This is a genomic window from Cellulomonas sp. T2.31MG-18, assembly GCF_964266755.1.
Lineage (GTDB): Bacteria > Actinomycetota > Actinomycetes > Actinomycetales > Cellulomonadaceae > Cellulomonas.
The window spans coordinates 845,764-903,434 of record NZ_CAXWGW010000002.1 but is presented as its reverse complement, the minus strand read 5'-3'; the positions used below and the strand labels follow the sequence as shown (position 1 = coordinate 903,434).

49 protein-coding genes and 1 tRNA gene (2 of these 50 only partly in view) are annotated in these 57,671 nt (G+C 73.6%); 28 read left to right on the top strand and 22 right to left on the bottom strand.

Going from position 1 to position 57,671, the window contains the following annotated elements:
• On the top strand, nucleotides 1–408 hold the end of the coding sequence (locus ACFQTY_RS11995) for a glycosyltransferase family 4 protein (protein WP_378100653.1). The gene continues 762 nt to the left of window position 1, outside the view; 408 of the gene's 1,170 nt are visible here — the last part of the coding sequence; its start codon lies beyond the left edge, outside the window; the stop codon is at nucleotides 406–408.
• A 45-nt stretch (nucleotides 409–453) separates the two neighbouring features.
• Here the strand turns inward: ACFQTY_RS11995 and rho are convergent, their stop codons facing one another.
• From rho to argS, 6 genes are all read right to left on the bottom strand, one after another.
• On the bottom strand, nucleotides 454–2,556 hold the full coding sequence (gene rho, locus ACFQTY_RS11990) for a transcription termination factor Rho (protein WP_378100651.1): 2,103 nt from the start codon (nucleotides 2,554–2,556) through the stop codon (nucleotides 454–456).
• 334 nt (nucleotides 2,557–2,890) lie between these two features.
• On the bottom strand, nucleotides 2,891–3,829 hold the full coding sequence (thrB, locus tag ACFQTY_RS11985) for a homoserine kinase (protein ID WP_378100649.1): 939 nt from the start codon (nucleotides 3,827–3,829) through the stop codon (nucleotides 2,891–2,893).
• Between the two features lie 3 nt (nucleotides 3,830–3,832).
• Nucleotides 3,833–4,924 carry a threonine synthase gene (gene thrC / locus ACFQTY_RS11980; protein ID WP_378100647.1) on the bottom strand — a complete coding sequence of 364 codons (1,092 nt, stop codon included), beginning with the start codon at nucleotides 4,922–4,924 and terminating at the stop codon, nucleotides 3,833–3,835.
• Nucleotides 4,924–6,237 (bottom strand): homoserine dehydrogenase, encoded by a 1,314-nt coding sequence (locus ACFQTY_RS11975; protein ID WP_378100644.1) that lies wholly within the window; start codon nucleotides 6,235–6,237, stop codon nucleotides 4,924–4,926. Before ACFQTY_RS11975 ends, thrC begins: the two co-directional genes overlap by 1 nt.
• Nucleotides 6,238–6,363: 126 nt before the next feature.
• A complete protein-coding gene (gene lysA, locus ACFQTY_RS11970) occupies nucleotides 6,364–7,725 on the bottom strand; it encodes a diaminopimelate decarboxylase (protein WP_378100642.1) in 1,362 nt (453 codons plus the stop codon).
• The gene (gene argS / locus ACFQTY_RS11965; protein ID WP_378100640.1) at nucleotides 7,722–9,401 is read right to left on the bottom strand and encodes an arginine--tRNA ligase; all 1,680 of its coding nucleotides are present in this window, start codon (nucleotides 9,399–9,401) and stop codon (nucleotides 7,722–7,724) included. The genes lysA and argS overlap by 4 nt, the downstream gene beginning before the upstream one ends.
• A 165-nt stretch (nucleotides 9,402–9,566) precedes the next feature.
• On the opposite strand from argS, the gene ACFQTY_RS11960 reads away from it, so the two are divergent.
• The 3 genes from ACFQTY_RS11960 to ACFQTY_RS11950 all read left to right on the top strand — a co-directional run bounded on the left by ACFQTY_RS11960 (nucleotide 9,567) and on the right by ACFQTY_RS11950 (nucleotide 10,882).
• Nucleotides 9,567–10,223 (top strand): FadR/GntR family transcriptional regulator, encoded by a 657-nt coding sequence (locus tag ACFQTY_RS11960; RefSeq protein ID WP_378100638.1) that lies wholly within the window; start codon nucleotides 9,567–9,569, stop codon nucleotides 10,221–10,223.
• 76 nt (nucleotides 10,224–10,299) lie between these two features.
• Nucleotides 10,300–10,372: transfer RNA gene (locus ACFQTY_RS11955), tRNA-Arg, on the top strand.
• A gap of 288 nt (nucleotides 10,373–10,660) precedes the next feature.
• Nucleotides 10,661–10,882 (top strand): hypothetical protein, encoded by a 222-nt coding sequence (locus ACFQTY_RS11950; protein ID WP_378100636.1) that lies wholly within the window; start codon nucleotides 10,661–10,663, stop codon nucleotides 10,880–10,882.
• A gap of 50 nt (nucleotides 10,883–10,932) precedes the next feature.
• On the opposite strand, the gene ACFQTY_RS11945 is transcribed toward ACFQTY_RS11950, so the two are convergent.
• Nucleotides 10,933–11,877, bottom strand: coding sequence for a LysR family transcriptional regulator (locus tag ACFQTY_RS11945; protein WP_291763107.1), 945 nt, complete (start codon nucleotides 11,875–11,877; stop codon nucleotides 10,933–10,935).
• A 137-nt stretch (nucleotides 11,878–12,014) separates the two neighbouring features.
• On the opposite strand from ACFQTY_RS11945, the gene ACFQTY_RS11940 reads away from it, so the two are divergent.
• The 7 genes from ACFQTY_RS11940 to ACFQTY_RS11910 all read left to right on the top strand — a co-directional run bounded on the left by ACFQTY_RS11940 (nucleotide 12,015) and on the right by ACFQTY_RS11910 (nucleotide 21,340).
• A complete protein-coding gene (locus ACFQTY_RS11940; protein WP_378100633.1) occupies nucleotides 12,015–12,881 on the top strand; it encodes an aldo/keto reductase in 867 nt (288 codons plus the stop codon).
• Between the two features lie 31 nt (nucleotides 12,882–12,912).
• Nucleotides 12,913–13,842 (top strand): aldo/keto reductase family oxidoreductase, encoded by a 930-nt coding sequence (locus tag ACFQTY_RS11935; RefSeq protein ID WP_291763110.1) that lies wholly within the window; start codon nucleotides 12,913–12,915, stop codon nucleotides 13,840–13,842.
• 217 nt (nucleotides 13,843–14,059) lie between these two features.
• On the top strand, nucleotides 14,060–16,219 hold the full coding sequence (locus tag ACFQTY_RS11930) for an alpha-galactosidase (protein ID WP_378100631.1): 2,160 nt from the start codon (nucleotides 14,060–14,062) through the stop codon (nucleotides 16,217–16,219).
• Between the two features lie 310 nt (nucleotides 16,220–16,529).
• Complete coding sequence (adhE, locus tag ACFQTY_RS11925; RefSeq protein ID WP_378100740.1) at nucleotides 16,530–19,196, top strand: bifunctional acetaldehyde-CoA/alcohol dehydrogenase; 2,667 nt, start codon at nucleotides 16,530–16,532, stop codon at nucleotides 19,194–19,196.
• 174 nt (nucleotides 19,197–19,370) lie between these two features.
• The gene (locus ACFQTY_RS11920; protein WP_378100628.1) at nucleotides 19,371–19,880 is read left to right on the top strand and encodes a hypothetical protein; all 510 of its coding nucleotides are present in this window, start codon (nucleotides 19,371–19,373) and stop codon (nucleotides 19,878–19,880) included.
• A gap of 81 nt (nucleotides 19,881–19,961) precedes the next feature.
• A complete protein-coding gene (locus tag ACFQTY_RS11915) occupies nucleotides 19,962–20,087 on the top strand; it encodes a molybdopterin oxidoreductase (protein ID WP_263731649.1) in 126 nt (41 codons plus the stop codon).
• A 29-nt stretch (nucleotides 20,088–20,116) separates the two neighbouring features.
• Entirely contained in the window at nucleotides 20,117–21,340 is a 1,224-nt protein-coding gene (locus tag ACFQTY_RS11910; protein WP_378100626.1) for a pyridoxal phosphate-dependent aminotransferase, read from the top strand.
• Between the two features lie 3 nt (nucleotides 21,341–21,343).
• Here the strand turns inward: ACFQTY_RS11910 and ACFQTY_RS11905 are convergent, their stop codons facing one another.
• Complete coding sequence (locus ACFQTY_RS11905) at nucleotides 21,344–22,690, bottom strand: multidrug effflux MFS transporter (protein ID WP_378100623.1); 1,347 nt, start codon at nucleotides 22,688–22,690, stop codon at nucleotides 21,344–21,346.
• A 105-nt stretch (nucleotides 22,691–22,795) separates the two neighbouring features.
• Between ACFQTY_RS11905 and ACFQTY_RS11900 the strand changes: the two genes are divergently transcribed.
• Nucleotides 22,796–23,584, top strand: a complete 789-nt coding sequence (locus tag ACFQTY_RS11900) for an SOS response-associated peptidase (RefSeq protein ID WP_378100621.1) — start codon at nucleotides 22,796–22,798, stop codon at nucleotides 23,582–23,584.
• A gap of 34 nt (nucleotides 23,585–23,618) precedes the next feature.
• Here the strand turns inward: ACFQTY_RS11900 and ACFQTY_RS11895 are convergent, their stop codons facing one another.
• The gene (locus tag ACFQTY_RS11895) at nucleotides 23,619–25,652 is read right to left on the bottom strand and encodes a biotin--[acetyl-CoA-carboxylase] ligase (protein WP_378100619.1); all 2,034 of its coding nucleotides are present in this window, start codon (nucleotides 25,650–25,652) and stop codon (nucleotides 23,619–23,621) included.
• A gap of 103 nt (nucleotides 25,653–25,755) precedes the next feature.
• Between ACFQTY_RS11895 and ACFQTY_RS11890 the strand changes: the two genes are divergently transcribed.
• The 4 genes from ACFQTY_RS11890 to ACFQTY_RS11875 all read left to right on the top strand — a co-directional run bounded on the left by ACFQTY_RS11890 (nucleotide 25,756) and on the right by ACFQTY_RS11875 (nucleotide 29,917).
• Nucleotides 25,756–27,405, top strand: coding sequence for an acyl-CoA carboxylase subunit beta (locus tag ACFQTY_RS11890; RefSeq protein WP_378100617.1), 1,650 nt, complete (start codon nucleotides 25,756–25,758; stop codon nucleotides 27,403–27,405).
• Nucleotides 27,402–27,941 (top strand): hypothetical protein, encoded by a 540-nt coding sequence (locus tag ACFQTY_RS11885; protein ID WP_378100615.1) that lies wholly within the window; start codon nucleotides 27,402–27,404, stop codon nucleotides 27,939–27,941. The genes ACFQTY_RS11890 and ACFQTY_RS11885 overlap by 4 nt, the downstream gene beginning before the upstream one ends.
• On the top strand, nucleotides 27,938–28,150 hold the full coding sequence (locus tag ACFQTY_RS11880) for an acyl-CoA carboxylase subunit epsilon (protein ID WP_378100613.1): 213 nt from the start codon (nucleotides 27,938–27,940) through the stop codon (nucleotides 28,148–28,150). Before ACFQTY_RS11885 ends, ACFQTY_RS11880 begins: the two co-directional genes overlap by 4 nt.
• Before the next feature lie 72 nt (nucleotides 28,151–28,222).
• Nucleotides 28,223–29,917, top strand: a complete 1,695-nt coding sequence (locus ACFQTY_RS11875) for a DUF885 domain-containing protein (RefSeq protein WP_378100611.1) — start codon at nucleotides 28,223–28,225, stop codon at nucleotides 29,915–29,917.
• A gap of 63 nt (nucleotides 29,918–29,980) precedes the next feature.
• Here ACFQTY_RS11875 and ACFQTY_RS11870 read toward each other — a convergent pair whose 3' ends face one another.
• Complete coding sequence (locus ACFQTY_RS11870; RefSeq protein ID WP_378100609.1) at nucleotides 29,981–30,685, bottom strand: vitamin K epoxide reductase family protein; 705 nt, start codon at nucleotides 30,683–30,685, stop codon at nucleotides 29,981–29,983.
• A 150-nt stretch (nucleotides 30,686–30,835) separates the two neighbouring features.
• Between ACFQTY_RS11870 and ACFQTY_RS11865 the strand changes: the two genes are divergently transcribed.
• The 6 genes from ACFQTY_RS11865 (at nucleotide 30,836) to efeU (ending at nucleotide 37,516) form a co-directional block, all read left to right on the top strand.
• On the top strand, nucleotides 30,836–31,474 hold the full coding sequence (locus ACFQTY_RS11865; protein ID WP_378100607.1) for a Maf family protein: 639 nt from the start codon (nucleotides 30,836–30,838) through the stop codon (nucleotides 31,472–31,474).
• Between the two features lie 136 nt (nucleotides 31,475–31,610).
• Nucleotides 31,611–33,401 carry an acetyl/propionyl/methylcrotonyl-CoA carboxylase subunit alpha gene (locus tag ACFQTY_RS11860; protein ID WP_378100605.1) on the top strand — a complete coding sequence of 597 codons (1,791 nt, stop codon included), beginning with the start codon at nucleotides 31,611–31,613 and terminating at the stop codon, nucleotides 33,399–33,401.
• Between the two features lie 4 nt (nucleotides 33,402–33,405).
• Nucleotides 33,406–33,909 carry an NUDIX domain-containing protein gene (locus ACFQTY_RS11855; RefSeq protein WP_378100603.1) on the top strand — a complete coding sequence of 168 codons (504 nt, stop codon included), beginning with the start codon at nucleotides 33,406–33,408 and terminating at the stop codon, nucleotides 33,907–33,909.
• Between the two features lie 116 nt (nucleotides 33,910–34,025).
• The gene (gene efeO, locus ACFQTY_RS11850; protein WP_378100601.1) at nucleotides 34,026–35,231 is read left to right on the top strand and encodes an iron uptake system protein EfeO; all 1,206 of its coding nucleotides are present in this window, start codon (nucleotides 34,026–34,028) and stop codon (nucleotides 35,229–35,231) included.
• Nucleotides 35,228–36,595: an iron uptake transporter deferrochelatase/peroxidase subunit gene (efeB, locus tag ACFQTY_RS11845; RefSeq protein WP_378100599.1), complete on the top strand. Its 1,368-nt coding sequence runs from the start codon at nucleotides 35,228–35,230 to the stop codon at nucleotides 36,593–36,595. Before efeO ends, efeB begins: the two co-directional genes overlap by 4 nt.
• Nucleotides 36,596–36,670: 75 nt before the next feature.
• Nucleotides 36,671–37,516, top strand: a complete 846-nt coding sequence (gene efeU / locus ACFQTY_RS11840; protein WP_378100597.1) for an iron uptake transporter permease EfeU — start codon at nucleotides 36,671–36,673, stop codon at nucleotides 37,514–37,516.
• Between the two features lie 34 nt (nucleotides 37,517–37,550).
• Here efeU and ACFQTY_RS11835 read toward each other — a convergent pair whose 3' ends face one another.
• On the bottom strand, nucleotides 37,551–38,960 hold the full coding sequence (locus ACFQTY_RS11835) for an NAD(P)H-quinone dehydrogenase (RefSeq protein WP_378100595.1): 1,410 nt from the start codon (nucleotides 38,958–38,960) through the stop codon (nucleotides 37,551–37,553).
• Between the two features lie 72 nt (nucleotides 38,961–39,032).
• Between ACFQTY_RS11835 and ACFQTY_RS11830 the strand changes: the two genes are divergently transcribed.
• A complete protein-coding gene (locus ACFQTY_RS11830) occupies nucleotides 39,033–39,911 on the top strand; it encodes a purine-nucleoside phosphorylase (RefSeq protein ID WP_378100592.1) in 879 nt (292 codons plus the stop codon).
• Nucleotides 39,912–39,943: 32 nt separating this feature from the next.
• Nucleotides 39,944–41,785, top strand: a complete 1,842-nt coding sequence (locus ACFQTY_RS11825) for a phospho-sugar mutase (protein ID WP_378100590.1) — start codon at nucleotides 39,944–39,946, stop codon at nucleotides 41,783–41,785.
• Nucleotides 41,786–41,893: 108 nt separating this feature from the next.
• Here ACFQTY_RS11825 and deoC read toward each other — a convergent pair whose 3' ends face one another.
• From deoC to ACFQTY_RS11770, 11 genes are all read right to left on the bottom strand, one after another.
• Nucleotides 41,894–42,619: a deoxyribose-phosphate aldolase gene (deoC, locus tag ACFQTY_RS11820; protein WP_378100588.1), complete on the bottom strand. Its 726-nt coding sequence runs from the start codon at nucleotides 42,617–42,619 to the stop codon at nucleotides 41,894–41,896.
• Nucleotides 42,616–43,809 (bottom strand): adenosine deaminase, encoded by a 1,194-nt coding sequence (locus ACFQTY_RS11815; protein ID WP_378100586.1) that lies wholly within the window; start codon nucleotides 43,807–43,809, stop codon nucleotides 42,616–42,618. Before ACFQTY_RS11815 ends, deoC begins: the two co-directional genes overlap by 4 nt.
• Nucleotides 43,810–43,862: 53 nt before the next feature.
• Nucleotides 43,863–44,084, bottom strand: a complete 222-nt coding sequence (locus ACFQTY_RS11810; protein ID WP_291763148.1) for a hypothetical protein — start codon at nucleotides 44,082–44,084, stop codon at nucleotides 43,863–43,865.
• A gap of 133 nt (nucleotides 44,085–44,217) precedes the next feature.
• Nucleotides 44,218–45,510, bottom strand: coding sequence for a thymidine phosphorylase (locus tag ACFQTY_RS11805; protein WP_378100584.1), 1,293 nt, complete (start codon nucleotides 45,508–45,510; stop codon nucleotides 44,218–44,220).
• On the bottom strand, nucleotides 45,507–45,914 hold the full coding sequence (locus tag ACFQTY_RS11800) for a cytidine deaminase (protein WP_378100581.1): 408 nt from the start codon (nucleotides 45,912–45,914) through the stop codon (nucleotides 45,507–45,509). The genes ACFQTY_RS11805 and ACFQTY_RS11800 overlap by 4 nt, the downstream gene beginning before the upstream one ends.
• Nucleotide 45,915: 1 nt before the next feature.
• Nucleotides 45,916–47,214 carry an ABC transporter permease gene (locus ACFQTY_RS11795; RefSeq protein WP_378100579.1) on the bottom strand — a complete coding sequence of 433 codons (1,299 nt, stop codon included), beginning with the start codon at nucleotides 47,212–47,214 and terminating at the stop codon, nucleotides 45,916–45,918.
• The gene (locus tag ACFQTY_RS11790; protein ID WP_378100577.1) at nucleotides 47,211–48,452 is read right to left on the bottom strand and encodes an ABC transporter permease; all 1,242 of its coding nucleotides are present in this window, start codon (nucleotides 48,450–48,452) and stop codon (nucleotides 47,211–47,213) included. The genes ACFQTY_RS11795 and ACFQTY_RS11790 overlap by 4 nt, the downstream gene beginning before the upstream one ends.
• Nucleotides 48,449–50,050, bottom strand: a complete 1,602-nt coding sequence (locus ACFQTY_RS11785; protein ID WP_378100575.1) for an ABC transporter ATP-binding protein — start codon at nucleotides 50,048–50,050, stop codon at nucleotides 48,449–48,451. The genes ACFQTY_RS11790 and ACFQTY_RS11785 overlap by 4 nt, the downstream gene beginning before the upstream one ends.
• A 135-nt stretch (nucleotides 50,051–50,185) precedes the next feature.
• The gene (locus tag ACFQTY_RS11780; RefSeq protein WP_378100573.1) at nucleotides 50,186–51,301 is read right to left on the bottom strand and encodes a BMP family protein; all 1,116 of its coding nucleotides are present in this window, start codon (nucleotides 51,299–51,301) and stop codon (nucleotides 50,186–50,188) included.
• A gap of 236 nt (nucleotides 51,302–51,537) precedes the next feature.
• Nucleotides 51,538–52,761, bottom strand: coding sequence for an amidohydrolase (locus tag ACFQTY_RS11775; RefSeq protein WP_378100738.1), 1,224 nt, complete (start codon nucleotides 52,759–52,761; stop codon nucleotides 51,538–51,540).
• A gap of 155 nt (nucleotides 52,762–52,916) precedes the next feature.
• Nucleotides 52,917–54,047, bottom strand: a complete 1,131-nt coding sequence (locus ACFQTY_RS11770; protein ID WP_378100571.1) for a mannose-1-phosphate guanylyltransferase — start codon at nucleotides 54,045–54,047, stop codon at nucleotides 52,917–52,919.
• Between the two features lie 159 nt (nucleotides 54,048–54,206).
• Between ACFQTY_RS11770 and sdhC the strand changes: the two genes are divergently transcribed.
• The 4 genes in view from sdhC to ACFQTY_RS11750 are tightly spaced (at most 25 nt apart) and all read left to right on the top strand, a layout consistent with a single transcriptional unit that may run on beyond the window.
• Nucleotides 54,207–54,599, top strand: coding sequence for a succinate dehydrogenase, cytochrome b556 subunit (gene sdhC, locus ACFQTY_RS11765; RefSeq protein ID WP_291763160.1), 393 nt, complete (start codon nucleotides 54,207–54,209; stop codon nucleotides 54,597–54,599).
• Entirely contained in the window at nucleotides 54,599–55,048 is a 450-nt protein-coding gene (locus ACFQTY_RS11760; protein ID WP_263731677.1) for a succinate dehydrogenase hydrophobic membrane anchor subunit, read from the top strand. Before sdhC ends, ACFQTY_RS11760 begins: the two co-directional genes overlap by 1 nt.
• 25 nt (nucleotides 55,049–55,073) lie before the next feature.
• The gene (gene sdhA / locus ACFQTY_RS11755; RefSeq protein WP_378100568.1) at nucleotides 55,074–56,909 is read left to right on the top strand and encodes a succinate dehydrogenase flavoprotein subunit; all 1,836 of its coding nucleotides are present in this window, start codon (nucleotides 55,074–55,076) and stop codon (nucleotides 56,907–56,909) included.
• Nucleotides 56,909–57,671: the 5' portion of a succinate dehydrogenase iron-sulfur subunit gene (locus ACFQTY_RS11750; protein ID WP_291763167.1), read on the top strand. Its footprint extends 35 nt past the window's final position; only the first 763 of its 798 coding nucleotides appear in the window; it begins with the start codon at nucleotides 56,909–56,911; its stop codon lies beyond the right edge, outside the window. Before sdhA ends, ACFQTY_RS11750 begins: the two co-directional genes overlap by 1 nt.

The window sequence follows — 57,671 nt, the reverse complement described above, 5'->3', positions numbered from 1 at the left end:
GTGCGCACCGGCGGTCTGACGGAGCGGGTGCGCATGCCGGGGTTCGTGGCGGAGGAGGAGAAGGCGCAGCTGCTCGCCGGCGCCGGGCTCGTCGTCCTGCCCTCGACGGGCGGCGAGAGCTTCGGCATCTCGGTGGTCGAGGCGCTGGCCTGCGCCGGCGGCCCGGTGCTGGCGGGTGACAACGCCGGATACCGCACCACGATGGCGGGCGTCGAGGAGCAGCTGGTGGACGCGCGGGACATCCGTGCGCTCGCGCGCACCCTGGCACGCTGGGTCGACGCGGACGACGAGGATCGCGCCGCCGCCGTCCGGCGTCAGCGCGCGGCCGTGCACCGGTTCGACGCCGACCTGGTCATGGACCAGGTCGAGGCGGTGTACCGCCGGGCGGTGCGGGCGGCCGGGCGCTGACGCGGTGGCCGCCCGCACCGGTGGTCCGGTGCGGGCGGGACGGCGTCAGACGGTGCGGCCGATGGTGTCCTCGAGGATCGAGGGGCCACCGGGGGTCGTCTTCTGCACCTGCAGCAGGAACTCGACGTTCGACTTCGTCTCGCGCAGCTTGCCGAGCAGCAGCTCGATCGCCTGCTGCTGGTCGAGCGCTCCGAGCACGCGGCGCAGCTTGTAGACGATCTTCAGCTCGTCGGTGGACATGAGGATCTCCTCGCGGCGGGTGCCGGACGCGTTGACGTCCACCGCCGGGAAGATCCGCTTGTCCGCCAGCGACCGGGACAGCCGCAGCTCCATGTTCCCGGTGCCCTTGAACTCCTCGAAGATGATGTCGTCCATCTTCGAGCCCGTCTCCACGAGCGCGGACGCGACGATCGTCAGCGAGCCGCCGTTCTCGATGTTGCGCGCGGCGCCGAAGAACTTCTTCGGCGGGTAGAGCGCCGCCGCGTCGACACCGCCGGACAGGATGCGCCCGGAGGCCGGCGCCGCGAGGTTGTAGGCGCGGGACAGCCGGGTGATCGAGTCGAGCAGCACCACGACGTCCTGGCCCAGCTCGACCAGGCGCTTGGCCCGCTCGATCGCCAGCTCGGCGACGATCGTGTGGTCCGACGCGGGCCGGTCGAAGGTCGAGGCGATCACCTCGCCCTTCACCGTCCGCTCCATGTCGGTGACCTCCTCGGGGCGCTCGTCGACGAGCACGACCATGAGGTGGACCTCGGGGTTGTTCGCGGTGATCGAGTTGGCGATCTGCTGCATGATGATCGTCTTGCCCGCCTTGGGCGGCGCGACGATGAGGCCGCGCTGGCCCTTGCCGATGGGCGCGACGATGTCGATCACGCGGGGCGTCAGCCGGGTCGGCTCCGTCTCCAGGCGCAGGCGCTCCTGCGGGTACAGCGGCGTCAGCTTGCCGAACTCGGGCCGCTGGCGGGCCTGCTCCGGCGTCAGGCCGTTGACGGTGTCGAGCCGCACCAGCGCGTTGAACTTGTTCGGCCGGTTGCCCGCCGGCGGCAGCTCGCCCTCACGGGGCTGGCGGACGGCACCGGTGATCGCGTCACCGCGGCGCAGCCCGGCCTTCTTCACCTGGCCGAGGCTGACGTACACGTCGTGGGGACCCGGCAGGTAGCCGCTGGTCCGCACGAAGGCGTACGACTCGAGCACGTCGAGGATGCCCGCGACGGGCAGCAGCACGTCGTCCTCGGACAGCTCGACCTCGTTGTCCAGGCCGAGCACGTCCGGACCGTTGGGACCCCGGCCGCGGCCGCGCTTACGGTCCCGGTCGCGGTAGCGGTCCCGGGACCGACGACGACGGCCGTTGCCCTCGCCGTCGTCGCCGACGTCGGTGCGCTCGCCCTGCCCGACCGGGCCCTGCGTGCGCTCGACGCGCTGCTGACGGTCGCCGCGGACGAAGCCCTCGCGCTCGTAACGGAGGCGGTCCTGAGCCGGCCGCTCACCGCTCTGACGCTCCTCGTCGGGGCGGCCCGGACCCTCGGCCCCGGTCTCGGCGGTGGGCTCGGCGGCGCGCGGCTCCACGCGGTCCGCCTCGTCGGCACGGACGGGTGCACCGGCACCGCGACCGGCGCGGCGGCTGCGGCGCTCGGCGTTGACGCCGACCACGGCCTCGGCCGCACGGGCCGCCCGGTCCTCGCGGTCGTCCTGGTGCGCCGTCGTCCGGGCGTCGAGCGCTGCCTCGAGGCCCGCGAGCGCGTCCTGCGCGCCACGGACCGGGCGCGCCTCGTCGTCTCCGGAACCGAGGGGTGCGCGCACGGGCCGCGCCGCGCGCCGGGGCTGCCGCTCCGCCCGCTCGGTCGTCCGGACCGCGGTCTCGTCCGCGCGCTCGGGCAACGCGAGCGCTGCCGTGGTCTGGGGTGCGACGGACGGCTCGGCGGCCACCCGCTGCACCTCCCGCGGGCGGCTCTCCTGCGATGCCGGGCCCGCCGTGCCGCGTGCGGCGCCGATCGCCTGCACCAGCTCGCCCTTCCGCATCTTGGAGGTGCCCTTCACGCCGAGCTGGGCCGCCATGGCCTGCAGCTCCGGAAGCCGGAGGGCGGACAGCCCCCCGGAACGGGCGGTACCGCCGGAACTCGTCACGGCGGTGTCGATGGTGTCTGTCACGAAGGACCCTTCCCCCTCGTCGGGCCTCCCGACGCTCGTCGGGCCGGCCGTCGCCCGGTCCAGGACCGGGCGGTGGTGGAGCCGCACGGAAGACGTTCGACGACGTCAGCTCACGTGGGCGGGGCGTTCCCGTTCGTCGACTCGTGCCGAACGTGTGCGGGGTGCTGGTGCACCGGTCCAGGCGGTCCCGACCGTGCCGGGGCCGCGAAACCGTCGCTCCTGCGATGAGGACGAGGTCCGGGGAACGGCACGATGCTAGCACCGGCGGACGTCCCGACGGCCGCGCGTCGCTCGGCGTGGACGGCCGCGTCGGTGCTGGCAGCGGCCACGCCGGTCAGTGGAGCGGGGACCGCTCGACCACGGCCCCGCGCGGGTCCACCGGCAGGGGCAAGACCCGCCAGCCGGCCATCACGCCGCCGAACGCCGCCGCGATCGCCGCGTCCGCATCGGTACCGCCGTCCGCCGTGCGGCGCGCCAGCACCAGCACCGTGGGGCCCGCGCCGGACACCACGGCGGCGATCCCCTGCCGCCGCAGCGCCCCGACCAGCGCCAGCGAGTCCGGCATCACGGCGCGTCGGTACTCCTGGTGCAGCCGGTCCTCGGTGGCGGGCAGCAGCAGGTCCGGCCGACGGCCGAGCGCCTCGACCAGGAGCGCGGCACGGCCGGCCTCGAACGCGGCGTCGCCGTGCGGCACCTGGGCGGGCAGCACGCTGCGTGCGGTCCGCGTCGACAGGTGCTGCGGCGGCACCACGGCCACCGGTAGCACGTCGGGATGCACGGGCAGCCGGGCGGCCCGGACCCCTGAGTCGTCGGACCAGGCGACGGTCGCACCCCCGAGCAGTGCGGGAGCCGCGTTGTCCGGGTGTCCCTCCATCTGCGTCGCCAGGGCGAGGCAGGTGTCGTCGTCCAGCGCCTCGGGGTCGCTGATCAGGCCGCGCGCGGCCAGGACGCCGGCGACGACGGCGGCCGCGGACGACCCCAGGCCCCGCCCGTGCGGGATGCGGTTGCGGCACACCAGGTGCAGGCCCACCTGCGAGGCGCCGACGTGGTCCAGCGCCAGACGGACCGCCCGGACCACCAGGTGCTTCTCGTCGTCGGGCACCTGCCCGGCGCCCTCCCCGGACACCTCGACCGTGGCGCCCGGCGAGCCGACGGCGCGCACCTCCAGCTCGTCGTGCAGGGACAGCGCGACGCCGAGCGCGTCGAAGCCGGGACCGAGGTTCGCGCTCGTGGCGGGCACGCGGACGTGCACCCGGTCGGCGGCCAGACGCATCGCTCAGCCCAGGCCGAGGGCGTCGGCGATGGACACGACGTCCGCCGACACGCGAACGGGCTGCACGTCACCGCCGTCGGCCGTGCGCAGCGCCCACTGCGGGTCCTTCAGGCCGTGCCCGGTCACCGTGACGGTGATCCGCAGGCCGGCCGGGATACGACCCGCCTCCGACAGCGCCAGCAGGCCGGCGACGCCGGTGGCCGACGCGGGCTCGACGAACACGCCCTCCTGCGCGGACAGGAACCGGTGCGCGGCCAGGATCTGCTCGTCGGTCACCGACTCGATGAGACCGCCCGAGGTGTCCCGCGCGTCCTCGGCCTGCGCCCACGACGCGGGGTTGCCGATGCGGATGGCCGTGGCGATCGTCTCCGGGGCGTCCACCGGGTGGCCCAGCACGATCGGTGCGGCGCCGGCCGCCTGGAAGCCCCACATCGCCGGGGTGCGGCTCGCCACGGCCGGGAGGCCCGACCCGCCGTCGAGGCCCGCGTACTCGCGGTAGCCCTTCCAGTACGCGGTGATGTTGCCGGCGTTGCCGACGGGCAGCACGTGCACGTCCGGGGCGTCGCCGAGCGAGTCGACGATCTCGAAGGCCGCCGTCTTCTGGCCCTCGATGCGGTCGGGGTTGACCGAGTTCACCAGCTCGACCGGGTACGCCTCGGCGAGCTTGCGGGCCGCGACCAGGCAGTCGTCGAAGTTGCCGTCCACCTGCAGCAGCCGGGCGCCGTGGGCGACGGCCTGGCTCAGCTTGCCCATCGCGATCTTGCCGTCGGGCACCAGCACGGCGCAGACCATGCCCGCGCGCGCGGCGTAGGCCGCGGCCGAGGCGGACGTGTTGCCGGTGGACGCGCACACGACCGCCTTGGCGCCGCGGCCGGCCGCCGCCGAGATCGCGGTGGTCATGCCGCGGTCCTTGAAGGAGCCGGTCGGGTTCATGCCCTCGACCTTGAGGTGCACCTCCGCACCGATCCGGGCGGACAGCACGGGGGCCGGCACCAGCGGCGTACCGCCCTCGGCGAGGGTGACCACCTTCTGCTGGACGTGGGCGGGGAGGCGGTCGGCGTACTCGGCGATCACGCCGCGCCACTGGTGGGCCATCAGGCTCCCTCGACTCGCAGGACGGACAGCACGGCTCGCACCACGGCGAGCTCCGCGATGGCGGCGACGGTGGCGCGGAGGTTCGCCTCGGACGCGATGTGCGTGGTGATCACCAGGTGCGCGGCATCGCCGGCGGCGGGCGACTGGCGCACCGCCTCGATGGACACCTCGTGCTCGGCGAGGAGGGCGGCCACCTGGGCCAGCACACCCGGACGGTCCTCCACGTCCAGGCGCACCTGGTACCGGGCGCGGCCCGCACCGGCCGGCAGCACCGGGAGGTCCGCGTAGGACGACTCCACCGGACCCTTGCCACCGAGCACGCGGTGCCGCGCCACCGAGACGACGTCGCCGAGCACCGCGGAGGCGGTCGGGGCGCCGCCGGCACCACGGCCGAGGAACATCAGCTCCCCGGCGGCGTCGGACTCGACGAACACGGCGTTGAACGAGCCGCCGACCTTGGCCAGCGGATGCCCCTCCGGCACCAGCGACGGGTGCACCTGCACCAGGACGCCGTCCCGGCCGGTCTCCTCGTCGTGCACCCGCTCCGCGATGGCGAGCAGCTTGAGCACGTGGCCGGTGCGCGTCGCCCACGCCACGTCGTCCGCGGTCAGGGCCGTGATGCCCTCCCGGCCGACGTCGTCCAGCGAGACCCGCGTGTGGAACGCGAGCGAGGCGAGGATGGCGGCCTTCGCCGCGGCGTCGTACCCCTCGACGTCCGCCGTCGGGTCCGCCTCGGCGTAGCCGAGCGCCTGCGCCTCCTTGACCGCCATGTCGAGGTCGAGACCTTCGGCGGCCATCCGGTCGAGCACGTAGTTGGTGGTGCCGTTGACGATGCCGAGCACGCGCCGCACACCGTCGCCCGCGAGGGACTCGCGCACCGCGCGCACCACCGGGACGGCGCCGGCGACGGCCGCCTCGAAGTACAGGTCGACACCGGCCGCCTCCGCCGCCGCGTAGAGCGTCGGACCGTCCTGCGCGAGGAGCGCCTTGTTCGCGGTCACCACCGCGGCACCGTGGGAGATCGCCTCGAGGATCAGGCTGCGGGCGGGTTCGATGCCACCCATCAGCTCGACCACCACGTCCGCCCGGCGGACCAGGGACTGCGCGTCGGTGGTGAGGAGGGCGGGGTCCACGACGGGGTCACGCTCGGCGTCGAGGCTGCGGACGGCCACCCCGACGATCGTCAGCGGCGCCCCGATGCGCGCGGCCAGGTCGTCGGCCTGCTCGGTGAGCAGCCGGACCACCTGGGTGCCGACCACGCCGCAGCCGAGGACGGCCACGCGCAACGGTCCGGAGGTGGGCGCAGCGCTCACGGGTACCTCTCCTCGTGGGGGTGTCGGCGCATACGATACGGGCCGCCGTCGCGGCGGTGTCCGGGCCGATCAGGGGTCGGGCGCACCGGCTCCGGCGCCGCACAGCGACGGCCGGGACCGGGTGGATCAGCCCTCGTCGAGCGCCAGCAGGTCCGCGACGGTCTCCCGGCGCAGCAGCACGCGGGCCGCACCGTCGCGCACGCCGACCACGGGGGGCCGCGGCACCAGGTTGTAGGTCGAGGCCATCGACCTCCCGTATGCCCCCGTCGCCGGCACCGCGAGCAGGTCGCCCGCGTGCACGTCCCCCGGCAGCTGCACCTCGTGCACGACGATGTCGCCGCTCTCGCAGTGCTTGCCCACCACGCGCGCCAGCACGGTGTCAGCACCGGACGAGCGCCCGACGACCTCTGCGTGGTACCGCGCGCCGTACAGGGCGGGGCGGATGTTGTCGCTCATCCCGCCGTCCACCGACACGTAGGTCCGCACGCGTCCGTCGTCGAGACGCACCGGCTTGACCGTGCCGACCGTGTAGAGCGTCAGACCCGCCGGCCCGACGATCGCCCGCCCGGGCTCCACCGAGAACCGCGGCAGCGCCGTCCGGGTGTCCCGGGCTGCGGCCGCCACAGCGGCTGCGACGCCGTCGGCGACCTCGTCCGCATCCATCGGCGCCTCGCCGGGCAGGTACGCGATGCCGTACCCGCCGCCGAGGTCGACCTCCTCGACCAGCACGCCGCTCCGTGCCGCCAGCGCGGCACGCAGCTCGAGCACCAGCCGCGCGGCGACCTCGAACCCGGCCGGGTCGAGGATCTGCGAGCCGATGTGCGAGTGGATGCCGAGCAGCCGCAGCGACGGGCGGTCCAGCACCGCGAGCAGTGCGGTCATCGCCGGGCTGTCGCCGCCGTCCGGGCCGGCCGTCATCGACAGGCCGAACTTCTGGTCCTCGTGCGCCGTGGAGATGTACTCGTGGCCGCCCGCGTGCACGCCGGTGGTCACCCGCACCATCACCGGTGCGACCAGTCCCCGGGCCGCGGCCGCGGCGGCGAGCCGGTCGATCTCGACCAGCGAGTCGGCGACCAGCCGTCCGACACCGGCGTCGAGGGCCGCCGCGATCTCGTCGTCCGACTTGTTGTTGCCGTGCATGCCGAGGTGCTCGCCCGGGACGCCGGCCGCGAGCGCGACGGCGAGCTCACCTCCCGTCGCGACGTCGACGCGAAGCCCTTCCTCGTGCACCCAGCGCGCGACGGCGCGGGACAGGAACGCCTTGCCGGCGTAGTAGACGTCCACCTCGCACCCGAGGGCCGCGAAGGCCCGCTCGAACGCCGAGCGGAAGCCCCGCGCCCGCGCCCGCAGGTCCGCCTCGTCCAGGACGTAGGCGGGCGTGCCGTACCGCGCGGCGAGCTCGTGCACGCCCACGCCCGCGACCGACAGCGACCCGTCCGCCGCCCTCGTGGTGCCGGACGACCACGGCTCCCCGAGCGGGCCGGTCACATCCGCTCCGGCGCGCTCACACCCAGCAGCGCCAGCCCGTTGGCCAGGACCTGACGGGTCGCGTCGTTCAGCCACAGGCGCGTGCGGTGCACGTCGGAGACGTCCTCGTCGCCGAAGGGCGTGACGCGGCGCTGGTCGTACCACTTGTGGTAGGCGCCGGCGAGGTCCTCGAGGTAGCGGGCGACGCGGTGCGGCTCCCGCAGCTCCGCGGCGGCCGCGACGACGCGCGGGAGCTCCGCGAGCCGGCCGAGCAGCACCGCCTCGGACTCGTGGTCCAGCAGCGAGGCGTCGAAGCCGTCCTCGATGCGCACCCCGGAGTCGGCGGCGTTGCGGCCGACGTTCACCGTGCGCGCGTGGGCGTACTGCACGTAGAAGACGGGGTTCTCGTTGGTCGCCTTCGCCAGCAGGTCGAGGTCGAGGTCGATCGCCGAGTCCGTCGACGAGCGGGCGAGGGCGTACCGGGCGGCGTCGACGCCGACCGCGTCGACCAGGTCGTCGATGGTGACGACCGTGCCGGCGCGCTTGCTCATCCGGACCGGCTCGCCGTCCTTGACCAGGTTGACCAGCTGGCCGATCAGCAGCTCGAGGTTGACGTGCGGGGTGTCCCCGAAGGCGGCGCAGACCGCCATCATCCGGCCGATGTACCCGTGGTGGTCGGCGCCGAGCATGATCACCACGCGGTCGGCGCCGCGCTCCCGCTTGTCCAGGTAGTAGGCGATGTCACCGGCGATGTACGCAGCCTCGCCGTCGGACTTGATCACCACCCGGTCCTTGTCGTCACCGAACGTGGTGGTGCGCAGCCAGACCGCGCCGTCCTTCTCGTAGATGTGGCCTGCGGCGCGCAGCCGCTCCACGGCCCGGTCGACGGCACCCGACTCGTGCAGCGAGTCCTCGTGGAAGTAGACGTCGAACTCGACGCCGAAGTCGCGCAGCGACTGCTTGATCTCGGCGAACATCAGCTCGACGCCCCGCACACGGAACGCCTCGGTCGCCTCCCGGTCCGGCAGCGCCCGGGGGTCCGGCTCGCCCGCCGCGAGCGCGTCGGCGACGACCTGCTCCGCGATGTCGGTGATGTACTGCCCGCCGTAGCCGTCCTCCGGGGCCTCCTGGCCCCGCGAGCGGGCGAGCAGCGAGCGGGCGAACCGGTCGATCTGGGCGCCGTGGTCGTTGAAGTAGTACTCGCGCGTCACCGTGGCACCCGACGCCTCGAGCACCCGCGCCAGGCTGTCCCCGACCGCGGCCCACCGCACCCCGCCGATGTGCAGCGGACCGGTCGGGTTCGCCGAGACGAACTCCAGGTTGACCGCGACGCCGTCGAACGAGGTGTTGCGACCGTACGCAGGCCCCTGGTCGACAATGGTGCGGGCCAGCTCGCCGGCGGCGGCCGCGTCGAGCCGGATGTTGAGGAAGCCCGGGCCGGCCACCTCGACGGAGGCGACGCCCGGCGTCTGCTCCAGGCGGCCCGCCAGGTCGGTGGCCAGGGCACGCGGCGTGGCGCCGGCCTTCTTCGCCAGCTGCATCGCGACGTTGGTCGACCAGTCGCCATGCTCGCGCTGACGGGGTCGCTCGAGGTGCACCTCGGCCGGGATCTCGGCGGGGTCGAGGGCGAGGCTGCCGTCGTCCACGGCGGCCAGGAGAGCGGCGCGCACGGCCTGCGCGAGCTGATCGGGGGTCACCGCGTCAGCCTACCGAGCAGCACGTGGACGCCCGGTCGGCGTCCGGGCGACCCGCCAGCATCGCCCGCGCAGGTGAGGCGTCGGATGCACCCGGTCGACAGCACCTGGGATGAGACGTCGGACGACCTGTCCCGGGCAGGGGCTCGATGCAGGCACACTGTCCCCATGGCGCGACGTACCGGTCTGATCGACAGCGCGGTCGAACAGCTGAGCTCCCGCATCGTCTCCGGCGAGTGGGGCGTGGGCACCCGGATCCCTCCCGAGCCGGCGCTGGTGGAGCTGCTCGGCGTGGGCAGGAACACGGTGCGCGAGGCGGTGCAGTCGCTGGTGCACGCCGGGCTGCTGGAGCGGCGGCAGGGCTCGGGCACCTACGTGCTGTCCAGCTCGGAGATGGCGGTCAGCATGAGCCGCCAGATCGCCGAGGCGCGTCAACGCGACGTCGTCGAGGTGCGTCGGGCGCTCGAGGTCGAGGCGGCGCGGCTCGCTGCCCGTCGTCGGACCGCCACCGATGCCGCCACCCTGGTCTCGCGCCGCGACGCCCGCTCCGCCGCGTACCTGGCCGGCGACCTCGACCAGATGGTGGAGACGGACCTCGCGCTGCACCGTGCCATCGTCGAGACGGCCGCCAACCCGGTGCTGCTCTCGCTGTACGAGAACCTGATCGACGCGATCGGCGACAACATCCGGTTCAACTTCATCGGCGAGGACGCGCACGGGCACGACGCCCACGACGGGCTGATCGACGCGATCGTCGCGGGCAACGACGCGCGGGCGGTCGACGAGACTTCCACCTACCTGTCCGACCTGGTCCCTGACCAGTGAGCACCGGCTGGTAGTCTCGGTGTCCGCGTCGCGGCGCGCCCGGAGGAGCGATCGTCCGGGTGGCTGACGGCGACAGGCCCGCGTAGCTCAGTGGATAGAGCGTCTGCCTCCGGAGCAGAAGGCCGCTGGTTCGAGTCCAGTCGCGGGCACGTTGAAGCCCTGGTCACCGCAGCGGTGGCCGGGGCTTCGTCGTACCGGGCGGTGGGGTGGCCGGGATGCCGCCGGGGTGCGTTCGCCCGGGTGATCCTGTCGATCCCGGTCCGTGAACCGGCCCCTTGAGCGCCGCTACAGGACTAGCGTCCAGATTCGTTGCGGTCCCCGCCGGACCCCCTGCCGGCGGGGGCCGCGCCATGTCCGGCCCACACTCCGGACGGGCGCCCCAGGACGATCGAACCTAGGGTCGGAGGGGACCGACGGTTCGACCTGAGGAGCCCGTGATGACCCAGACACCGGACATGACCCCGGACTTGACATCGGACGCGGCACCGGACGAGACCGCGGGCAGGGTGCCGGACGACACCCCGGACGCCGTGACGGACCCGGAGATCGACGAGGTCCGCGCGGCGGAGACGTCGCCGGAGACGGATCCCCGCGAGGCGATCTCGATGCCGCAGGAGACGGGGTCCGACGACGACCCCGCCAGCTTCCTCAACACCTGACCTTCCTGAACGCCTGGCGCCGCGGCAGGGTCAGGCCCGCAGAGGCAGGGTCAGGCCAGCACCAGGCGCTCGTCGTCGGCCGGTCCCGCCGCTGCGCCGCTCGCGACGACGTCCACCGCGCACGGCTCCAGCAGCTCCAGCAGCTGGGGTGCCAGCGACGCGGCGGCCGGCGTCGGGCTGCTCACCACCGAGACCACCCACTCCGGGGTCGTGTCCTGCGGCAGGCGCACCGTGACCAGGCCGGCTGCCTGCGGCTTGGCCGCGATGTGCTGCGGCACCAGCGCGATGCCGAGCCCGCGGTGCGCGAGGTCCAGCAGCGTGTGGATGTCGTTGACCGTGCAGCGCACCCGCCGCCGCACGCCGTGCGCGTGGCAGGCCGCATCGTTCAGCGATCGCACCCCCCAGGAGTCCTGGAAGTCGATGAAGTCCTCGCCGTCCAGCTGCGCCCAGTCGACGCGGCTGCTGCCCGCCAGCCGGTGCTCGGGCGGCACCAGCAGCACGATCGGACGCCGGTCGATCACCGTCCGCGCGACCGTGGCGACGTGCTCGGTGGTGGCCACGAACGCCAGGTCCAGCTCGCCGGCGCGCACCTGTCCGACCAGCTCGTGCGAACCGGCCTGGGCGAAGTGGATGTCGACCAACGGGTACCGCCGGTGGAACCGCTCGAGGACGGCGGGCACGTCGACGACGCCGAGGCACTGCTCGGCGCCGACGCGCAGCGAGCCGGCGAGCTCTCGCGTCGACCGCACCACGGCGTCGCGGCCCGCGGCCGCCTGCGCGAGCATCGAGCGGGCGTACGGCAGCAGGGCCATGCCGGCGTCGGTCGGCTCGACGCGCCTGGTCGTCCGGGTGAACAGCGAGGTGCCCAGCTCGTCCTCGAGCGCCTTGATCGACGCGGACAGCCCGGACTGCGAGACGCCGGAGATCGCGGCGGCGCGCGTGAACTGCTGCTCGTCGGCCAGGGCGACGAGGTGCTCCATCTGCCGCAGATCCATCGATGGCCTCTTTCATGAGTGACGCTCATAACTGGCATCACTCGTAGTCGTTGGACTTCTAGATTAGCCCTCCTTAGGGTCGAGGACGACGGTCCGGGACCATCGGCCGGGCCGACGACGACGAAGGGCTCTCCCCCATGCAGCAGCGCACCCTCGGCCCCCGCACGGTCAGCGCGATCGGCCTCGGCGGCATGCCGATGTCCATCGAGGGCCGGCCGGACGAGGCCCGCTCGATCGCCACGATCCACGCCGCCCTCGACGCGGGCGTGACCCTGATCGACACCGCCGACGCGTACCACCTGCTCGCGGGCGAGGTCGGTCACAACGAGGAGCTGATCGCCAAGGCCCTGCGCACGTACGGCGGGGACACCTCGGAGGTGCTGGTCGCCACCAAGGGCGGCCACCTGCGCCCCGGTGACGGCTCCTGGACCCAGGACGGCCGTCCGGAGCACCTGCTCGAGGCGGCCAAGGCATCCGCCAAGCGGCTCGGGGTCGAGGCGATCGGCCTGTACCAGTTCCACCGTCCCGACCCGACGGTGCCCTACGCCGACTCGATCGGCGCGATCGTCCAGCTGCTCGACGAGGGCGTGATCCAGCTCGCCGGCATCTCCAACGCGAACGTCGCGCAGATCGACCAGGCCAACGAGCTGCTGGGCGGCCGGCTGGTGTCCGTGCAGAACCAGTTCTCCCCCGCCTTCCGCTCGTCGCAGGGCGAGCTGGAGCACTGCGCCCAGCTCGGCATCGCCTTCCTGCCCTGGAGCCCGCTCGGCGGCATCGCCCGCGCCGGTGAGGTCGGCTCGCGGCACGGCGCGTTCCAGCAGGTCGCGGACGCGCACGGCGTCAGCCCGCAGCAGGTGACGCTCGCGTGGGAGCTCGCGCTGGCGCCCGTCGTCATCCCGATCCCGGGGGCGTCGCGCCCGACGAGCATCCAGGACTCCGTCAAGGCCGCCGAGCTGCAGCTCTCGGCCGACGAGGTCGCGCTGCTGTCCGGCGCCGGCGCCTGAGCCGGCCCGAGCCCACGGGAGAGACGCTGACATGAAGACGTTCACCCTGCCCGGCACGGACCTGACCGTGCCCAACGTCGTGCTCGGGCTGATGCGGATCGCCGACAAGTCGGACGAGGAGATCCGGGCTCTGCTGGCCGCCGCCCGCGACGCCGGCATCACGTTCCTCGACCACGCCGACGTGTACGGCACCCGCCTGCACGAGTGCGAGGAGCGGTTCGCCCAGGCGATGCGGCTGACGCCCGCCGACCGGGACGAGCTGGTGATCCAGACCAAGGCCGGCATCGTCCGCGGCGCCGGGTTCGACTTCTCCTACGAGCACATCGTGGAGTCGGTGGACGGCTCGCTCGCGGCGCTGGGCACCGACCGCATCGACATCCTGCTGCTGCACCGGCCGGACGCGTTGGTGGAGCCCGCGGAGGTGGCCCGGGCGTTCGACGACCTCGAGGCGGCCGGCAAGGTGCGCCACTTCGGGGTGTCCAACCACACGCCGGGGCAGATCGAGCTGCTGCGCCGGTACGTCCGCCAGCCGCTGGTGGCCAACCAGCTGCAGCTGTCGCTGACGCACGCCGACATCGTCGCCCAGGGTGTGGCGATGAACATGCGGGACGAGCAGCAGTCCGTGGACCGCAGCCTGGGCGTGCTGGACTACTGCCGGCTGAACGACATCACCGTGCAGGCGTGGTCGCCCTACCAGGCGGGCTTCTTCAAGGGGCCGTTCCTCGGCTCGGCGGAGTACCCCGAGCTCAACGCGGTGATCGACCGCCTCGCGGCGGAGCACGACGTGACGCCCACGGCGATCGCAACGGCGTGGATCACCCGGCACCCGGCGCAGATGCAGGTGGTGCTGGGCACCACCCGACCGGACCGGGTGGCGGACGCCGCCGCCGGCTCGGACCTGCAGCTGAGCCGTGCGGAGTGGTACGAGCTGTTCACCGCGGCGGGGTACATCGTCCCCTGAGGCGCGTGAACGGCAGAGCCGAGCCCGGTCGGGTCCGTCCCGGCCGGGCTCGGTCGCGCTCAGACCGGTGCAGGTCGTCGCGGTCGGCGGGCCAGGCACGGCCGCACCCGCGCGGCCGTGCCCGCGCGGCGGCACACCGGTGCGCCGGTCGGCGGAGGTCCGCCATGATGGCCGCGCGACGGTGCGCGCGCGCCGATGTCCCCCCGAGAGGTGCTCCGTGACCGTTCCCTCGCATCCCGCTCCCCCGGCGTGGACGGTGCTGCGCCGCGACGGCGTCGCCGTCGTGGTCGCCCACGAGGCGGGCGGGCTTCCCACCGTGCGGCACTGGGGTGCGGACCTCGGCACGCTGTCGGACGAGGACCTGGCCGGCATCGACGCGGCCACCTCCCGTCAGACGCCGCCGGGTGCGCTCGACGGCGCGTGGGGCCTCACCGTCCTGCCGCAGGAGGGCGACGGCTGGCCCGGTCGCCCCGGGGTGCTGCTCACCCGCGACGGCGCACCGCTCTTCCCGCGCTGGACCGTCCGGGCCGTCGATCGCGGCGCCGCCGTCGTCGAGGTCGCCGCCGCCGCGGAGGGCCTGCTGCTGCGCACCCGGATCGAGGTGGGCGCGGGCGGCCTCGTGCTGGTCGAGCACGCGCTGACCAACGACGGACCGGGCACCGTGGACGTCGCCTGGCTCGAGGCGACCCTTCCCGTGCCGCGGCGAGCCGACCACGTGACCACGTTCGCCGGCCGGTGGACCCGCGAGAAGGTGCCGCAGACCACGCCCATGCCGCGCGGCAGCACCACCCGCACCTCGCGCCGCGGGCGCGCCGGTCACGACTCCCCGTGGGCCACGCTGGCCTCGACCGGCGCACCCCACGACCGCCACGGCGAGGTGTGGGCGGTGCACCTCGGCTGGAGCGCCGACGTCACCCACCGGGTCGACCGGCTGACGGACCACACCACCCTGCTCGGCGCCGGCGAGCTGCTGCGTCCCGGCGAGGTCCGGCTGGCTCCCGGCGAGGAGTACCGCACGCCGGTGGCGTACTTCGCCTGGTCGGACACGGGGCTGGACGGCGTCTCGGGTCGGTTCCACACCTGGCTGCGGGCCCGCCCGCAGCACCCCCGCTCGCCTCGGCCCCTCGTTCTCAACACCTGGGAGGCGGTGTACTTCGACCACGACCCGGAGCGGCTGGCGGCGCTGGCCCGCCGCGCCGCGGAGGTCGGCGTCGAGCGGTTCGTGCTCGACGACGGGTGGTTCCACGACCGTCGGGACGACACCCGCGGCCTCGGGGACTGGGTGGTGGACCCGTCGGTGTGGCCGCACGGGCTGGAGCCGCTCGCCGAGCTGGTGCACTCCCTCGGCATGCAGCTGGGCCTGTGGTTCGAGCCCGAGATGGTCAACCTCGACTCCGACCTGGCGCGCGCGCACCCGGAGTGGCTGCTGCACGCGCGGCCGCTCGCGGCGCCCGACGGCGTCTCGTGGCGCAACCAGCACGTGCTGGACCTCGCCGAGCCGGCGGCCTGGGAGCACGTCCACGGGCAGATCGACGCGCTGGTGAGCCGGCTCGGCATCGGCTTCATCAAGTGGGACCACAACCGCGACCTCGTCGAACCCGTGCACGCCGGCCGGCCGGGCACGCACGCCCAGACGCTGGCCACGTACGCCCTGATCGCCCGGCTCAAGGCCGACCACCCCGGCCTCGAGATCGAGTCGTGCTCGTCCGGCGGCGCCCGCACCGACCTCGGCATCCTCGCCGTGACCGACCGGGTGTGGGCGTCGGACTCCAACGACCCCGTCGAGCGCCAGGACATCCAGCGCTGGACCCAGCTGCTGCTGCCGCCGGAGCTGGTGGGCGGCCACGTCGGACCGCCGACCGCGCACAGCTCCGGTCGCACCATCGACCTGCCGTACCGGCTGGCCACCGCGCTGATGGGCTCCGCCGGGCTCGAGTGGGACATCGCGGGGTGCGACGAGGCCGAGACGGCAGCCCTGCGGCGGTTCGCCGCCGTGTACACGGAGCTGCGGCCGCTGCTGCACACCGGCACGGCGGTGCACGCCGACCCGGTGGACCCGGCGCTGCGGATCACCGGTGTGGTGGCGGCGGACCGGGACGAGGCGGTGTTCACGGTCGCCACCGTGGCCGCCCTCGAGGAGGCGCTGCCCGAGCCCGTACGGCTGCCGGGCCTCGACCCCGCGCGCCTGTACCAGGTCCGTGTGCGCGACGAGATCGGTTCCCCGCAGGCCGGCTGGATCATCCCGCCGTGGCTGTCCGCCGGACAGGTGCGGCTGCCCGGTCGGGTGCTGGGCGAGGTCGGCCTGCAGCTGCCCGTGCTGTGGCCGTTCCAGGCGCTGGTTCTGCACCTGACCGCCGAGGAGGTCCGGCCGGCCTGACGGGCCGTTCCGGACCGTTCCGGGCCGTTCCACCGCATACATCCCAGGACCCAGGTCCCGGAACGGAGGCGTGACGGGTCCTCGTCACAACACCTGGGACGACCGTCAGGACCTTTGCCCCGCCGTCCGGCCGGGCCCCCGCCCCTAGCGTCGAGATGTCGCCAAGACAGACCTCCAGCGTCGCAGGTCGACACCCATCGATACGACTAGGGGAGAACCACCGGTGCCATCCACCGAGAGCAGCCCGACCCCGCGCACCTCCAGCGCGCGGGACAAGAAGGTCGTCGAGACGCCCAAGGCAGCCGCCACCGTGGCGCCCGCCACCGACGACTCCGCCATCGTGGCGACGGTCGACCAGCTCGTCGCGAACGCCACCAAGGCGCTGGCCGAGTACGCCACGTTCACCCAGGAGGACGTGGACCGCCTGGTGAAGAAGGGCGCGGTCGCCGCGCTCGACCAGCACGGCCAGCTCGCCAAGCTCGCGGTCGAGGAGACCGGGCGCGGCACGTTCGAGGACAAGGCCGTCAAGAACATCTTCGCGTGCGAGCACGTGACCAACTCGATGGCGTCGCTGAAGACGGTCGGCGTGGTCAACGTGGACGAGATCCGCGGCATCACGGAGATCGCCGAGCCGGTCGGCGTCGTCGCCGGTCTGACCCCGGTGACCAACCCGACCTCGACGGCCATCTTCAAGTCGCTGATCTCGCTGAAGACCCGCAACCCGATCATCTTCGCGTTCCACCCGAACGCGCAGAAGTCGTCGGTCGCCGCCGCCAAGATCGTGCGCGACGCCGCGATCGCCGCCGGTGCACCCGAGCACTGCATCCAGTGGATCGAGACGCCGTCGCTCACCGCGACCAACGCCCTGATGAACCACCCCGGGGTGGCCACGATCCTCGCGACCGGCGGCAACGCGATGGTCCGGGCCGCCTACTCCTGCGGCAAGCCGGCCCTCGGCGTCGGTGCGGGCAACGTCCCCGCCTACATCGAGAAGACCGCCAAGCTGAAGCGCGCCGTGAACGACGTGGTGCTGTCCAAGGCGTTCGACAACGGCATGATCTGCGCCTCCGAGCAGGCCGTGATCCTGGACGACGAGATCTACGACGCCGCCCTCGCCGAGTTCGCCGTGCTGCACGCCTACAAGGTGACGCCGGCCGAGAAGGCCAAGCTCGAGCAGTTCATCTTCGGCGTCGAGGCCGGCGGCGAGAACTGCGGCGGAGCGAAGCTCAACCCCGCCGTCGTGGGCAAGTCCCCGCAGTGGATCGCCGAGCAGGCGGGCTTCTCCGTCCCGCGCGACACCTCGATCATCCTGGCCGAGGTCTCCGGCGTCGGCCCGCACGAGCCGCTGACCCGCGAGAAGCTCGCCCCGGTCCTCGCGGTGCTGCGCGCCACCTCCACCGAGCAGGGCTTCCAGCTCGCCGAGCAGATGGTGGAGTTCGACGGCCTGGGCCACTCCGCCGCCATCCACACGCAGGACGAGGCGCTGACCGTGGCCTACGGCTCGCGCGTCAAGGCGATCCGCGTCATCTGCAACGCACCGTCGTCGCTCGGCGGCATCGGTGACATCTACAACGCCTTCATCCCGTCGCTGACCCTGGGCTGCGGCTCGTACGGGCACAACTCCGTGTCCAACAACGTCTCGGCGATCAACCTGATCAACATCAAGCGCGTCGGGCGGAGGAACAACAACTTGCAGTGGTTCAAGGTCCCCGCGAAGACGTACTTCGAGCCGAACGCGGTCCGCTACCTCGCGGACATGGCGGGCATCGAGCGCGTCACCATCGTCACCGACTCGACGATGACCCAGCTCGGGTTCGTCGACAAGGTGATCGACGTGCTGCGCCGCCGGTCGAACAACGTCGCGCTGCAGATCATCGACCAGGTCGAGCCGGAGCCCTCCGTCAAGACCGTGCAGGCCGGTGCCGCGCAGATGCGCCACTTCCGCCCGGACACGATCATCGCCCTCGGCGGTGGCTCGCCCATGGACGCCGCCAAGGTGATGTGGCTGCTGTACGAGCACCCGGAGATCGTGTTCTCCGACCTCAAGCAGAAGTTCTTCGACGTCCGCAAGCGCGCGTTCAAGTTCCCGGTGCTCGGTGACCTGGCCAAGCTGGTCTGCATCCCGACCACGTCCGGCACCGGCGCCGAGGTGACGCCGTTCGCGGTGATCACCGACACCGAGGCGAAGAAGAAGTACCCGCTCGCCGACTACGCGCTGACCCCGACCGTCGCGATCATCGACCCGGTGCTGACCTCGCGGATGCCCCGGTCCCTGGCCGCCGACTCCGGGTTCGACGCCCTGACGCACGCCACCGAGGCGTTCGTCGCGGTGTACGCGAACGACTTCACCGACGGCATGGCGCTGCAGGCGATCCGCCTGATCTTCGACAACCTGGCGCAGTCGGTGAACGGCGACCCGGCCGACCCGGCGACCAAGGACGCCCGGGAGAAGATGCACAACGCGGGCACCATCGCCGGCATGGCGTTCGGCAACGCGTTCCTCGGCATCGTGCACGCGATGGCGCACGTCATCGGCTCGACGTACCACCTGGTGCACGGCCGGACCAACGCCACGCTGCTGCCGCACGTCATCCGGTACAACGGCACCGTCCCGACCAAGCTGACCAGCTGGCCGAAGTACGAGAGCTACGTCGCACCGGAGCGGTTCCAGCAGATCGCGGCGATGCTCGGCCTGCCGGCCTCGACCCCCGCCGAGGGTGTCGAGTCCTACGCGATCGCCGTCGAGGCGCTCCGCGCCAAGGTCGGCATCCCGGCGTCCTTCCAGGCGCAGGGCGTGGACGAGCAGGAGTTCATGTCCCGGCTCGACGAGGTGGCGATGGGTGCGTACGAGGACCAGTGCGCCCCGGCCAACCCGCGCATGCCGATGATCGAGGACATGAAGGACCTGATGACCGCGGCCTTCTACGGCACGTCTCTGGAGGACGTCCGGGGCCGCCGCGAGCAGGCCAGCGCCTGACCGACTCCCCGACGGTCGCCTGACCGCGCTCGCACCGACGCCCCGCCCGGCTCTGTCCGGACGGGGCGTCGGCCGTCTGCCGGCGGGTGCGGCGCTCCCCCGCAGCGGGCAGGACGGGGGCCGCACGGGCAGACTGGATGGTCCGACTGCTGACCACGCACACCTGGAGGGACCGTGAGACCCGTCGGCACCGCCCACCGCAGCACCCGCGCCACCGCCCTGACGGGGTTGGCGCTGGCCGGCACCCTGCTGCTCGGCACCGCCGCCTGCAGCACGGGCGACCTGAACAAGGCAGCCGCCTCGGCGACCTCGGCCGTCTCCGGAGCCAAGTCGGCGCTGGCGAGCGCCAAGCAGGCCGCCGACGACGCGGCCGCGAAGATCCAGCAGGCCAAGGACAGCCTGTCGTCCACCGACTCGGCCGCGCGCACGCAGGCGCAGACGGCGCTGACGGCGGCCCAGAAGGCCGTCGACGAGGCCACCACCGCGCTGCAGCAGGCCGGGACCCAGGGCTCGGCGTCTGCCAAGGATGCGCTGGCCAAGGCGAAGACCGATCTCGCCGACGCGAAGAGCCAGCTCGACGCGGTCACGACGCAGGCGGGCGACAAGGGCAGCACCGCGCTCGTCGCGGTCCGCAAGACGCTCGACGAGCTCAGCTCGAAGATCGACCAGGCAGCGAAGGGCTGACGCCACGCTCCCCCGGGTGGAATCGACCGTTCACCCGCGTGGCCCCTGGAAGTGTCTCGGGCAGCTGCCGATGGTGAAGGTATGACCATCCGCACCGACCCGAGCGGCCTTCCGCACCGCCGCGTGGCGTGGTGGGTCGTGTCCGCGTGGGGCTCGCTGGGGCTGCTCGTCGCGGGCGGGCTGATGGCGGCCGCCGGGGTCCGCTGACCGTCCTCCGTCGGCCTATCCTCGCGGGCGTGCCCCCGCTGCCGCCCCGCTGGCGTTCCGTCGCCGCCGCCACCGGCCTGCTGGACCCGTCGGGAACCGTGCGCTCGACGGTGTTCGCCGAGATGTCCGCACTGGCCGCACGCACCGGGGCGATCAACCTGGGGCAGGGCTTCCCCGACGTCGACGGACCTCCCTCGGTGGCGCGCGCCGCAGCGGACGCGATCGCGGCCGGCGCGAACCAGTACCCGCCCGGCACCGGCATCCCGGAGCTGCGCGCCGCCGTCGTGGACCACCAGCGCCGGCACTACGGGCTGGTGCCGGACGTGGACACCGAGTTGCTGGTGACCACGGGCGCGACCGAGGCGCTCACCGCGGCGGTGCTGGCGCTGACCGGACCGGGCGACGAGGTGGTGACGCTCGACCCGTTCTACGACTCCTACGCGGCGGCGATCGCCCTGGCCGGCGCCACGCACGTGACCGTGCCGCTGGTCGCAGGGCCGGACGGCTTCCGGCTCGACGTCGCGGCCCTGGGCGCGGCGGTCAACGACCGCACCCGGCTGATCCTGCTGAACACACCGCACAACCCGACCGGCACGGTGCTGACCCGCGCCGAGGTGGCGGCGGTGGCGGACGCGGCGGTCCGGCACGACGCCCTCGTCCTCACCGACGAGGTGTACGAGCACCTGGTGTACGACGACGCGGTGCACGTCCCCGTCGCCACGCTGCCGGGGATGGCTGAGCGGACCCTCACCGTGTCGTCGGCGGGCAAGACGTTGTCGTTCACCGGCTGGAAGATCGGCTGGGTGACGGGTCCGGCGGAGCTGGTGACGGCCGTCCGCACCGTCAAGCAGTTCCTCACGTACGTGTCCGGCGCACCCTTCCAGCCGGCGGTGGCGTTCGCCCTGACCGACCCCGGCGTCGAGGCGTGGGTGCGGGAGCTGGCGACGTCGCTGGCACGACGGCGGGACCTGCTCTGCGCCGGCCTGCGCGCCGCCGGGTTCGACGTGGTGGTGCCGCGCGGCACCTACTTCGTGCTGGCGGACGCCGCACCGCTCGGGTACGACGACGGCACGAGGCTGTGCCGGGAGCTGCCCGCCCTGACGGGGGTGGTGGGCGTGCCCGTCGGCGCGTTCACCCACGCCGGGTCGGCCACCGAGCGCCGGCTGCGCTCCTGGGTGCGGTTCACCTACGTCAAGCGGACCCAGGTGCTCGAGCAGGCTGCCGAGCGGCTCGCGGGGCTCGCGCGGGGCTGACGGTCAGCCGGGGACGACGGTCCAGGCCGACCCGCGCCGGTACGCCGGCGTCGCCAGGGCCAGCACCAGCACCCCCAGCACCGCGGCACCTGCCATCACCAGGGCCATCGCCCGCGCGTCACCGCCCAGCAGGCCGGACAGCGGGCTGACCAGGCCGCCCCCGGCGGCCTGCACGGCGCCGAGCACCGCCGCCGCGGTGCCGGCCATGCGCCCGTAGCGGGTCAGCGCCAGAGCAGAGGCGTTGGGTGGCGCGAGGTTGATCATCGACAGCGCGAGAGCCTGCACCACCAGCAGGGCCCAGAGCCCACCGACCCCCGTGACCGCCAGCCCCAGCAGCACCAGGGTGAGGCCGGCGAGCACCGGCTGGGCCACCCGCAGGATCCGGATCGGCGCCACCCGGCGCACCAGGGCCGCGTTCACCTGCGCACCGCCCACGAGCCCCAGGCCGTTGACCGCGAACATCAGCGCGAACTGCTGGTTGCTCAGCCCGAACCCGACCCGGTACACGAACGGCGACGCCACCACATAGCTCATCAGCACGGCGGAGGTCAGACCGGGGATCAGCGCGAGGCCGACGAACTGGCGGTCCCGCACCAGCCGGCCGTACCCGGCGACCGCCACCCGCACGCCACCGGGCTGCCGCACACCCGGCGGCAGCGTCTCGGGCAGCCGCCACCACACCGCCACCCAGAGCACCACGCCGAACAGGGCCAGCGCCACGAACACCGAGCGCCAGCCCCACTGCCCGGCGATGAACCCGCCGACCGACGGGGCGAACAGCGGGGCCACGCCGATCACCAGCATCAGCCGGGAGATCAGCCGCGAGGCGTCGGCACCGACGAACCTGTCCCGGATGAACGCCATGGCCACCACGGTGGCCGCCGCGTTGAAGAAGCCCTGCGCGGCGCGCAGGCCGACGAGCACGCCGATCAGTGGTGCGACCGCGCAGGTCAGCGACGTGAGCACGTGCAGCGCCACGCCGATCAGCGCCGGTCGGCGGCGCCCGAACCGGTCGGACAGCGGGCCGATCACCAGCTGCCCGACGGCGCCGCCGAGCATCATCGCCGTCATCGTCAGCTGGGCGCCGGCGGCAGTGGTGTGCAGGTCGCGTGCGACGTCCGGCAGAGACGGCAGGTACATGTCCGTCGAGATCGCCGGCAGCGCGGTCATGAAGCCGAGCATCAGCACGTAGCGCGCGTCCGGACGGTAGACGGGCGCTGCGGGCGTGGGAGCGTGCTCGGGCGGTGCGACCGTCCCGCCACCGGTGTCCGCCTCCGCCACGGGCGCGTCCGTCGGCGGCAGCGCCGGGGACCCGGACGGCGGTGCGGGGTTCGGGGACGTCGAGCTCATCGGCTCCCATCCTCACACGCGTCCGACGACCGCCGCGAATCGATTCGATCGGTGCTTCCGAAGCCCGGCGCGCCCGTGTGGGAGGCGGGTGGCAGGGTGGGCGACGTGTGCGGACGGTATGCGTCGTTCCGGGAGGACCAGGCGATCGAGGACGAGTTCGCCATCGCGACGGTCGCGGACGACGCACGGCTGCTGCCGCCGTCGTGGAACGTCGCGCCGACCGACGGCGTCCGCATGGTGGTGGAGCGGGCCGACCGCGACACCGGCGAGGTGACCCGCCAGCTCCGGGTGGCGCACTGGGGACTCGTGCCGTCCTGGGCCAAGGACCCGTCGATCGGCAACCGGATGATCAACGCCCGCCGCGAGTCGTTGACCGACAAGCCGGCGTTCGCGCGACCCTTCGGGCTGCGCCGCGCCATCCTGCCGGCCGACGGCTACTTCGAGTGGCAGGCGCTGCCACCGGTGCCGGGGCAGCCGAAGGCACGCCGGCGCAAGCAGCCGTTCTACCTGCACCCGGCCGACGGCGACGTGCTGGCGCTCGCCGGTCTCTACGAGTTCTGGAAGGACCCGTCCAAGGCCGACGACGACCCGTCCCGCTGGCTGGTCAGCGTCACGATCGTCACCCGCCCCGCGGACCCGCGGTTCGCGGCCATCCACGACCGGCAGCCGCTGCTGCTGCGGCCCGAGGACTGGGACGCGTGGCTCGACCCTGCGGTCGACGCGGAGGCCGCCCGCGCACTGCTCGAGGCCCCGGGGCCGGAGCTGGTGGCCACCCCGGTGTCGACGGCCGTCAATGCCGTCCAGAACAACGGGCCGGAGCTGGTGCAGCCGGTGGATCCGGCGTCGGACCCGGCCGGGGACGTCGACGACAGCCAGGTGCGGGACTCCGCCTGACTCCGGGGCGCCGGCGCCCGCCCGGATCGGGCGGTCAGGCCCGCCCCAGCGCCACCGGCTCGACCGACCCCAGCCCCTCGACGTCGCGTGGCGGCAGCGCGGTCAGGACGTACCGCGGGTCGTCGGCGAGCAGCCGCGCCGTGGTGGTGTCCACCCACACGCTGCTCGGCTCCGTGATGTCCGTCAGGCGCGCCGCCAGGTTCACCGAGGCGCCGAAGACGTCGCCGAACCGCGACAGCACGCGTCCCCACACCATGCCGACGCGCACCGGCGTCACACCCCGCGCACCCTGCGTCAGGTCGTCGGGCACGGCACCCGCCCCGTCGCCGAACCGCGACGCCAGCCCGAGGGCGACCTCCGCACCCGTCACCACGTCGTCGGCGACGAACAGCACGGCGTCCCCGATCGTCTTGACCACGCGTCCGCCAGCCGCCGCGACGACGTCCCGCGCGGCCGCCTCGAAGCGCTGCACGAACGCAGACAGGTCGGTCGACCCGAGGCCCGCGGTGCGCCGGGTGAACTGCACCATGTCCGCGAAGCCGACCGCGCGGGCCAGCGGCAGGTCCGACGGGCCGGTACCGACCTGCCGCGCCTGCCCCAGCTCGGCTCCGAACCGGCCGCCGATCGTCGCCAGCTGCCGGCGGAACGCCAGCACCAGCTCCTGCTCGAGGACCGGCGCGATGGCGGCGAGCCTGTCGAGCACCAGCAGGCGTGCGCTCGCGTCGTCCAGCCGGTACCGGGTGGCTGCGTCCTCGACCAGGGCCTCCACCTGCCACAGGGCGAGCCGGTCGGTGGTGTGCCCCAGGCCGCGCACGAGGGTGCGGACGGTCGACAGCTGCAGCCCCTCGCGCCGCACCAGGTCGACGAGGGCCCGCACCGCCTCGGCGTCGCGCTCGGTGTACGCCCGCTCGTCCGGCTCGGCCGCCGCCAGTCCGAAGGTGCGCCAGAACGTGCGGACGGACTCCTCGTCCACCCCCGCACGCAGCGCGAGCTCGCGGGCTGTCAACGTGCGCGGACCGCCGAGCAGCACCTCGTCCAGCCTGGCCACCGTCGAGTCGGGAACCGGCCCGCCCGCCGCCCGCACCTCGGTCGGCGCACCGACGGTCCCGGCGCCCGGCCCGTCGCCGACGGCCGTCGCGGAGTGCGCGGCACCGCGGTCCACCTGGCCGCGCAGGTGCAGCACGTCGCCCGCCGCCACCACGTGCTCGCCGTCCGGCCCGGCCACCACCAGGGCGCCGGTCGCGTCGAGCCGGAGCGCCACCCCGTCGATCACACCGCCGCCCGGCAGCTCCACGTGCACGCGCCGGCCGAGCGTCTCGCACACGGCCGCGACCTCGGCCGCGAGACCGGCGAGGGCGGCGTCCCCGTCGGCCGCCACCCACCGCTCCACCACCTCGAGCACCGCGCTGACGACCGCGGTCAGCACGGTCTCCCGGTCGGTGTGCTGCGCGCCGGCCAGGGCGAGCGACGTCGCGCTGTCCACGGGCAGCTCCGGGGCCGTCTGCGAGACGTTCACGCCGATCCCGATCAGCACGGCTGCACCGGGCCTCGCCGTCGGCCCGCCCGCCGTCGCCCCGCCGGCCACCGGTCCGCCGGGCAGCGCCACCACCTCCGTGAGGATGCCGCCGACCTTGCGGGCCGTGCCCCACCCGCCGAGCTCCGCGACGTGACCGTCCAGGTCCACCAGCACGTCGTTGGGCCACTTGAGCACCGCCGGCACGCCTGCGGTCGCCCGGAGGGCCGTCACCGCACCGAGCCCGGCCAGCAGCGGCAACCAGCCCCACCGGTCCGCCGGCACCCCGGGTCGGAGCACGAGGGTCGCCGTCAGCGCCGCGCGCGCGGGCGTGACCCAGCTGCGTCCCGCTCGCCCGCGGCCGGCGACCTGCTGGTCCGCCACGAGCAGCGAGCGGTCCGGCCACGACTCCGGGTCGGCTCGCAGCTGGTCGGCCACGGCGCTGCTGGTCGACCCGACCGCGTCCACCACCTCGACCTTCGCGAGCGGTCCCCCGGGCGTGAGCAGCAGCTCACGGAGCTCACCCCGGCGCAGCGGGGGACGGTCGGCGGTCACCCGGCCATCATCGTGCAGTTGTGGGGTCCCCACGAGGTGCCGCGACGAACCCCGTGACGCGCCTGCACGGCACCGCAGGGACGCGACAACTAGCCTTCGTCGGGTGACTCAGACCGATCCCTCCGGCGCCCCACCGGCCGACCCGTCCGCGCAGGCGGACGCGCCCGATGCCGCCGCCGAGGCCTCCGGCACCGCGGCGAAGCTCGCCGACCTGGCCGCGCGCCGGCAGGCCGCGATCGAGCAGGCCGAGCAGACCGCCGCCGAGAAGCAGCACGCCCGCGGTAAGAAGACCGCCCGCGAGCGCATCGAGGCGCTCCTCGACCCGGGCACGTTCACCGAGATCGACGCCTTCGTGCGGCACCGGTCCACCAACTTCGGCCTGGACCGCAAGCGCGTGCCCGGCGACGGCGTGGTGGTGGGGCACGGCACGGTGGACGGCCGCGAGGTGTGCGTCTACTCGCAGGACTTCACGGTGTTCGGCGGCAGCCTCGGTGAGGTGCACGGCCAGAAGATCACCAAGGTGATGGACCTGGCGCTGCGCACCGGCGTCCCGCTGGTCGGCATCCTCGACGGCGGCGGTGCGCGCATCCAGGAGGGTGTCGCGGGCCTGACCCAGTTCGCCGAGATCTTCCGCCGCAACGTCGCCGCGTCCGGGGTGATCCCGCAGATCAGCCTGATCCTGGGCCCGTCCGCCGGCGGCGCGGTCTACTCCCCCGCGCTGACCGACTTCATCGTGATGGCCGACGGCACGTCGAACATGTTCATCACCGGGCCGGACGTGATCCGCGCGGTCACCGGCGAGGACGTCGGCTTCGAGGAGCTGGGCGGCGCGACGACCCACAACACGAAGTCCGGCGTGGCGCACTATCTGGCGTCCGACGAGGACGACGCCATCGACTACGTCCGCGCGCTGCTGTCCTACCTGCCGCCCAACAACCTGACCGACCCGCCGTCGTTCGCCCACGAGGCCGACCTCGAGCCGACCGACGAGGACCTGGCCCTCGACTCCCTCGTCCCCGACTCGGACTCCCAGCCCTACGACATGCGGACGGTCGTCGAGGCGGTGCTCGACGCCGGTGAGCTGCTGGAGGTCCAGTCGCTGTACGCCCCGAACGTGCTGATCGGGTTCGGGCACGTCGAGGGTCATCCGGTCGGCATCGTCGCCAACCAGCCGATGTCCATGGCCGGCACCCTGGACATCAACGCGGCCGAGAAGGCCGCCCGGTTCGTGCGGACGTGCGACGCGTTCAACGTCCCGGTGCTCACGTTCGTCGACGTCCCGGGCTTCCTGCCCGGCACCGACCAGGAGTGGAACGGCATCATCCGCCGCGGCGCGAAGCTGATCTTCGCCTACGCCGAGGCGACGGTCCCGCTGGTCACGGTCATCACCCGCAAGGCGTACGGCGGTGCCTACATCGTCATGGGCTCCAAGCAGCTGGGCGCCGACGTCAACCTCGCCTGGCCCACCGCGCAGATCGCCGTGATGGGCGCGAGCGGCGCGGTGAACATCCTGCAGCGCGGCGCCCTCAAGGCCGTCGAGCAGGCCGGCGGCGACGTCGACGCCGAGCGCCGGCGCCTCACCGCCGAGTACGAGGAGGCGATCGTCAACCCGTGGGACGCCGCCGACCGCGGCTACGTCGACGCCGTCATCCACCCCTCGGCCACCCGCGCCGAGATCACCAAGGCGCTGCGTCTGCTGCGCACCAAACGAGCCACCCTTCCGGCCAAGAAGCACGGGAACATCCCTCTATGAGCGAGCACGAGCACGACGAGCACGACCACGACGCCGCGTCCCACGGCAGCGACCCGCTGCCGGACGTCGACCCGACGGCGCTGCACGCGGTCGTGGACAAGATGTCGGCCGCCCTGCACTCCTACGTCGAGACGGCGGTCGGTGTGCGCGCGGAGTTCGGCGCGCACGAGGCCGACGAGGACCCGCGGGTGCTCGCCCTCGAGTCGCAGGTCGGCACCCTGAACGCCCAGCTGTACGACCTGCTGCACGAGACGCTCGGCGTGCACGCCGACCTGACCGGCATGACGTGGGACGACGACGAGCACGACGAGGAGCCGTCCGATCAGGACGTCGACACGTTCCACCTCGGCTTCGTCGTCGGCCCGCCGACCGGCGCGAGCGACCTCACGCTGGACTCGGTGCTCGACCTGGTGGACGCGGGCGGCTCCGAGCTCGCGCACAAGCTGCAGGACGCGGGCTTCCAGGTGATCGAGTGGGGCGCGTCCCGGGGTGCGCCGATGAGCTTCGGGGACGACGACGAGGACGACGAGGGGTGACCGACACGCCCCACGTCCACGTGGTCCGCGGGACGCCGGACGACGACGAGCTGGCCGCGCTGGTGGCCGGGCTCGTCGCGACCGCGCGGTCCGACGACGCCCACGAGGCCGAGCACCCGGCCGCGTGGACGGACCGCCGGCGCACGGTGCGTCCCACGCCCGCACCGGCCCCCGGACCGACCACCTGGCGCTGGAGCCTGCACCCCTGACCACCCCCTGACCACTGCGGTCCGTCGGATTCCCCGGGTGTCCGCGCAGGACCCGTCGGTAGGGTCGGCCCTGTGACCGCCGAGCAGCCCACGCGCCCCCACACCCCCGTCGACGAGGTGGCCGACTCCTACGTCGACCGCTACGCGGCGCTGGACCCGCTGCTCGCCACGGAGCTCGGCGTCACCGGTCACGACTCGGAGATGACCGACCTGTCCCCCGCCGGGCACGCCGCTCGCTCCGACCTGACCCGCGAGACGCTGCAGCTGCTCGACGGCGTCGACCCGGTGGACGAGGACGACGTCACCACCCTCGAGGCGATGTCGTACCTGCTGGGGACCGACCTCGAGCTCGACGCCGCGGGCGAGACGCTCGCCACGCTGAACAACATCGCCTCCCCCGTCCAGGGTCTGCGGGACGTGTTCGACCTGATGTCGACGGACACGCCGGACGACTGGGCCGCCGTCGCCGCGCGGCTCGTCGAGCTCCCCGCGGCCGTCGCCGGCTACACCGAGTCGTTGCGTGCCGCGGCGGCCCAGGGGCACGTCGCCGCGGCCCGGCAGGTCGCCGAGGCGCAGCGGCAGGCGCAGGAGCAGGCCGACCCGTCGTCGTCGTTCTTCCCCGGGTTCGTGGCCTCCGCGCCGGACCAGCTGGCCGGCTCGCTGCGGATCGAGCTGGAGCGCGGGGCGGCGCTGGCCGGGCAGGCGTACGCCGACCTCGCCGAGTTCCTCCGGGACGAGCTGGCACCGCTCGCCGTCGACCAGGACGCCGTCGGCCGCGACCGCTACGGCCTGCTCTCCCGGGCCTTCCTCGGTGCGACGGTCGACCTCGACGAGACCTACGCCTGGGGTCTGGACCAGCTCGCGGCCATCACGGCCGAGCAGGAGCAGGTCGCCGCCCGGATCGCCGGACCCGGCGCGACCGTCGAGCAGGCCGTCGCCGCACTCGACACCGACCCGGCGCGGACGCTGCACGGCACCGACGCCCTCCAGGAGTGGATGCAGCGCACCGCCGACGCCGCCATCGCGGCACTGGACGGCGTGCACTTCGACATCCCGGCACCGCTGCGGCACCTCGAGTGCCGCATCGCGCCGACGCAGACGGGCGGCATCTACTACACCGGTCCCTCGGACGACCTCGCCCGGCCGGGTCGGATGTGGTGGTCGGTGCCGCCGGACGTCACCGAGTTCAACACCTGGCGTGAGCGGACCACCGTCTACCACGAGGGCGTGCCCGGCCATCACCTGCAGGTCGGAGTCAGCGTGGTGAACCGCCAGCGGCTGAACCGCTGGCGCCGGCTGATGGCGTGGACCTCCGGCCACGGCGAGGGCTGGGCTTTGTACGCCGAGCGGCTGATGGCCGACCTGGGCTTCCTGGAGGACGACGGCGACCGCCTCGGCATGCTCGACGGTCAGCGGATGCGCGCCGCTCGCGTGGTGTTCGACATCGGCGTGCACCTGGGCTTGCCCGCACCCGAGCAGTACGGCGGCGCGACGTGGGACGCCGACAAGGGGTGGGCGCTGCTACGGGACAACATCCACATGCCGGAGTCGTTCATCCGCTTCGAGTGGATGCGGTACCTCGGCTGGCCGGGCCAGGCACCGTCCTACCTGGTGGGGCAGCGGCTGTGGCAGCAGACCCGGGACCACGCCGCGCTGGCGGCCACGGCCCGCGGTGAGGCGTTCGACCTGCGCACGTTCCACGACCACGCGCTGTCGCTCGGCTCGCTGCCCCTCCAGGTGCTGCCGGCGGCGCTCACGCGGCGCTGACCGCCGCGCGCCGACCCGGACCGTGCAGCGGCGGCCGGCGCGGCGCGCCCGCTGGCGAACCGGTCAGCCGAGCAGACCGGCGCCGTACCGGATGACGATCATCGCGAGCAGCACCACGCAGAAGGCGCCGGTGACGAACCAGTCGTTGCCGGACGCGACGAACCGGCGCGCGCCCGCACCGGCCGAGCCCGGCAGCGCGAGGTTGCCCTCGCGGACGTTGAACCGCGTCAGCCCGGCCCACACCAGCGTCGTGGTGAACGTGATCAGCAGGCACCACGGGCACAGCGCGTGGATGACGAAGTACGACTGGGTGAACAGCCAGAGGGCGAACAGCAGACCGATCGTGTAGAGCGCCTGGGCGCCGAGCATGAACCACCGGGGGAACCGGACCCCGGCCAGCACCGCGACCGAGATGGTCAGCACCACCGACTCGAACAGGATGCCGAGGAACGCGTTCGGGAACCCGAGCAGCTGCGCCTGCCACGTCCGGGCGACCGTGCCGCAGCTGATCACGCTGCTGATGTCGCAGGAGAACGTCGCCGTCGGGTTGGCCGCCAGGTGCCAGGCCTCGATCGACAGCACGAAGCACGTGTAGAGCCCGAGCAGCCCGGACACGATCATCTCGATCGCCGTGCGGCGCACCCACCGCGTCGGGGCGGGTGCGAGCAGCTGCGGGTCGTCCGTCTCGTCGAGACCGCCGACCTCGTCGTCCAGCACGTCGTCCAGCTCGATGCCGTCGCCTCCGGACCCTGCGCGCGTGTGTGCCACGGCCCCTCCCCGTCTCGTCGTGCGCCATTGTGCCCGACGAACTCAGCGGCGACGGAGGGCCGAAGCCCCGCTCCTCGGCACAGGTCGCCTGGACGGCGCAGGGGCCGGCCGCCGGGCCGCCCCGAGGTCGCGCGGCTACTGTTCCCCAGCGTGACGCGCCTGCTGCTGGCCTCCGCCTCCCCCGCCCGCCGTGCCACCCTCCGGGCCGCCGGCATCGAGCCGCTCGTGCTCGTCTCGCAGGTGGACGAGGACGCCGTGCTGGCCGCCGCCGGCCGGCTCTCCCCTGCCGAGGCGGTCCTGGTCCTCGCCCGCGCCAAGGCGGAGGCCGTGCACGCCGTGCTGCCCGACCGGCACCCGCGCACGCACGACCTGGTGCTGCTCGGCTGCGACTCGATGCTCGAGCTGGACGGCCAGGTGCTCGGCAAGCCGACGGACGCCGCCGACGCGGTGTCCCGCTGGGACGCGATGCGTGGCCGCAGCGGCGTGCTGCACACCGGGCACTGGCTGGTGGACGCCCGCGCGACGACGGCCGGCGGCACCGGCCGCACGTTCGGCGAGACCGCCTCGACGGTGGTGCACTTCGCCGACCTGTCGGACGCCGAGGTCGCGGCCTACGTCGGCACCGGTGAGCCGCTGCTGGTCGCGGGCGCGTTCACCGTCGACGGCCGCGGCGGTCCGTTCGTCGAGCGCATCGAGGGCGACCACCACAACGTCGTCGGGCTCTCGCTGCCGCTCCTGCGCCACCTGCTGGCGCGGGTCGACGTGCCGCTGACCGACCTCTGGGCCTGACCGACCCGGCTGCTCCCGCCGCCACGTGTGGGACCTGCACAACCGGGACGGCGCGCGCCTTGGTGGTTCGCCCAAACCTGACCGGCACCGCCCAGCCGCACCCGTCCCCGCGATGGACCGGGCGTTACGGTGAGCCGTGCCCGCCATCACCAAGGTCCTGGTCGCGAACCGGGGCGAGATCGCCGTGCGCATCGCACGTGCCTGCCGCGATGCCGGTATCGCCTCCGTCGCCGTGTACGCCGAGCCCGACCGGGAGGCTCTGCACGTGCGGCTGGCCGACGAGGCGTACTCGCTCGGCGGCGCCCGCGCCGCGGACACCTACCTCGACTCCGCCAAGCTGCTCGACGTCGCGCGGCGTGCCGGTGCCGACGCCGTGCACCCCGGCTACGGCTTCCTCTCCGAGAACGCCGCGTTCGCGCAGGCCGTGATCGACGCCGGGCTGGTGTGGATCGGTCCGCCGCCCGCGGCGATCGAGTCGCTCGGCGACAAGGTGAGCGCGCGGCACATCGCGCAGCGTGCCGGGGCCCCGCTGGTGGCCGGCACGCCGGACCCGGTGACCGGTCCGGCCGAGGTGCACGCGTTCGCCGCCGAGCACGGGCTGCCCGTGGCGATCAAGGCGGCGTTCGGCGGCGGCGGGCGCGGCCTGAAGGTGGCCCGCACGGACGGCGAGATCGACGAGCTGTACGACTCGGCGGTGCGCGAGGCGGTCGCCGCCTTCGGCCGTGGCGAGTGCTTCGTCGAGCGCTACCTGGACCGGCCGCGGCACGTGGAGACGCAGTGCCTGGCCGACCAGCACGGGACGGTCGTCGTCGTCTCGACCCGAGACTGCTCGCTGCAGCGTCGCCACCAGAAGCTGGTGGAGGAGGCGCCTGCACCCTTCGTCACCGCGGAGCAGCACGACGAGCTGGTCCGGGCGTCGATCGCCATCATGCGCGAGGCGGGCTACGTCGGCGCCGGCACCTGCGAGTTCCTGCTCGCGGCCGACGGCACCATCTCGTTCCTCGAGGTCAACACCCGGCTGCAGGTGGAGCACCCGGTCAGCGAGGAGGTCAGCGGCATCGACCTGGTCCGCGAGCAGCTGCGGGTCGCCGCCGGCGAGCCGCTCGGCTACGACTCCGTGCCGACCCGCGGCCACTCGATCGAGTTCCGCCTCAACGGCGAGGACCCGGCGGCCGGCTTCCTGCCCGCCCCCGGCCGGGTCAGCACGCTGCGGTTCCCCTCCGGCCCCGGGGTCCGCGTCGACTCCGGCGTGGTCGAGGGCGACACGGTCTCCGGCGCCTTCGACTCGATGATCGCCAAGCTGATCGTCACCGGCGCCGACCGGCGCCAGGCGATCGAACGCGCCCGCCGCGCGCTCTCCGAGCTCGAGGTGGTCGGCATCCCCACGGTGGTGCCCTTCCACCGGGCCGTGCTGCAGACCGAGGAGTTCGCGCCGGCAGACCCGGCGCAGCCGTTCACGGTGCACACCCGCTGGATCGAGACCGAGTTCGCGGACCGCCTCGCGGCCCTGGCACCGGCCGCCCGGAGGACCGCCGACGACGAGGACGACGAGCCGGACGCGCTGGAGCGCGTGGTGGTCGAGGTCGGCGGCAAGCGCCTCGAGGTGGTCCTCCCCGCGGCACTCGCCGGCGGGCGCACCGGCCTCCGTGGTCGCGCGGCGCTGCCGACGGCACGCCGGCCGGTGCGTCGCGCGGCGGCCGCCAAGCCGGGCGGCACCACGCTGACGTCGCCGATGCAGGGCACCATCGTCAAGGTCGCCGTTGCGGAGGGCACCCAGGTGGCCGAGGGTGACCTGGTGGTGGTCCTCGAGGCGATGAAGATGGAGCAGCCCCTGCTGGCGCACCGTGCGGGCACCGTGACGGCGCTCAGCGCCGGGGTGGGGTCCAGCGTCTCGGCCGGCACCGCCATCTGCGAGATCGTCGGCTGACCGCGTGACGGACTCCGCGGTGCCGCCCCGTGATCGGCTGCACCGCCAGCCCGGCGACGGCTGGGTGGACTGCCGCTGCGGGCGCCGCCACTGGGGCCTGTTCGGCGCCGCAGGCCTGCTGCTGGTCCGGCGCGGTGCCGACGGACGGCCGACGCACGTGGTGCTGCAGCACCGCGCCACGTGGAGCGACCAGGGCGGGACGTGGGCGCTCCCCGGCGGCGCGATCGCGCCCGGGGAGTCCGCCGTGGCGGGCGCCCTGCGGGAGGCGCACGAGGAGGCCGGTATCGACCCCTCCGCCGTCGCGGTGCGCGGTGAGCACGTGCTGGCGCACCCGGACTGGTCGTACACGACGGTGCTGGCCGACGAGGCGGGGCACGTGGTCCCCGCCGTGACGGATGCCGAGAGCACGGCGGTCGAGTGGGTACCGGTGGACCAGGTGACGGCGCGACCGCTGCTGACGGCCTTCGCCGATGCGTGGCCGGAGCTGCGCGCACGGATCGGCGGCTGAGCCCCCGGGCACCCGCTGCGGCGAGATGCCCTTGTCGGCGCCGTTGCACTCGCGGTTAGGGTAGGCATACCTAACCCACCTGACGCGGTCGTGCCGCGCCGTCGACGAGGAGCACCATGCCCCGCCGCCCCCTCAGCCGCGCCCCGTTCGCGCTGGCCGCCATCGCTGTCGTGCTCACCGTCACCGCCTGCGTCCCGAACCAGCTGGCGGCCGGCAGCCCCACCACCACCGGGACCGGCACGGTCTCGGTCAGCTCGACCTCGGACGCGTGCCGCCTGTCCGCCACCGAGGCGGCCGCCGGCACCCTCACCTTCCGGGTGCGCAACGACGGTGCGGACGTGACCGAGTTCTACCTGCTCGGCTCGGACGGCCTGCGCGTGGTGGCGGAGGCCGAGAACATCGGGCCGGGACTGTCCCGGGACCTCGTCGTGCGCCTCGAGCCCGGCACCTACCGCACGGCGTGCAAGCCGGGGATGACGGGAGACGGCTTCCAGGCGCCGTTCACGGTCGTCGGCACGGCCGCGACGGTGGACGCGCGCCGCGCGGAGGTGCTGTCGGCGGCGCAGACGTCGTACGTCGCCTACGTCCGCGACCAGGTCGGCCAGCTCCTGTCCGCCACGCGCCGGTTCGCCGACGCCTACACCGCCGGCGACGACGCGACGGCGCGCACGCTGTACGCCCCGACCCGGGTGCACTGGGAGCGGGTGGAACCCGTCGCCGAGTCGTTCGGGGACCTCGACCCGCTGCTCGACCTGCGGCAGGCCGACCTGACGGCCGGGCAGGCCTGGACCGGCTGGCACCTGCTCGAGAAGGACCTGTGGGCACCGGACGCCGCGGCGAACGGCGGCGCGCCGTACGTCCCGCTGACCGCCGTGGAGCGCCGGTCGGCCGCCGACCAGCTGGTCGAGACCACGCAGCAGCTGATGGACCGCGTGGCGGCCGCGGACTTCACCGTCGAGGCGTCCCGGATCGCGAACGGTGCAAAGGAGCTGCTCGACGAGGTGGTGACCGGCAAGGTCACCGGCGAGGAGGAGACCTGGTCCCACACCGACCTGTGGGACCTGCAGGCGAACCTGGACGGTGCGCGCGTCGCCTACCAGGTGCTGGCCGACGTGGTGCGGGCCGGCGACCCCGACCTCGCCACCGAGCTCGACCAGCGGTTCCAGGCCGTCGCCACCGTGATGGCGACCCACGGGTCCTACGACGCCGGGTTCGCCGGCTACGACTCCCTGTCCGCCGATCAGGTCAAGCAGCTGTCGGCGGCGGTCGACGCGCTCTCCGAACCCCTGTCCCGGCTCGCCGCCGCCGTGGTCGCTGCGTGACGCCGTCCGCTCGGCCCGGGCGGCGCACGGCCGGCGACGCGGGCACGCGACCGGCGCACACCCTGTCCCGACGGGCGTTCCTCGGGCTCGGCTCCGGGGTCCTGGCCGCGGGCGCGGTCGGTGCCGCCGGGTTCGAGGTCGGCCGGCGCGTCGCGGTCGAACGGCTCCCCGGCAGCCCGGCGGGCACCCATCCGTTCACCGGACCCCACCAGGCCGGGATCGTCACGCCCGCGCAGGACCGCCTGTACCTCGCTGCGTTCGACGTGACGACCACGTCCCGCGACGAGCTCGTCGGGCTGCTGCGCCGCTGGACGACGATCGCCGCGCGCCTGACCCAGGGCCTTCCGGCCGGTCCGCTCGGTCCGGTGTCGGGCCCGTACGAGGCGCCGCCGGACGACACCGGCGAGGCGCTCGGCCTGCCGCCCGCACGGCTGACGCTGACCTTCGGCTTCGGCCGGTCGCTGTTCGTCGGAACCGGTGCCGTCCCGCGGGACCGTTTCGGCCTCGCGGCACGGCTGCCCGCGGGCCTCGTCGAGCTGCCCCACTTCGCCGGCGACGCCCTCGACCCGGCACGCAGCGGCGGCGACCTGGTGGTGCAGGCGTGCGCCGACGACCAGCAGGTGGCGGTGCACGCCGTGCGGAACCTGTCCCGTGCAGCGTTCGGGGCCGCCACGATCCGGTGGACCCAGCTCGGCTACGGCCGCACGTCGTCCACCTCGACGGCGCAGCAGACGCCACGGAACCTGTTCGGCTTCAAGGACGGCACGGCGAACGTCATGGCGGAGGACACCGAGGCCCTGGCGCAGCACGTCTGGGTACCGTCCGGCGAGGCATGGCTGGCGGGAGGTTCGTACCTGGTCGCGCGGCGCATCCGGATGAGCATCGAGACGTGGGACCGCGCCTCGCTGCGCGAGCAGGAGGCCGTCGTCGGGCGGACCAAGGGCGAGGGGGCACCGCTGTCGGGTGGCACCGAGCGCACGGAGCCCGACCTGGCCGCCACGGGGCCCGGCGGCGGCCGCCTCGTCCCGGCGGACTCCCACGTCCGGCTCGCGCAGCCGAGCACCAACGGCGGGGTGCGGATGCTGCGGCGCGGCTACACCTTCACCGACGGCAACGACGCGCTCGGCCGGCTCGACGCCGGGCTGATGTTCCTGGCGTTCGTCCGGGACCCCCGCACGCACTACGTGCCGATGCAGACGGCGCTGGCGCGGTCGGACGCCATGGGCGAGTACCTGCAGCACACGGGTTCCGGGCTGTACGCCGTGCCGGCGGGCCTCGCGGAGGGCTCCCTCGTGCTGGGGGCGGACGGGACGCCGGTCACGACCGCCGCCAGCCCGTTCGTCGGCCAGGCGGCGTTCGACTGAGATAGACGCTTAGGTTAGCCTTACCTCACCGACCGTCCAGGCGCCGTAACGGCCCACCGACCACGAAGGTGCACGATGCTCGCCAACTACCTGATCGGCCTCCGCGAAGGCCTCGAGGCCGCCCTCGTCGCCAGCATCCTGGTCGCCTACCTGGTCCGCCTGGGCCGGCGCGACCTGCTCCCCGCGCTGTGGGCCGGCGTGGCCGCCGCGGTCACCGTCTCCCTCGCCTTCGGGGCGCTGCTGACCTTCGGTCCGTCGGGTCTGACGTTCCGCGCTCAGGAGGCACTCGGTGGCCTGCTCTCGCTCGCGGCCGTCGGCCTGGTCACCTGGATGATCTTCTGGATGGCGCGCACGGCCCGGTCGATGCGCTCGGACCTGCAGCACCGGCTCGACGACGCCGTGGCGGCCGGGCGGGCCGCCGTCCTGGTCACGGCCCTGCTCGCCGTCGGCCGCGAGGGGCTGGAGACGGCGCTGTTCCTGTGGGCCGGTGCCAAGGCAGCCGGGACGACGAGTGCCGGACCGCTGACCGGTGCCGCCCTGGGGCTGGCGACCGCCGTGCTGCTCGGCTGGCTGCTCTACCGCGGCAGCGTCCACCTGGACCTGCGGGCGTTCTTCGCCTGGACGGGCGCGTCCCTCGTGGTCGTCGCCGCCGGGGTGGCGGCCTACGGCATCCACGACCTGCAGGAGGCGGGCATCCTGCCCGGTGAGGACGCGCTCGCGTTCGACGTCTCGGGCGCCGTGCCGCCCGGCAGCTGGTACGGGGTGCTCCTGAAGGGCGTGCTGAGCTTCTCCCCCGCGACGACGTGGCTGCAGGCGGCCGTCTGGGTGCTGTACGTCGGCGTGGTGCTGACCGCCTTCGTGCGCACCGCGTTCCCCCGGCGCGTTCGGCGCGCGGACCCGGCGGTGGTCGCCGCCGGCTGAGGCGCGGGCCGCCCGTCCCGGCCGGTCCGCCGGGTCAGTCCACCGGCCGGTGGTGCAGCATGCGCGCCACCTCCGCGATGGTCCCGGACATCGACGGGTACACCGTGATCGCGTCGGCCAGCTGGTCCGCCGTCATCCGGTGCGCCACCGCGAGCGTCAGCGGGAACACCTGCTCGCTGGCCCGCGGTCCGACGACGACGGCGCCCAGCACCGTCCCGCTCGAGGGGTGCGCGAACAGCTTCACGAAGCCCTCGTGCACGCCCAGCATCTTGGCGCGCGGGTTGCGCGCCAGGGGCAGGCTGCTGACCTCGTAGGGCGTGCCGGTCTCCCGCAGCCGCGCCTCGGACAGGCCGACGGTGGCGATCTCGGGGGTGGTGAAGACGTTCGCCGCCACGCCGCGCAGCGACAGCGGTGCGACGGCGTCGCCGAGCGCGTGGGACATCGCGATGCGGCCCTGGGTCGCCGCGACGGAGGCGAGCGGGAGGACGCCCGTGCAGTCGCCGGCGGCGTAGACACCCCGCGCGGACGTGCGGGACACCTGGTCGACCAGCACGTGGCCGCCCGGCCCGAGCCGGACACCGGCCTCCTCGAGCCCGAGCCCGGCGGTGCTGGGGACGGACCCGACCGCGAGCAGCACGTGGGACCCGGTCACCACGCGTCCGTCGGACAGCTCCACCTCGACACCGTCCGCCGTGCGGTGGGCCGCCACCGCGCGCGTGCGGCCCAGCACGGTCATGCCGCCGGCGGTGAACACCTGCTCCAGCAGCTCGGCTGCGTCGGCGTCCTCCCCCGGCAGCACGCGGTCGCGGCTGGAGACCAGCACCACGTCGACGCCCAGCGCGCTGTAGGCACCGGCGAACTCGGCACCGGTCACGCCGGATCCGACCACGATCAGCCGGCGCGGCAGCTCCGCGAGGTCGTACAGCTGCGTCCAGGTCAGGATGCGCTCGCCGTCCGGCATCGCCTCGGCCAGCACGCGCGGCGTCGCACCGGTGGCCAGCAGCACCACGTCCGCCTCGACCACCAGGTCGTCCCGGCCCGCCGGGGTCCGCACCGCCACGTGCTGGGCGTCCTGCAGCGACCCCTCGCCGAGGAGCACGCGGACGCCCTCCCGCTCGAGCCGCGCGCCGATGTCCGCCGACTGGGCGGCCGCGAGCGCCTTGACCCGGGTGTTCACCGCCGCCAGGTCGATCGTCGGACGCTGCGCCTGCGGCACCCCCACCCCGAGCTCCGGCGCCAGGGACGCCGTGGTCATCCACTCCGCGGTCGCGATCAGCGTCTTGGACGGCACCACGTCGGTCAGCACGGCGGACCCGCCGAGCCCCGTGCGCTCCACCACGGTGACGTCGGCCCCGAGGCGCCGGGCGACCAGCGCGGCTTCGTACCCACCCGGCCCTCCGCCGATGACGACGACACGACCGGTCGGGACGGCGGGAGCGCTCACCCCCGCATTCTGCCGATGCTCGCCTGGAGCCGCTCACCTGGGCACGGAGTGTCCGCCGCTAGCCTTCGAGCCATGACCGGACCCGTGCCCGACCCCAGCACCGGCGAGACGCTCGCCACCGTCCCCGACCTGGACGACCCCACCACCGACCCCGCCGAGGTGGCCCGGGCCGCCGCCGCGGTGATCGCGGCGCGCACCGGGGTGCCCCACCACGACGTGGCCCTGGTCCTCGGTTCGGGCTGGGGCGGCGCGGCGGACCTGCTGGGCGAGACGGTCGCCGAGCTGCCGAGCCACGAGGTGCCGGGATTCAGCCGGCCGGCGGTCGTCGGCCACACGGGGACGTTGCGGTCGGTGCGGTACGCGGCGCCCGACGGGACGGACCGGTTCGCGCTGGTGCTCGGGTCGCGCACGCACCTGTACGAGGGTCGCGGTGTGCGCCGGGTGGTGCACGGCGTCCGCACGGCGGCGGCCACCGGCGCGCGGGCCGTCGTGCTGACCAACGGCTGCGGCGGTCTGGACCCCGCCTGGGCTCCCGGCACGCCGGTGCTGATCAGCGACCACATCAACCTCACCGCGACCTCGCCGCTGGAGGGAGCGACCTTCGTCGACCTGACGGACCTGTACTCCGCGCGGCTGCGCGCCGTGGCGCACGAGGTGGACCCGACGCTCGCCGAGGGCGTGTACGTCCAGTTCCGCGGGCCCCACTACGAGACGCCGGCGGAGGTCGCGATGGCGGGTCGCATCGGCGGCCACCTGGTCGGCATGTCCACCACGCTCGAGGCGATCGCCGCGCGCCACGCGGGGCTCGAGGTGCTCGGGGTCTCGCTGGTGACCAACGCGGCAGCCGGGATCAGCCCGGAACCGCTGTCCCACGCCGAGGTGCTGGCGGCCGGTGCCGCCGCCGGGCCGCGGATCAGCGCGCTGCTGGCGCAGGTGGTCCGCCGGATCTGACCGGCCGCACCCGTCTGCCCTACCGTGGCCCCATGAGCAGCGACGACGCCTCGTCCGACCTCGGCTCGCGGGTCCGGGCCTGGATCGACGACGACCCCGACCCGACCACCGCGGCGGAGCTGACAGCCCTGCTGGCCCAGGCCGAGACGCCCGTGCAGCCCGCGCCGGACCACCGGGACGACCCGGTCCACCAGCGTGCACGGCAGGATGCCGAGACCGCCCGGGCCGAGCTCGAGGACCGGTTCTCCGGGCTGCTCGAGTTCGGTACCGCGGGTCTGCGCGGCGCGATGGGCGGCGGTCCGCACCGGATGAACCGTGCGGTGGTGATCCGCGCCGCGGCCGGTCTGGGCGAGTACCTGCTCGGCGAGCTCGAGGGGATGGCACCGCCGCCACGGGTCGTCGTCGGCTACGACGCCCGGCACCGTTCCCGCGACTTCGCGCTCGACTCCGTCGCGGTGCTGACGGCGGTCGGCATCGAGGCGCTGCTGCTGCCCGCGGCCCTCCCGACGCCGGTGCTGGCGTTCTGCGTCCGGCACCTGGGCGCCGACGCCGGCATCATGGTCACCGCCTCGCACAACCCCGCGGCCGACAACGGGTACAAGGTCTACCTCGGTGGTCGGGTGACGGAGGACGCCGCCCGCGGATCCCAGATCGTGCCCCCCGTGGACGCCGCGATCGCCGCGCACATCGCGCACGTCCGCTCCGTCGCCTCGGTGCCCCGCGCGGAGTCCGGCTGGCGGGTGCTCGGCACCGACGTGGTGGACGAGTACGTCGCAGCCACCCTCTCGGCCGCACCCCCGACATCCGCCGACCTGGCGCTGGCCTCCGACCTGCGCATCGTGCTCACCCCGATGCACGGCGTCGGCGCGCGGGTCGCCACGCGGGTGCTCGCCGAGGCCGGTTTCACGCACGTCACCGTGGTGCCGGAGCAGGCGGAACCCGACCCGGACTTCCCCACCGTGGCGTTCCCCAACCCCGAGGAGCCCGGCGCTCTCGACCTGGCGCTCGGGCTGGCGCGCGACGAGGGCGCCGACCTGGTGCTCGCCCTCGACCCGGATGCCGACCGGTGCGCCGTCGGCGTCCTGGACCGCCGCGCACGCTCGTTCCACGGGCCGGAGACGGCCGCCGCGGAGGGCTGGCGCGGGCTGCACGGCGACGAGACGGGGGCGCTGCTCGGCTGGTCGGTGGCGGAGGAGCTGTCCGGCCGTCCCGGCGCCGTGCTCGCCTCGTCGATCGTGTCGTCACGCCAGCTGGAGCGCATCGCCACCGACCACGGTCTCGGCTTCACCCCCACCCTGACCGGGTTCAAGTGGCTGTCCCGCGTCGAGGGGCTGGTGTTCGGCTACGAGGAGGCGCTCGGCTACTGCGTCGACCCGCAGCACGTGCACGACAAGGACGGGATCAGCGCCGCCCTGCGGGTGGCGCGCCTCGCGGCCGCGCTCAAGGGCGACGGGCGGACGCTGCTGGACCTGCTGGACGACCTGGCGCGGCGCTACGGGCTGTACCTGTCCGGGCAGGTAGCGGCCCGCTTCGAGGACGTCGCGGGCATCGCCGCTGCCGTCGACCGGTTGCGCTCGGCCCCGCCGGCACGCCTCGCCGGCTCGCCGGTGGTCCGCATCGACGACCTGGCGGCGGGCACGGACGACGACCGCGGCGGCCTGCCCCCCACCGAGGGCCTCCGCCTGCTCACCGAGGACGGCACCCGCGTCGTCGTGCGGCCCAGCGGCACGGAGCCGAAGGTGAAGTGCTACCTCGAGGTGATCGTCCCCGTCGCGCCGGACGCCTCGGACGCCGAAGTCACCTCGGCACGCACCACGGCGCGGTCCCGCCTGGACGTCCTCGCCCGCGAGATCAGCTCCGCGCTGGGCCTGTAGCCCAGCGAGCCCGGCCGGCCGCCTCGACGCGACGACACGGCACGCGAGGGGGCGGGTGCCGTGCGCACCCGCCCCTCTCCGCGCCGACCTACCGACCCGTCCGCCGACTCAGTACGAACCCTCGTCGGCCGTCAGACCGCCCAGCACCGCGGCGGTGGAGGACAGGCCCAGCCGGGTCGCCCCCGCGTTGATCATCGCGATCGCGTCGGCCGCCGTCCTGATCCCGCCGGACGCCTTGATGCCCAGCCGGCCGCCGACCGTGCCGGCCATGATCCCGACCGCCCGCACCGTCGCACCGCCGGCCGGGTGGAACCCCGTGGAGGTCTTGACGAAGTCGGCACCGGCCGCCGCCGCCGCGCGGCACGACTCGATGATCTCGTGGTCGGACAGCGCCGCCGTCTCGAGGATCACCTTCAGCACCGTCGGGTGCGGCGCTGCCGCGCGGACCGCCGCGATGTCGGCCTGCACGTCCTCGAAGCGCCGCTCCTTGGCCGCGCCGATGTCGATCACCATGTCGACCTCGTCGGCACCGTCCCGCACCGCACGGGCCGCCTCGGCAGCCTTCACGTCGCTGTGGTGCTTGCCGGACGGGAACCCGACCACCGTCGCGACCTTCAGGTCCGGCGCACCGTCGAGACCGACCGGGATCTCCAGCGGGAGGAAGGACGGCGAGACGCAGACGGCGTACACCCCGAGCTGCACGGCCTCGTCCACCAGGGCGTTCACATCGGCCCGCGTCGCCTCGGGCTTGAGCAGCGTGTGGTCCACGAAGGTCGCCAGGCCGGCGGCGTCCAGCGGCCGGTGGGCGCCCTCGAGGGTGATGTGGTGGTTCATGCGCGGTGCCTCCCGCCAGCAGCCCGGGCGAAGCCCGGGGTGATGACCTCGTCGATGAGTCGGGTCCGCTCGTCCTCGTGGACGAACGCGTGGTGCGCGGCGGTCAGCGTGACCTGCCGCAGGTCGTCGAGGGTCCAGCCGGCCTGCTCGACCAGCTGCCGCAGCTCACGACCGAGGGTGGTGCCGGACTGCAGCCGGTTGTCGGTGCTCACCGTGACGGCGAACCCCAGGCGCAGCAGCCGGGTGATCGGGTGGTCCGCCACCGAGGCGGCGGCACCGGTCTGGACGTTGGACGAGGGGCACAGCTCCAGGGAGATCCGCCGGTCGCGCACCCAGTGCGCCAGCGTGCCGAGCTGCCCGTCTGCCGAGACGTCGTCGGCGATCCGCACGCCGTGGCCCAGGCGGCAGGCGCCCACCTGCACGGCCTCCACGATGGAGTCCAGACCTGCCGCCTCGCCGGCGTGCACCGTCACCGGCAGCAGCCCGGCGCGCAGCGCGCCGAACGCGGACGTCAGGCGCGAGGGCGGGAAGCCGGCCTCCGGCCCCGCGATGTCGAAGCCGACGACCCCGCGGTCCCGGTACGCGAGCGCCAGGGTCGCCACCTCGTCACCCCGGTCCGCCTGCCGCATGGCCGACAGCAGCGCACGCACCCGGATCGGCCGGCCCTGGTCCGCGGCCTCCTGCTCCCCCTCGGCGAACCCGGCGAGCACCGCGTCGAGCACCTGCTCGAGGCCCAGGCCGCCCAGCTGGTGCTGCTCGGGGGCGAACCGCTCCTCGGCGTACACCACGCCGTCGGCGGCGAGGTCGAGCACCGCCTCGCGCGCGACCCGGTGCAGCGCCTCGGCGGTCTGGAGCACGGCCACGGTGTGGGCGAACGTCTCGAGGTACCGCTCCAGCGACCCCGACCCGGCCGCCCGCACGAACCAGTCGCCGAGCTCGTCCGGATCGGAGGTCGGCAGCGGGTGACCGGCGGCGTCCGCGAGGTCCACCACCGTCGCCGGCCGCAGACCACCGTCGAGGTGGTCGTGCAGCAGCACCTTCGGCAGGTCGGCCACCAGGTCCGTCAACGGCTGTGCCGGTGCTGGTGCTCGGGTCCCGTCCCGTCCGCCACCGGCCGGTGCGGGCGGGACCGTCAAGGATCCGTCGGGCGCGTTGTCCGGTGCCACGGAGGGCTCCGGCAGGCTCGTCATGCGCTCACCGTAGTGTCGGCGGGTCGTTGCCCGGGACCACTACGCACGTGCCCTCAGATCTCGTCGGGCTCGTCGTCGGCACCGACCTCGGTGTCCTGCTCGACGACGTCCGCCTCGGCGGCGACGTCGTCACGGTCGGGCCGCGGGAAGCCGGGGGCGTACTCCTCCGCGTCGGGTTCCGGCTCGGCCTCGTCGGTCAGCCGCCGCGGGACCTCGGGGTCCACCGGCTCGAGGCCGGCGTCCCGCCAGGAGTCCTGTCCGGGCACGGTGCTCATCGCTCCTCCTGGGGTCGACGCTGTCCGCCTCCCATCCTGGTCCGACGCCGAGCCGCGCGCCAGCACCGCGACCGCCCGGTCTCGCGTCGGTCGCGGTGGCGCGGACCGGCCCGCCCCCGCCCGCGGCGCGGGCTCAGTCGGCGACGCGCTCGAGGACCAGCGGGCCCCGCTCCGGAGCCGCGTCCGCGCTGATGCTGACGGCGCCGACGAGCGCCTCGCGGGCCCGGCCGAACCGTTCCGGGGTGTCGGTGTGCAGCGTCATCAGGGGCTGACCGGCACGCACCCGGTCGCCGGGCTTGGCGTGCAGCTGCACACCGGCACCGGCCTGCACGGGGTCCTCCTTGCGGGCACGCCCGGCGCCGAGCCGCCAGGCGGCGATGCCGACGGCGTAGGCGTCCAGGGCTGTGAGCACCCCGTCGGCCTCCGCCAGCACCTGCTCCGTCTCGCGTGCGACCGGCAGGGTCGCGTCCGGGTCGCCGCCCTGCGCAGCGATCATCGACCGCCACACGTCCATCGCGCGACCGTCGGCGAGCGCGGCCGCAGGGTCGGCATCGGGCCGCCCGGCGCCGGTGAGCATCTCCCGCGCCAGGGCGACGGTCAGCTCGACGACGTCCGCCGGTCCGCCGCCGGCGAGCACCTCCACCGACTCCCGCACCTCGAGCGCGTTGCCCGCGGTGAGGCCCAGCGGCGTCGACATGTCCGTCAGCAGCGCCACCGTGCGGACCCCGGCGTCGGTGCCCAGCGCCACCATCGTCTGCGCCAGCTCGCGAGCGCGGTCCAGGTCCTTCATGAACGCCCCGGAGCCGACCTTCACGTCGAGGACCAGCGAACCGGTGCCCTCGGCGATCTTCTTGCTCATGATCGAGCTGGCGATCAGCGGGATCGCCTCGACCGTGCCGGTGACGTCGCGCAGCGCGTAGAGCTTGCGGTCGGCCGGCGCGAGCCCGGAGCCGGCGGCGCAGATCACGGCGCCGACCTCCTCGAGCTGGCGCAGCATCTCGTCGTTGGACAAGGACGCCCGCCAACCGGGGATCGACTCGAGCTTGTCGAGCGTGCCGCCCGTGTGACCCAGACCGCGTCCGGACAGCTGCGGCACCGCCACGCCGAACACCGCCACCAGCGGTGCCAGCGGGAGCGTGATCTTGTCGCCGACGCCGCCCGTCGAGTGCTTGTCGGACGTCGGCCGCGACAGACCGGAGAAGTCCATCCGCTCGCCGCTGGCGATCATCGCGGCCGTCCAGCGCGCGATCTCGGCACGGTCCATCCCGTTCAGCAGGATCGCCATGGCCAGGGCGGACATCTGCTCGTCCGCAACGACGCCGCGCGTGTAGGCGTCGAGCACCCAGTCGATCTGCGCGTCCGACAGCCGGTGCCCGTCCCGCTTCGCGACGATGACGTCGACGGCGTCGAAGGCCTCCGCGCTCATCGGGCCGCCTCCGCCCGCGTGCCGAGGTCGGCCGGGCCGAAGGCGTCCGGCAGCACCTCGCTCATCGGCCGCACCCCCGAGACCGTCTCCACCAGCAGGTCCGGTCCGCCGTGCTCGAAGAGCAGCTGCCGGCACCGGCCGCACGGCGCCAGCACCTGGCCGTCACCGGCCACGCAGGTGAACGCCACGAGCCGCCCACCGCCGGACACGTGCAGCCCGGACACCAGGGCGCACTCGGCACAGAGGGTGAGGCCGTAGGACGCGTTCTCCACGTTGCAGCCCGTCACCACCCGCCCGTCGTCGACCAGCGCGGCGGCGCCCACCGGGAACCGCGAGTACGGCACGTACGCCCGCTGCGAGACCTCGCGTGCGGCCGCACGCAGCCCGTCCCAGTCGATCTGCATGTCAGCCCTTCACGTAGGGGACGCCGTCGGCGGCGGGGCCGCGCACGCGGCCGACGAAGCCGGCGACCGCGAGCACCGTCAGCACGTACGGCAGCATCAGCATGAACTGGCTGGGCACCGGTGTGCCGACCACCGACAGGACGGACGCCAGCTTGGTGGCGAAGCCGAACAGCAGGGCGGCGCCGAGCGACCCGAACGGGGTCCACCGGCCGAGGATCATCGCGGCGAGCGCGATGTACCCGCGGCCGCCGGACATCTCCTGGCCGAACTGCCCGATGTACCCGATGGTGAGGAAGGCGCCGCCGAACCCGGCGGTGGCCGAGCCCATCACCACGTTGCGCCAGCGCACCTTGTTCACGGGGATGCCGACGGTGTCGGCCGCCTCCGGGTGCTCGCCGACGGCCCGCACGCGCAGGCCCCAGCGGGTGCGGAACAGGCCGATGGTGAGCACCGCAACGGCGATGTAGAGGGCGTAGACGATCACCGTCTGCCGGAACAGCACCGGGCCGAGCACCGGGATCTTCTCGAGCAGCGGGATGGCGATCGGCTGCATCAGCGGCGGGGTGTTCAACCGCGCCGAGTTGGGCTTCAGCACCGCGGAGAACAGGAAGCTCGTCAGGCCCACCGCGAGCACGTTGAGCACCACGCCCACGATGATCTGGTTCACCGCGTAGCGCACCGTGAACAGCGCGAGCAGCAGCCCCAGCAGGTAGCCCGCGACGGGCGCCGCGAGCAGTCCGGCGTAGACGTTGTGCGTCACCGACGCCACGACCGCCGCCGCGAAGGCGCCGGACAGCAGCTGCCCCTCGATCGCGATGTTCACCACGCCGGACCGCTCGCACAGCACACCGCCGAACGCGCCGAACGCGAGCGGCACCGCCAGCAGCAGCGAGCCCTGCAGCAGGTCCACCAGCGACGTCTGCTTGCCGGCGACCGCCCACACCAGGAAGGCGAACACCCACAGCACGCCGAACCCGGCCAGCAGCCACATCGGCGTGCGCCGGCGTCGCGCCGTCTGCGCGACCGCGAAGGCGGCGATCAGCAGGCACACCACGCCGATGACGATGTTGGTCACCTGCGACGGCACGACCAGGGGCGACAGCTGCACGGCGTCGGTACGGAACGACAGGTCGAACCGGCTGTGCGTGCCGGACGGAGCCCCGACGCCGAACGCGAGCAGGGCCAGCAGCCCGGCCGCGGCGGTGATGCCGGGCACCCGCCACGACACCTTCGGTGCGACGACGCCCCGCTCGGGGGCTGCCAGCGGCTGGGCCGGCGGGGTTGCGGTGACGGTGCTCATGCCAGGGCCCCCTCGACGTCGGCGCTGGGCGCCGGCAGGCGGAAGATCGTGCGGACCAGACCAGGTGCGGCGATGAACAGCACGACGAGCGCCTGGAGCACCAGCACGATGTCGATCGGCGTGCCGGTGACCACCTCCATGAAGCGGCCTCCGGCGGACAGACCGCCGTACAGCAGACCGGCCGCGACGATGCCGCCGGGCTTGGAACGACCGAGCAGCGCGACGGTGATCGCGTCGAAGCCGATCGTGCCGGCGATGCCGTCGGTCAGGTACTTGCTCGTGCCCAGCAGCTGCACCGCGCCTGCCAGGCCGGCCAGCGCACCGGAGGCCAGCATCACGTACGCCGTCATGCGGGCCACGCTGATGCCTGCGGTCCGGGAGGCGTACGGGTTCGCGCCGACCGCCCGGAACTGGAAGCCCAGGCGCGAGCGGGACATCAGCCACCACACGAACGCGGCGGCGACGAGCGCCAGCACGAAGCCCCACGTGGCCCGGTACTGCGAGCCGAACAGCAGCGGCAGCTGCGCGTTCGTCAGCACGGTCTGGGACTTGGGCTCCTGCGAGCCGTGCACGCGGAAGGCCGACGTGGTCAGCAACCACGCCAGCAGGAACGACGCGACGTAGTTGAGCATGATCGTGACGATCACCTCGTGGGCACCGGTCCTCGCCTTGAGCACGCCGGCGATGCCGCCCCACACCGCACCGGCGAGGACGCCGACGACCAGCGCGACCAGCACCGCCACCACCGGCGGCAGGTGGAACGTGAACCCGACGTAGCCCGAGACCACCGCGCCCATGATCACCTGCCCCTGGGCGCCGATGTTGAACAGCCCGGCGCGGAACGCCACCGCCACCGCGAGCGAGGCGATGATCAGGGGCGTCGAGGTGGTGATCGTCTCGGTCAGCGGCCGGATCGCCTTGAGGACCGTGGTGGCCTGGTAGTCCAGGACCGCGCCGCGGAAGAGCGCGGCGTACGCGCCGCTGACCGAGTGCCAGGCGGCTCCGAGCAGGTCACCCGGACGGGCGAAGAAGTAGCCGGCGGCGGCGGTCACCTTCTTGTCGACGGCCGCGATCAGGACGCCGCCGATGACGAGGGCCAGGACGAACGCGAGGACGGTCGTCAGGACCTCCCCGCTCGAGACCCGGCGCAGCCAGGAGGACGCCCGCTCCTCGCTCGACGGCTCCGGCGGCGCCGCCGGCGGTGCCGCGGCCCGGTCGGGAACCAGCTCGTCGGTCACGGGACCTCACCCTCCTCGGGCCCGGCGGCGGCCGCCGCGGACGGGTCCTGCTCGATCAGCGTCTCAGTGGTGGGGTGCTCGGCGGCATGCCGCTGCGCCTCCTCGTACGGCACGCCGGCCATCATCAGGCCGAGCACGTCGCGTGGGGTGTCGCCGGGGACGATGCCGACGATCCGCCCGCGGAACATCACGGCGACGCGGTCGGCCAGCGCGCTGACCTCGTCGAGCTCGGTGGACACGATCAGCACCGGGGTGCCGTTGTCCCGCTCGGCGACGATCCGCCGGTGCAGGAACTCGATCGAGCCGACGTCCACGCCTCGCGTGGGCTGGCTGGCCACGAACAGGCGCAGCGGCCGGGACATCTCCCGGGCGACGACCACCTTCTGCTGGTTGCCGCCGGAGAGCCGTTCCGCCGGCTGCTCCGGCCCGCGGGTACGGATGTCGAACTCGGCGATCCGCGCCTCCGCGTTGCTCTTGATCGCCGCGAGGTCCATGCCGAGACCGCCGCGGAACCGGGCGTCGGCGAACAGGTCGAGCACCAGGTTCTCCGCGACGGTGAACTCGCCCACCAGCCCGTCGTGCGAGCGGTCCTCGGGGACGAAGCCGACGCCGTGGTCCAGCACCTCACGGACGGAGCTGCCGACCAGCTCGCGACCCTCGAGCACCATCGACCCGGTGGCCGGCACCAGCGCCAGGATCGCCTCGGCGAGCTCGGACTGCCCGTTGCCCTGCACCCCGGCGATCGCGAGGATCTCGCCGCGCGCGAGGTCGAAGGACACGTGGTCCACCACCCGGGCGCCGGTGCGGTCCGTCACGACGAGGTCGCGCACGGACAGGGCCACCTCGCCCGGCTGGGCCGGGGCCTTGTCGACCTGCAGCATCACCGACCGGCCGACCATCATCGCCGCCAGCTCGGACTCGGGGGCGCCAGGGTCGGCCTGACCGACCACGCGACCGCGCCGGATGACGGTGATGACGTCCGCGACGGCCTTGACCTCGCGCAGCTTGTGGGTGATGAAGACGATCGACGTCCCGGCCGCGCGCAGCTGCCGCATGATCTCGATCAGCTCGTCGGTCTCCTGCGGCGTCAGCACCGCGGTCGGCTCGTCCAGGATCAGCACCTTCGCGTCCCGGGCCATCGCCTTGATGATCTCCACGCGCTGCTGCACGCCGACCGGCAGGTCCTCGATCACGGCGTCGGGTTCGACGTCGAACCCGAACCGTGCGGACAGCTCGCGCACCTGCCGGCGCGCGGCGTCCAGGTCCAGCAGCCCGGCGCCGCGGGTCGACTCGTGACCGAGCATCACGCTCTCCGCCACCGTGAAGACCGGGACGAGCATGAAGTGCTGGTGCACCATGCCGATGCCGGCCTCGAGGGCGTCGGCAGGGCCCTTGATCTTCGCGGGCTGGTCGTCGATGAGGATCTGCCCCGAGTCCGGCTCGTACAAGCCGAACAGGACGTTCATCAACGTCGATTTCCCCGCGCCGTTCTCGCCCAGCAGGGCGTGGATCTGACCCGGCTCGACGACCAGGTCGATGCGGTCGTTGGCCACCAACGGCCCGAACCGCTTGGTGATCCCCCGCAGCTCCAGCTTCACGTGCCCCTCCTCGGGCCTGCCGACGCTGGCCGGCCCCGCCGACCGCACCGACGACAGTAGCGGCCGCCGTCGGCCGCGGGCTCAGACGCGACCGAGCCGGTCCGGGACGTGCCCGGACCGGCTCGGTCGACGGACTCAGGAGGCCTTCGGCGCGTTCGCCGACTGGACCGTGATCTTGCCGGAGATGATGTCGGCCTTCAGCTGGTCGACCTCCGACTTCAGGTCGGACGGCACCTTCGAGTCGAGGTCGTGGTAGGGCGCGATGCCGACCCCGTTGTTCTTCAGCGTGCCGACGTACGGCGTCGCGTCGAACTTGTTGCCGGCCGCGTCGGTGACCGCGGAGCCCACCGCCGCACCGATCAGCTTCATCACCGAGGTGAGGATGATCGAGGACGAGTCGGGGTTGATCAGCGCACCGTCGGAGTCGACCCAGATCACCAGGGTGCCCGGGGTGGCCTTGGCGGCCGTGAGGGCGTCGAGCGCGGCGCCGCCGGCGACCGGCAGCAGGATGTCCGCGCCCGCGGCGACCAGCGAGTCGGCGTTGGCCTTGCCCGAGCCCGGGTCGAACGGGCTGTTGCCGCCGTCGAACAGGCCGTCCTGCTTGGCCTTGTCCCACCCGATCAGCTGGACGTTCTTGCCCTTGACCTGGTTGTACTTCGCGATGCCGTCGGCGAAGCCGTCCATGAACACGGTGACCGTCGGGATCTTCAGGCCGCCGTAGGTGCCGACCTTGCCCGTCTTCGACATGCCCGCGGCGAGGTAGCCGGCGAGGTACGCGGCCTGCGCGGTGTCGAACTCGAGGGGCTTGACGTTCGGCAGGGTCAGCGCGTTGCCCTGCGCGTCGGTCGGCTGGGCGTCGACGAGCGCGAACTTGGTGCTGGTGTTGGCCTTCGCGGCGTCACCGGTCGCCGTGGACAGCTTGAAGCCGACCGTGACGATGATGTTGCAGTTCTGGCTGAGCATGTTCTGGATGTTCGGCGTGTACGCGTCGTCCGTCTTCGACTCGGCGCTGGCCGTCTGGATCCCCAGCTTGCCTGCGGCGTCCTTCAGGCCCTGGAAGCCGGACTCGTTGAAGGACTTGTCGTTGAAGCCGCCGGAGTCGGAGACGATGCAGCCCTTGAAGCTGGAGTTGGCTGCACCGCTGGCGGCTGCCGACGAGGTCGAACCACCGGTCGTCGGGGCGCTGCCGCACGCCGCGAGCGCGAGGGCGATCGCGCCGGTCAGCGCCGCCGCTCGAATCACGTTCTTCACTGGGTCTCCTGGGGTTCTCGTCGCCGCGCCGGTGGCCAGGGGTCCGACCCGGCGACGACGCGCCGTTGCGCCGCCGCCGGGTCGGAAGCCGACCGGCATCGATCAGACGCGACCCTAGTGAGCGGCGCGTGTCCGTAGCGTTACCTGGCGGTATCGATCGAGCATCCGTTACCGCATTGGTACCTGGACCGGTCGCGCACACCGCCGGACGGGTGACGGTCTCAGCGGTACGGCGCTCAGCGCACCGTCTCGACGGGCTCGTGCCGGCCGCCGAGCGTCGCCGTGCGGGCCAGCAGCAGCGCACCCGCCTCGATCGCGCGCTCGTCGACGCGGAGGTCGCCCTGGTGGATGTCGTACGTGTGGCCGCCCGGGGTCCGCGTGCCGAGCCGCGCCAGGGCCCCCGGCACCTTGGTCAGGTACCAGGCGAAGTCCTCGCCGCCGAGCGACTGCTCGGTCAGCGTGACGGCGTCCGGGCCGAGCACGTCGCGTGCGGCCGCCTCGAGCACCGCGGTGCTCCGCTCGTCGTTCTCCACGGGCGGCACACCGCGCTCGTGGCGGACCTCGAGCTCGACGCCGTAGGGCCGCACCACCTCGCGCACGGCGGACTCGAACACCTCCGAGGCGTGCTCCCACGCGCGGACGTCGAGGCAGCGGAGGGTGCCGGACAGCGAGCCGGTCGGCGGGATCGCGTTGGGTGCGGCGCCGGCGCGCACAGCACCCCACGTCAGATTGACGCCCGAGCGCGGGTCGAGCCGCCGTCCGAGGACGGCAGGCACCTGGGTGATCACCTGGGCGAGGGCGAACACGACGTCGGCCGTCAGGTGCGGACGCGAGGTGTGACCACCGGGGCCCGTCAGGGTGACGTACACCTCGTCGGACGCCGAGGTGATCGGGCCGATGCGGGTGCCGACCAGGCCGACGTCGAGCTTCGGGTCGCAGTGCACCGCGAAGATCTGGGCGACGCCGTCCAGTCCGCCGGCGTTCATCACGTCGATGGACCCGCCCGGCTGCACCTCCTCCGCCGGCTGGAACACGAGGCGCACCGCGGTGCGCAGGTCCCCCGTCGCGTCGAGCTGCGCCAGCGCGAGACCGGCACCGAGCACGGCCGTGGTGTGCACGTCGTGGCCGCAGGCGTGCGCGACGTTGCGGACGGTCGAGGTCCACGGCAGCTCGCAGCGGTCGACCACCGGGAGGGCGTCGATGTCGGCCCGCAGCGCGACGCGACGGACGTTGGGACCGGTGGGCCCGAGGTCGCACAGCAGCCCGGCGCCCGGCAGCAGCCGGGGACGCAGCCCGGCGGCGGCGAGCCGGTCGGCGACGACGCGCGTGGTGCGCTTCTCGGTCCGCGCGAGCTCGGGGTGGGCGTGCAGGTCCCGACGGATGGCGACGAGCTCCGGACGGAGGGCGCCGACGATGCCGTGCAGGTGCGCCGCGAGCGCGCTCTCCGGCGCCGGCGTCAGCGAGGTGATCGGCGGCACGGGGTCGGTCGAGGCCGTCAGCTGGAGCGGTAGCACGGAATCCGGCTCGGGCTGAGACACACGACGAGCCTAGTCGCGGCCGGTGGCGCCCCACCGAGCGCGACCAGCGGACGGACGCCGGCCGCTGCACCGTGCCGTCACAGGAGGTCCTCCCGGCCCCGGGCACGCCACCCGTCGACCGCAGCCTTCACCGCCTGGGCGTGCTCGCGGGTGGTGACCAGCACCGCATCGGCGGTGTCCACCACCACGGCTCCCGGCACCCCGACCACCGAGACGGTCCGACCGCCGGTCACCACCAGCGCGTCGGCGGCGTCGACCCGCAGCACCGCCGCGTCGTCGCCGAGCGTCGTGCCGCCCGCCGCCTGCAGCAGCGCACCGAGCGAGGCGAAGTCGCCGATGTCGTCCCAGCCGAACTCGCCCGGCACCACGGCGACGCCGCCGGCGGCGGCGACCGGTTCGGCGATCGCGTGGTCGATCGCGATCTTGGTCAGACCCGGCCAGATCCGGGCCAGCGCAACGTCCCGCTCCGGGGTGTCCCACGCCCGCGCGAGCTCGCGGACGCCGTCCGCCAGCGCCGGCAGCTGCGTGGCGAGGTGGTCGAGCAGCACCTGCGCCTTGACGATGAACATGCCCGCGTTCCAGCGGTACTCCCCCGTCGCCAGGTACTCCGCGGCGGTCTGCGCGTCCGGCTTCTCGGTGAAGCCCACGACGTGGCGCGCGCTCGGCGCCTCGGGCACCCCGAGCGGCGCACCGGCGTGCACGTAGCCGAACGCGGTGGACGGTTCGGTGGCGGCGATGCCGATGGTCGCGACGTAGCCGGCACGCGCGGCCGCGACACCCTCACGGACCGCCCGGCCGAACTCCTCGGCACCGCTGATCACGTGGTCGGCGGCGAACGAGCCGAGCACCACGTCCGGACCGTGCCGGTGCTCCAGCACCGCGGCCGCCAGCCCGATCGCGGCCATCGAGTCCCGCGGCGACGGTTCGGCCAGCACCCGCTCGGTGCCGTCGGCCAGCAGCTCGGGCAGCTGACCGCCCACGGCCGCGGCATGGCGAGCGCCCGTCACCACGAGCACGTTGCCGGCGCCCGTCAACGGCGTCAGCCGGTCCACCGTCGCCTGCAGCAGCGTGCGGCCCGTCCCGGTGAGGTCGAGCAGGAACTTCGGGTGGCCGGCACGGGACAGCGGCCACAGCCGCGTGCCGGCACCCCCCGCCGGGACGACGGCGTGGAAGCCGGGGACGGGCGTCGTGGCGAGGTCGGCGGACATGGCGGCCAGGGTAGCGGCGCACGTCCCGGGCGGCTCCGGGCGGGGTCGTCGCGACGGCCACGCCGGGACCATCGGTCCGGAGCTCCGCGGCCCGGTCAGTACAGTGAACCCAGGACGTCGACGTCCTCCCCTGTGAACCTTCGCCAGGAAGGCCCTCAAGTGCCTACAGCGCCCTCAGCGCCGGCCGGAACGCTCTACCGCGGGCGGGAAGGCATGTGGTCGTGGGTCGCGCACCGCGTCACCGGCGTCGCGATCTTCTTCTTCCTGCTCGTGCACATCCTCGACACCGCGTTGGTGCGGGTGTCGCCCGAGGCCTACAACTCGGTGATCGGCACGTACAAGAACCCCGTGATGGGCCTGGGCGAGGCGGGGCTGGTCGCAGCGGTCGTCTTCCACGCCTTCAACGGCCTGCGGATCATCCTCGTGGACTTCTGGGCCAAGGGCGCCAAGTACCAGCGCGTGATGCTCTGGGTGGTCGTCGGGCTGTGGGTCCTCACCATGGCCGGCTTCCTGCCGCGGCACCTGATGCACGTCTTCGGAGGGGGCAACTGATGAGCGCGATCGCCGATCCGAAGGCCCCGTTCGTCCGCCGCAACCGGCGGACCACCCGCGGCAACACCGAGCTGTGGGGCTGGATCTTCATGCGCGCCTCGGGCGTGCTCCTCGTGGTGCTGATCTTCGGCCACTTGTTCGTCAACCTGTGGGCCGGCAAGGGCATCCACGCCATCGACTTCGGCTTCGTCGCCGGCAAGTGGGCGTCCCCGTTCTGGCAGGTCTGGGACCTGCTCATGCTGTGGCTGGCGATGATCCACGGCACCAACGGCGTCCGCACCGTCATCAACGACTACGCCGAGCGGGACACCACCCGGCTGGTGCTGAAGTCGGTCCTGGCGCTGGCGTTCGTCGTGGTGGTCGTGCTGGGCACCCTGGTGATCTTCACCTTCGACCCGTGCCCGGCAGGCGCCCCCGCGAACCTGCTGCCGTCGTTCTGCCACGCCTGACCGCGCCCGAGACCCGAGGACAACCATGCAGACCCATCAGTACGACGTGGTGATCGTCGGCGCCGGCGGCGCCGGCATGCGGGCGGCGCTCGAGTCGTCCACCCGCGCGCGGACGGCGGTCATCTCCAAGCTCTACCCCACCCGGTCCCACACGGGCGCAGCGCAGGGCGGCATGTGCGCCGCGCTCGCCAACGTCGAGGAGGACAACTGGGAGTGGCACACCTTCGACACCGTCAAGGGCGGTGACTACCTGGTCGACCAGGACGCCGCCGAGGTGATGGCCAAGGAGGCCATCGACGCGGTGCTCGACCTGGAGAAGATGGGCCTGCCGTTCAACCGCACGCCCGAGGGCCGGATCGACCAGCGCCGCTTCGGCGGCCACACCCGCAAGCACGGCGAGGCACCGGTGCGCCGGGCCTGCTACGCGGCGGACCGCACCGGCCACATGATCCTGCAGACGCTGTACCAGAACTGCGTGAAGCAGAACGTCGAGTTCTACAACGAGTTCTACGTGCTCGACCTGCTGGTGGACCACGACCTCGCGGCCGGCCACGTGCCCGAGGGCGAGGAGGTGCACGCCTCGGGCGTCGTCGCGTACGACCTGGCCAGCGGCGAGATCCACGTGTTCCAGGCCAAGTCCGTCATCCTGGCCACGGGTGGCGCCGGCAAGATCTTCAAGACGACGTCGAACGCGCACACCCTGACCGGTGACGGCATCGCCCTCGCGTACCGCCGCGGCATCCCGCTGGAGGACATGGAGTTCTTCCAGTTCCACCCGACGGGTCTGGCCGGGCTCGGCATCCTGCTGTCCGAGGCGGCCCGCGGTGAGGGCGCGATCCTGCGCAACAGCGAGGGCGAGCGCTTCATGGAGCGCTACGCACCGACGATCAAGGACCTGGCGCCCCGCGACATCGTCGCTCGGTCGATGGCCAACGAGGTGCGCGAGGGACGTGGTGCAGGGCCGAACAAGGACTACGTCCTGCTCGACCTGACCCACCTCGAGCCGGCGCACATCGACGCCAAGCTGCCGGACATCACCGAGTTCGCCCGCACGTACCTCGGCGTCGAGCCCTACACCGAGCCCATCCCGGTGTACCCGACGGCCCACTACCTGATGGGCGGCGTGCCGACCAACATCCGTGGCGAGGTGCTGCGCAACGAGACCGACGTGATCCGCGGGCTGTACGCCGCCGGCGAGTGCGCGTGCGTGTCGGTGCACGGCTCCAACCGGCTCGGCACCAACTCGCTGCTGGACATCAACGTCTTCGGCAAGCGGTCCGGCATCGCCGCCTCCGAGTACGCCGCGGACGCCGAGTGGGTGGACCTGCCGGAGAACCCGGCCGAGTCGGTCGAGGCCGAGCTCGAGGGCATCCGCACCCGGCCGGACGGCGAGCGGGTGGCGGACATCCGCCGCGACCTGCAGCAGACGATGGACACCAATGCCCAGGTGTTCCGCACCGCGGAGTCCCTGACGCAGGCGCTGGAGGACGTCAAGGCGCTGCAGAAGCGGTACCAGGCCGTCTCCGTGCAGGACAAGAGCCGCACCTTCAACACGGATCTCCTCGAGGCGGTGGAGCTCGGCTTCCTGCTCGACATCGCCGAGACCGTGGTGGTCGGTGCCCTCAACCGCAACGAGTCGCGCGGCGGCCACTTCCGCGAGGACTTCCCCAAGCGGGACGACGCCGGCTACATGCGCCACACGCTCGCCTACCGCCGTCCGCTGTCGGTGGACCCGGCACAGACGGACGGTGACCAGGAGGGCTCGTTCCACCGCGTCACGCCGTTCGACGACTACCAGCTGGTCCTGGGCTCGAAGCCCGTCACCGTCACCCGCTACCAGCCGATGGAGCGCAAGTACTGATGACAGCAACCATGGACAAGCCCGCCGCCTCCGGCGCCCCCATGGGCGAGGTGCCGACGTTCGAGGTGCGGCTGAAGATCCGCCGCTACCAGCCCGCGGACGCCGAGCCGGCGCCCTACGGCGAGGTCGCGGAGCAGGGCCCCTCGACGTGGCAGGAGTTCGTGGTGCAGGTGCACGGCACCGACCGCGTGCTCGACGCCCTGCACAAGGTGAAGTGGGAGCAGGACGGATCGCTCACGTTCCGCCGCTCGTGCGCCCACGGCGTGTGCGGCTCGGACGCGATGCGGATCAACGGCCGCAACCGGCTCGCGTGCAAGACGCTGCTCAAGGACCTGGACCCGACCAAGCCGATCGTCATCGAGCCGATCAAGGGCCTGACCGTGATCAAGGACCTCGTGGTCGACATGGAGCCGTTCTTCGCCTCCTACCGCGAGATCATGCCGTTCCTCATCACCTCGGGGAACGAGCCGACCCGCGAGCGTCTGCAGTCGCCGACCGAGCGGGCGCGCTACGACGACACCACCAAGTGCATCCTGTGCGCCTGCTGCACGTCGAGCTGCCCGGTGTTCTGGAACGACGGCCAGTACTTCGGCCCCGCCGCGATCGTCAACGCGCACCGGTTCATCTTCGACAGCCGTGACGAGGGCGGCTCGCAGCGTCTGGAGATCCTCAACGACAAGGAAGGCGTGTGGCGCTGCCGCACCACCTTCAACTGCACCGAGGCCTGCCCCCGCGGCATCGAGGTGACCAAGGCGATCGCCG

Bases quoted from the DNA above. Each gene is read 5' to 3' on its own strand.
- thrB (WP_378100649.1), bottom strand. From the start codon at position 3,829: ATGCGTCTGGCCGCCGACCGGGTGCACGTCCGCGTGCCCGCCACGAGC.
- thrC (WP_378100647.1), bottom strand. From the start codon at position 4,924: ATGGCCCACCAGTGGCGCGGCGTGATCGCCGAGTACGCCGACCGCCTC.
- ACFQTY_RS11960 (WP_378100638.1), top strand. From the start codon at position 9,567: ATGGCGCGACGTACCGGTCTGATCGACAGCGCGGTCGAACAGCTGAGC.
- ACFQTY_RS11950 (WP_378100636.1), top strand. From the start codon at position 10,661: ATGACCCAGACACCGGACATGACCCCGGACTTGACATCGGACGCGGCA.
- ACFQTY_RS11945 (WP_291763107.1), bottom strand. From the start codon at position 11,877: ATGGATCTGCGGCAGATGGAGCACCTCGTCGCCCTGGCCGACGAGCAG.
- ACFQTY_RS11940 (WP_378100633.1), top strand. From the start codon at position 12,015: ATGCAGCAGCGCACCCTCGGCCCCCGCACGGTCAGCGCGATCGGCCTC.
- ACFQTY_RS11935 (WP_291763110.1), top strand. From the start codon at position 12,913: ATGAAGACGTTCACCCTGCCCGGCACGGACCTGACCGTGCCCAACGTC.
- ACFQTY_RS11915 (WP_263731649.1), top strand. From the start codon at position 19,962: ATGACCATCCGCACCGACCCGAGCGGCCTTCCGCACCGCCGCGTGGCG.
- ACFQTY_RS11905 (WP_378100623.1), bottom strand. From the start codon at position 22,690: ATGAGCTCGACGTCCCCGAACCCCGCACCGCCGTCCGGGTCCCCGGCG.
- ACFQTY_RS11885 (WP_378100615.1), top strand. From the start codon at position 27,402: ATGAGCGAGCACGAGCACGACGAGCACGACCACGACGCCGCGTCCCAC.
- efeO (WP_378100601.1), top strand. From the start codon at position 34,026: ATGCCCCGCCGCCCCCTCAGCCGCGCCCCGTTCGCGCTGGCCGCCATC.
- efeU (WP_378100597.1), top strand. From the start codon at position 36,671: ATGCTCGCCAACTACCTGATCGGCCTCCGCGAAGGCCTCGAGGCCGCC.
- ACFQTY_RS11830 (WP_378100592.1), top strand. From the start codon at position 39,033: ATGACCGGACCCGTGCCCGACCCCAGCACCGGCGAGACGCTCGCCACC.
- ACFQTY_RS11825 (WP_378100590.1), top strand. From the start codon at position 39,944: ATGAGCAGCGACGACGCCTCGTCCGACCTCGGCTCGCGGGTCCGGGCC.
- deoC (WP_378100588.1), bottom strand. From the start codon at position 42,619: ATGAACCACCACATCACCCTCGAGGGCGCCCACCGGCCGCTGGACGCC.
- ACFQTY_RS11815 (WP_378100586.1), bottom strand. From the start codon at position 43,809: ATGACGAGCCTGCCGGAGCCCTCCGTGGCACCGGACAACGCGCCCGAC.
- ACFQTY_RS11810 (WP_291763148.1), bottom strand. From the start codon at position 44,084: ATGAGCACCGTGCCCGGACAGGACTCCTGGCGGGACGCCGGCCTCGAG.
- ACFQTY_RS11805 (WP_378100584.1), bottom strand. From the start codon at position 45,510: ATGAGCGCGGAGGCCTTCGACGCCGTCGACGTCATCGTCGCGAAGCGG.
- ACFQTY_RS11800 (WP_378100581.1), bottom strand. From the start codon at position 45,914: ATGCAGATCGACTGGGACGGGCTGCGTGCGGCCGCACGCGAGGTCTCG.
- ACFQTY_RS11795 (WP_378100579.1), bottom strand. From the start codon at position 47,214: ATGAGCACCGTCACCGCAACCCCGCCGGCCCAGCCGCTGGCAGCCCCC.
- ACFQTY_RS11770 (WP_378100571.1), bottom strand. From the start codon at position 54,047: ATGTCCGCCGACCTCGCCACGACGCCCGTCCCCGGCTTCCACGCCGTC.
- ACFQTY_RS11760 (WP_263731677.1), top strand. From the start codon at position 54,599: ATGAGCGCGATCGCCGATCCGAAGGCCCCGTTCGTCCGCCGCAACCGG.
- sdhA (WP_378100568.1), top strand. From the start codon at position 55,074: ATGCAGACCCATCAGTACGACGTGGTGATCGTCGGCGCCGGCGGCGCC.